The sequence below is a fragment of the Nesterenkonia sp. E16_10 genome (assembly GCF_017347085.1).
GTDB lineage: Bacteria > Actinomycetota > Actinomycetes > Actinomycetales > Micrococcaceae > Nesterenkonia.
Map to the genome: position 1 here is coordinate 456,175 of NZ_JADPSA010000029.1, position 57,671 is coordinate 513,845.

The 57,671-nt window shown below is 66.3% G+C and carries 48 protein-coding genes and 3 tRNA genes (2 of these 51 only partly in view); 17 read left to right on the forward strand and 34 right to left on the reverse strand.

Annotated features, from left to right (window positions below; all coding sequences use genetic code 11):
- The 4 genes from I2487_RS10690 to I2487_RS10705 all read right to left on the reverse strand — a co-directional run.
- On the reverse strand, window positions 1–316 hold the 5' end (the start) of the coding sequence (locus tag I2487_RS10690) for an ATP-grasp fold amidoligase family protein (RefSeq protein WP_207171551.1). It extends 938 nt beyond the left edge of the window; only the first 316 of its 1,254 coding nucleotides appear in the window; it begins with the start codon at window positions 314–316; the stop codon falls past the left edge of the window.
- 7 nt (window positions 317–323) lie between these two features.
- Window positions 324–1,469 carry a hypothetical protein gene (locus I2487_RS10695; RefSeq protein ID WP_207171549.1) on the reverse strand — a complete coding sequence of 382 codons (1,146 nt, stop codon included), beginning with the start codon at window positions 1,467–1,469 and terminating at the stop codon, window positions 324–326.
- Between the two features lie 44 nt (window positions 1,470–1,513).
- Window positions 1,514–2,629, reverse strand: a complete 1,116-nt coding sequence (locus I2487_RS10700; RefSeq protein ID WP_207171547.1) for a hypothetical protein — start codon at window positions 2,627–2,629, stop codon at window positions 1,514–1,516.
- 144 nt (window positions 2,630–2,773) lie between these two features.
- Window positions 2,774–4,900, reverse strand: a complete 2,127-nt coding sequence (locus tag I2487_RS10705) for an acyltransferase family protein (RefSeq protein WP_207171545.1) — start codon at window positions 4,898–4,900, stop codon at window positions 2,774–2,776.
- A gap of 127 nt (window positions 4,901–5,027) precedes the next feature.
- On the opposite strand from I2487_RS10705, the gene I2487_RS10710 reads away from it, so the two are divergent.
- From I2487_RS10710 to I2487_RS10720, 3 genes are all read left to right on the forward strand, one after another.
- Window positions 5,028–7,124 carry an acyltransferase family protein gene (locus I2487_RS10710; RefSeq protein ID WP_207173043.1) on the forward strand — a complete coding sequence of 699 codons (2,097 nt, stop codon included), beginning with the start codon at window positions 5,028–5,030 and terminating at the stop codon, window positions 7,122–7,124.
- A gap of 147 nt (window positions 7,125–7,271) precedes the next feature.
- Window positions 7,272–8,210, forward strand: a complete 939-nt coding sequence (locus tag I2487_RS10715) for an ABC transporter permease (RefSeq protein WP_207171491.1) — start codon at window positions 7,272–7,274, stop codon at window positions 8,208–8,210.
- A complete protein-coding gene (locus I2487_RS10720) occupies window positions 8,207–9,244 on the forward strand; it encodes an ABC transporter ATP-binding protein (protein ID WP_255546195.1) in 1,038 nt (345 codons plus the stop codon). Before I2487_RS10715 ends, I2487_RS10720 begins: the two co-directional genes overlap by 4 nt.
- A gap of 92 nt (window positions 9,245–9,336) precedes the next feature.
- Here I2487_RS10720 and ndk read toward each other — a convergent pair whose 3' ends face one another.
- From ndk to ileS, 4 genes are read right to left on the reverse strand one after another with little or no spacing between them, the layout of a single operon-like run.
- Complete coding sequence (gene ndk, locus I2487_RS10725; RefSeq protein ID WP_036476389.1) at window positions 9,337–9,750, reverse strand: nucleoside-diphosphate kinase; 414 nt, start codon at window positions 9,748–9,750, stop codon at window positions 9,337–9,339.
- Window positions 9,743–10,222, reverse strand: coding sequence for a DUF4233 domain-containing protein (locus I2487_RS10730; protein WP_207171490.1), 480 nt, complete (start codon window positions 10,220–10,222; stop codon window positions 9,743–9,745). Before I2487_RS10730 ends, ndk begins: the two co-directional genes overlap by 8 nt.
- Before the next feature lie 14 nt (window positions 10,223–10,236).
- Complete coding sequence (locus tag I2487_RS10735; RefSeq protein WP_207171488.1) at window positions 10,237–11,613, reverse strand: bifunctional folylpolyglutamate synthase/dihydrofolate synthase; 1,377 nt, start codon at window positions 11,611–11,613, stop codon at window positions 10,237–10,239.
- Window positions 11,610–14,984 (reverse strand): isoleucine--tRNA ligase, encoded by a 3,375-nt coding sequence (gene ileS / locus I2487_RS10740; RefSeq protein WP_207171486.1) that lies wholly within the window; start codon window positions 14,982–14,984, stop codon window positions 11,610–11,612. The genes I2487_RS10735 and ileS overlap by 4 nt, the downstream gene beginning before the upstream one ends.
- Before the next feature lie 634 nt (window positions 14,985–15,618).
- On the opposite strand from ileS, the gene I2487_RS10745 reads away from it, so the two are divergent.
- From I2487_RS10745 to I2487_RS10750, 3 genes are all read left to right on the forward strand, one after another.
- Complete coding sequence (locus I2487_RS10745) at window positions 15,619–17,349, forward strand: sodium:solute symporter family transporter (RefSeq protein WP_207171479.1); 1,731 nt, start codon at window positions 15,619–15,621, stop codon at window positions 17,347–17,349.
- Window positions 17,346–17,477, forward strand: a complete 132-nt coding sequence (locus I2487_RS15325) for a putative transporter small subunit (RefSeq protein WP_218624271.1) — start codon at window positions 17,346–17,348, stop codon at window positions 17,475–17,477. The genes I2487_RS10745 and I2487_RS15325 overlap by 4 nt, the downstream gene beginning before the upstream one ends.
- Before the next feature lie 153 nt (window positions 17,478–17,630).
- On the forward strand, window positions 17,631–18,338 hold the full coding sequence (locus I2487_RS10750; protein ID WP_207171477.1) for an MgtC/SapB family protein: 708 nt from the start codon (window positions 17,631–17,633) through the stop codon (window positions 18,336–18,338).
- 37 nt (window positions 18,339–18,375) lie between these two features.
- Here I2487_RS10750 and I2487_RS10755 read toward each other — a convergent pair whose 3' ends face one another.
- Both I2487_RS10755 and valS read right to left on the reverse strand, forming a co-directional pair.
- Window positions 18,376–19,605 (reverse strand): thermonuclease family protein, encoded by a 1,230-nt coding sequence (locus I2487_RS10755; protein ID WP_207173044.1) that lies wholly within the window; start codon window positions 19,603–19,605, stop codon window positions 18,376–18,378.
- A 160-nt stretch (window positions 19,606–19,765) separates the two neighbouring features.
- A complete protein-coding gene (gene valS / locus I2487_RS10760) occupies window positions 19,766–22,453 on the reverse strand; it encodes a valine--tRNA ligase (RefSeq protein ID WP_207171473.1) in 2,688 nt (895 codons plus the stop codon).
- Between the two features lie 81 nt (window positions 22,454–22,534).
- On the opposite strand from valS, the gene I2487_RS10765 reads away from it, so the two are divergent.
- Window positions 22,535–23,299: an SDR family oxidoreductase gene (locus I2487_RS10765; RefSeq protein WP_207171471.1), complete on the forward strand. Its 765-nt coding sequence runs from the start codon at window positions 22,535–22,537 to the stop codon at window positions 23,297–23,299.
- Window positions 23,300–23,415: 116 nt separating this feature from the next.
- Here the strand turns inward: I2487_RS10765 and I2487_RS10770 are convergent, their stop codons facing one another.
- From I2487_RS10770 to I2487_RS10780, 3 genes are all read right to left on the reverse strand, one after another.
- A complete protein-coding gene (locus tag I2487_RS10770) occupies window positions 23,416–24,018 on the reverse strand; it encodes a mycothiol-dependent nitroreductase Rv2466c family protein (protein WP_207171469.1) in 603 nt (200 codons plus the stop codon).
- Window positions 24,019–24,226: 208 nt separating this feature from the next.
- The gene (locus I2487_RS10775; RefSeq protein ID WP_207171467.1) at window positions 24,227–25,675 is read right to left on the reverse strand and encodes a mycothione reductase; all 1,449 of its coding nucleotides are present in this window, start codon (window positions 25,673–25,675) and stop codon (window positions 24,227–24,229) included.
- Window positions 25,676–25,855: 180 nt separating this feature from the next.
- The gene (locus I2487_RS10780; RefSeq protein ID WP_207171465.1) at window positions 25,856–26,761 is read right to left on the reverse strand and encodes a DUF4190 domain-containing protein; all 906 of its coding nucleotides are present in this window, start codon (window positions 26,759–26,761) and stop codon (window positions 25,856–25,858) included.
- 245 nt (window positions 26,762–27,006) lie between these two features.
- Between I2487_RS10780 and I2487_RS10785 the strand changes: the two genes are divergently transcribed.
- Window positions 27,007–27,336: a putative quinol monooxygenase gene (locus I2487_RS10785; RefSeq protein WP_207171463.1), complete on the forward strand. Its 330-nt coding sequence runs from the start codon at window positions 27,007–27,009 to the stop codon at window positions 27,334–27,336.
- Window positions 27,337–27,401: 65 nt separating this feature from the next.
- Complete coding sequence (locus I2487_RS10790; protein WP_207171461.1) at window positions 27,402–28,187, forward strand: AAA family ATPase; 786 nt, start codon at window positions 27,402–27,404, stop codon at window positions 28,185–28,187.
- A gap of 109 nt (window positions 28,188–28,296) precedes the next feature.
- On the opposite strand, the gene I2487_RS10795 is transcribed toward I2487_RS10790, so the two are convergent.
- The 14 genes from I2487_RS10795 to I2487_RS10860 all read right to left on the reverse strand — a co-directional run bounded on the left by I2487_RS10795 (window position 28,297) and on the right by I2487_RS10860 (window position 40,577).
- The gene (locus I2487_RS10795; protein WP_051501304.1) at window positions 28,297–28,902 is read right to left on the reverse strand and encodes a MerR family transcriptional regulator; all 606 of its coding nucleotides are present in this window, start codon (window positions 28,900–28,902) and stop codon (window positions 28,297–28,299) included.
- Between the two features lie 194 nt (window positions 28,903–29,096).
- Window positions 29,097–29,600: a bifunctional nuclease family protein gene (locus tag I2487_RS10800; protein ID WP_207171459.1), complete on the reverse strand. Its 504-nt coding sequence runs from the start codon at window positions 29,598–29,600 to the stop codon at window positions 29,097–29,099.
- A gap of 14 nt (window positions 29,601–29,614) precedes the next feature.
- Complete coding sequence (ftsR, locus tag I2487_RS10805; protein ID WP_345941404.1) at window positions 29,615–30,373, reverse strand: transcriptional regulator FtsR; 759 nt, start codon at window positions 30,371–30,373, stop codon at window positions 29,615–29,617.
- 91 nt (window positions 30,374–30,464) lie between these two features.
- A complete protein-coding gene (locus I2487_RS10810) occupies window positions 30,465–30,908 on the reverse strand; it encodes an FHA domain-containing protein (RefSeq protein WP_207171455.1) in 444 nt (147 codons plus the stop codon).
- A 36-nt stretch (window positions 30,909–30,944) separates the two neighbouring features.
- Window positions 30,945–31,331, reverse strand: coding sequence for a glycine cleavage system protein GcvH (gene gcvH / locus I2487_RS10815; protein WP_207171453.1), 387 nt, complete (start codon window positions 31,329–31,331; stop codon window positions 30,945–30,947).
- Window positions 31,332–31,494: 163 nt separating this feature from the next.
- Window positions 31,495–32,742, reverse strand: coding sequence for an ABC transporter ATP-binding protein (locus I2487_RS10820; RefSeq protein ID WP_207171451.1), 1,248 nt, complete (start codon window positions 32,740–32,742; stop codon window positions 31,495–31,497).
- Window positions 32,743–32,763: 21 nt separating this feature from the next.
- On the reverse strand, window positions 32,764–33,615 hold the full coding sequence (locus I2487_RS10825) for a carbohydrate ABC transporter permease (RefSeq protein ID WP_207171449.1): 852 nt from the start codon (window positions 33,613–33,615) through the stop codon (window positions 32,764–32,766).
- A gap of 2 nt (window positions 33,616–33,617) precedes the next feature.
- Window positions 33,618–34,628: an ABC transporter permease subunit gene (locus I2487_RS10830; RefSeq protein ID WP_207171447.1), complete on the reverse strand. Its 1,011-nt coding sequence runs from the start codon at window positions 34,626–34,628 to the stop codon at window positions 33,618–33,620.
- Window positions 34,625–35,935 (reverse strand): extracellular solute-binding protein, encoded by a 1,311-nt coding sequence (locus I2487_RS10835; protein WP_207171445.1) that lies wholly within the window; start codon window positions 35,933–35,935, stop codon window positions 34,625–34,627. The genes I2487_RS10830 and I2487_RS10835 overlap by 4 nt, the downstream gene beginning before the upstream one ends.
- Window positions 35,936–36,070: 135 nt before the next feature.
- The gene (gene clpX / locus I2487_RS10840) at window positions 36,071–37,363 is read right to left on the reverse strand and encodes an ATP-dependent Clp protease ATP-binding subunit ClpX (protein WP_207171443.1); all 1,293 of its coding nucleotides are present in this window, start codon (window positions 37,361–37,363) and stop codon (window positions 36,071–36,073) included.
- Between the two features lie 124 nt (window positions 37,364–37,487).
- Window positions 37,488–38,156 carry an ATP-dependent Clp protease proteolytic subunit gene (locus I2487_RS10845; RefSeq protein ID WP_207171442.1) on the reverse strand — a complete coding sequence of 223 codons (669 nt, stop codon included), beginning with the start codon at window positions 38,154–38,156 and terminating at the stop codon, window positions 37,488–37,490.
- Between the two features lie 65 nt (window positions 38,157–38,221).
- Window positions 38,222–38,830 (reverse strand): ATP-dependent Clp protease proteolytic subunit, encoded by a 609-nt coding sequence (locus I2487_RS10850; protein ID WP_058889456.1) that lies wholly within the window; start codon window positions 38,828–38,830, stop codon window positions 38,222–38,224.
- Window positions 38,831–39,038: 208 nt separating this feature from the next.
- Window positions 39,039–40,463: a trigger factor gene (gene tig, locus I2487_RS10855; protein WP_207171440.1), complete on the reverse strand. Its 1,425-nt coding sequence runs from the start codon at window positions 40,461–40,463 to the stop codon at window positions 39,039–39,041.
- Between the two features lie 40 nt (window positions 40,464–40,503).
- A tRNA-Pro gene (locus tag I2487_RS10860) sits at window positions 40,504–40,577 on the reverse strand.
- A gap of 294 nt (window positions 40,578–40,871) precedes the next feature.
- Here I2487_RS10860 and I2487_RS10865 point away from each other — a divergent pair.
- A tRNA-Lys gene (locus I2487_RS10865) sits at window positions 40,872–40,944 on the forward strand.
- Window positions 40,945–41,097: 153 nt separating this feature from the next.
- On the opposite strand, the gene I2487_RS10870 is transcribed toward I2487_RS10865, so the two are convergent.
- The gene (locus tag I2487_RS10870; RefSeq protein ID WP_207171438.1) at window positions 41,098–41,616 is read right to left on the reverse strand and encodes a hypothetical protein; all 519 of its coding nucleotides are present in this window, start codon (window positions 41,614–41,616) and stop codon (window positions 41,098–41,100) included.
- A 90-nt stretch (window positions 41,617–41,706) separates the two neighbouring features.
- On the opposite strand from I2487_RS10870, the gene bcp reads away from it, so the two are divergent.
- Both bcp and I2487_RS10880 read left to right on the forward strand, forming a co-directional pair.
- Window positions 41,707–42,174: a thioredoxin-dependent thiol peroxidase gene (bcp, locus tag I2487_RS10875; RefSeq protein WP_207171436.1), complete on the forward strand. Its 468-nt coding sequence runs from the start codon at window positions 41,707–41,709 to the stop codon at window positions 42,172–42,174.
- Window positions 42,175–42,332: 158 nt separating this feature from the next.
- A tRNA-Leu gene (locus I2487_RS10880) sits at window positions 42,333–42,416 on the forward strand.
- A gap of 490 nt (window positions 42,417–42,906) precedes the next feature.
- Here I2487_RS10880 and I2487_RS10885 read toward each other — a convergent pair.
- Window positions 42,907–43,089: a helix-turn-helix domain-containing protein gene (locus I2487_RS10885; protein ID WP_207171434.1), complete on the reverse strand. Its 183-nt coding sequence runs from the start codon at window positions 43,087–43,089 to the stop codon at window positions 42,907–42,909.
- Window positions 43,090–44,437: 1,348 nt separating this feature from the next.
- On the opposite strand from I2487_RS10885, the gene I2487_RS10890 reads away from it, so the two are divergent.
- From I2487_RS10890 to I2487_RS10905, 4 genes are all read left to right on the forward strand, one after another.
- Window positions 44,438–44,665, forward strand: a complete 228-nt coding sequence (locus I2487_RS10890) for a hypothetical protein (RefSeq protein ID WP_207171432.1) — start codon at window positions 44,438–44,440, stop codon at window positions 44,663–44,665.
- Window positions 44,666–45,515: 850 nt separating this feature from the next.
- On the forward strand, window positions 45,516–47,153 hold the full coding sequence (locus I2487_RS10895; protein ID WP_207171430.1) for an ABC transporter substrate-binding protein: 1,638 nt from the start codon (window positions 45,516–45,518) through the stop codon (window positions 47,151–47,153).
- 118 nt (window positions 47,154–47,271) lie between these two features.
- Window positions 47,272–48,783: a malate:quinone oxidoreductase gene (locus tag I2487_RS10900; RefSeq protein WP_207171428.1), complete on the forward strand. Its 1,512-nt coding sequence runs from the start codon at window positions 47,272–47,274 to the stop codon at window positions 48,781–48,783.
- Between the two features lie 3 nt (window positions 48,784–48,786).
- The gene (locus I2487_RS10905) at window positions 48,787–49,575 is read left to right on the forward strand and encodes an alpha/beta fold hydrolase (protein ID WP_207171426.1); all 789 of its coding nucleotides are present in this window, start codon (window positions 48,787–48,789) and stop codon (window positions 49,573–49,575) included.
- Window positions 49,576–49,584: 9 nt separating this feature from the next.
- On the opposite strand, the gene I2487_RS10910 is transcribed toward I2487_RS10905, so the two are convergent.
- Genes I2487_RS10910 through I2487_RS10920 form a run of 3 tightly spaced genes read right to left on the reverse strand, consistent with a single transcriptional unit; the run spans window position 49,585 to window position 55,459 of the window.
- Window positions 49,585–50,982, reverse strand: coding sequence for a hypothetical protein (locus I2487_RS10910; protein WP_207171424.1), 1,398 nt, complete (start codon window positions 50,980–50,982; stop codon window positions 49,585–49,587).
- Complete coding sequence (locus I2487_RS10915; protein WP_207171422.1) at window positions 50,979–54,212, reverse strand: AAA family ATPase; 3,234 nt, start codon at window positions 54,210–54,212, stop codon at window positions 50,979–50,981. Before I2487_RS10915 ends, I2487_RS10910 begins: the two co-directional genes overlap by 4 nt.
- Window positions 54,209–55,459, reverse strand: a complete 1,251-nt coding sequence (locus I2487_RS10920; protein ID WP_207171420.1) for an exonuclease SbcCD subunit D — start codon at window positions 55,457–55,459, stop codon at window positions 54,209–54,211. Before I2487_RS10920 ends, I2487_RS10915 begins: the two co-directional genes overlap by 4 nt.
- 67 nt (window positions 55,460–55,526) lie before the next feature.
- Here I2487_RS10920 and I2487_RS15755 point away from each other — a divergent pair, with 67 nt between their 5' ends.
- Window positions 55,527–56,459, forward strand: coding sequence for an ADP-ribosylglycohydrolase family protein (locus I2487_RS15755; protein WP_207173045.1), 933 nt, complete (start codon window positions 55,527–55,529; stop codon window positions 56,457–56,459).
- Here the strand turns inward: I2487_RS15755 and I2487_RS10930 are convergent.
- Window positions 56,443–57,492, reverse strand: coding sequence for an exonuclease domain-containing protein (locus tag I2487_RS10930; protein ID WP_207171175.1), 1,050 nt, complete (start codon window positions 57,490–57,492; stop codon window positions 56,443–56,445). The genes I2487_RS15755 and I2487_RS10930 overlap by 17 nt on opposite strands.
- Window positions 57,489–57,671, reverse strand: partial view of an RdgB/HAM1 family non-canonical purine NTP pyrophosphatase gene (rdgB, locus tag I2487_RS10935; RefSeq protein WP_207171174.1) — the 3' end only. The gene runs 456 nt beyond the window's last position; the window shows 183 of its 639 coding nt (coding positions 457–639); the start codon falls outside the window, past its right edge; it ends in the stop codon at window positions 57,489–57,491. Before rdgB ends, I2487_RS10930 begins: the two co-directional genes overlap by 4 nt.

Genomic DNA, 57,671 nt, shown 5'->3' on the forward strand with positions numbered 1-57,671 from the left:
TGAGCGCCGCGCTGTGCTGGGCGGCATATGCCGAGAGCAGGGCCTCGAATGATGGTGCCCGACGTCGAAGGCGTTCCAACCTCGCCAGCTGTTCGGCCGTCTTGAGCTCCTCGGTCAAGACATGAACCCGGGACCTCATCTCGTCTCTGTCACGTCGGCTGGCGGCGACCTGGTCCCGCGCCGCGCTCAGCTTCTGGGTCAGCTTCTGGCGCTCGGCCTCGTTGGTGGAGAGCCTGCTCTCCAGGAATTCGAGTTTGCGATCTCGCCAGGCGATTCCTGGGACTCGTTGCACCATCCGGCCGCGCAGGTTCTTCATATGCTCCCTAAGCTCTCTGGATGAACAGGTCGACGATCCCCTGGGCGACCTGACGCGAGGCACCGAATGTCGGGTAGAGGTGCAGCTGCTGACTGGCGCGGTCATTGACTCCTATGACGACGCCGCGCGAGGAGGAGATACGGGGTACGGAGATGTCGATGCCGGCTGCCAGCATTCCCGGGATGGCCCACCGGGCCTCGATCGCCAGCTGCTTCAGGGCAGGGTCGAGCCTGTTGGTGACGTCGAGGCTGAGCCCACCCCGTTGCATGCTCGGGCCTTCCTGGAGACGACATACCTCCCCGGAGCCCGGTATGGCCTTCGGGGAGATTCCGAGCCGCTCGAGGCGTCCCTCCAGGACGTTCTCCCGGGGCGTCAGTCGTCTGAGCAGCGCGTGCTGGTCCCGCCATGCATACAGCTCCTCGATGAGTTCCCCCACCGGATGGATCCCGTCTCCTAGAACGAACATGGGCAGCCGGACCACGGCCCCGACGACGTTCTCCCCCGTCACGAAAACCCGAAGGGCGAGTCCGGCGTCGTCAGGTTCCACGAGGAGCTGATCGACTCCCTCCCCCGCCAGTGAAGCAGGGTCCCAGGGACGCGGTGGTTCTGCTTTGGTCGCAGCCGCGGCCGCCGAGCGCCACGCTGCGAGAAACCGCTTGCCATCGCCCACGCCGGTAGACACGCCGGCACCAGAGGTCCGTCCGTTCGGCTTCACCGCGACGAGGCCGTCGAGCGACTTCATATACGCCTCAGCGGCATCCCGATCCCCTGCGCTGAAGACGCGTCCCTCCGGCACCGGGAGTCCGGCACTCTGCAGGTGGGCCTTCACCGAGCTCTTTGTCAGCAGGATGCGCTCAGCCAGGTCACTGGTCAACGAGGTTCCATCCCCGTCCCGGCCGCCGATGACCTTACCCTCCCGGGTATATATCCGGCAGCGGTCATTCACCTTGGTTCCTTTGACACCGCGGCTCTTCAGCGGCGTCCAGAAGATTCCTGAGGTGTCCAAGATCTTGGTCGGTCGATTGACCGCGGAGAGTCTCGGCAGGATCTCTTCTGCGATGACCTTCTCCAATGGACTGTGTCCACCGGTCCCTGACGCAGCCACGGAGGCGGGCCAGGACAGTGCGGGCTCGTCGGTAGGGGTCTCGGGCATAGGCTCCATGCTAATTGCCTGAGAGCCAGAGACCGGGAACCGGATCAGTGTCTCTGGCCAGGGAGTCCGAAGCGGCGCCTCCACGAAGGCCGTTCCACGGCTCCCGCAGCGGCAGGCGCTGACTCAGCGGACCCGGCCTGGTGGGGCTTCGAGGACCCCGGGTCGGCCAATGCCCGGATCAGGAGGTCCGCTGTATGGCGTGGCCTGCCGTAGGCGGGGGCGTCGTGGACCAAGAGATTGGGGCTCGTATTGACCTCGATGACGCTCGCACTGTGCGCGGCCCTCAGATCCGGCATCAGAACGTCGACGCCGGCGAAGTTCAGTCCCGGCACGGCCGCGGCGGCGGCTTCCGCCAGCGCCAGCGCATCTGCAGGGATCGCTTCTGTGAGATCCACTGCCACGCCACCCTGCGACAGGTTGGCGGTCCCATTGAGGAACTGCACGCTTCCAGCGGCCGGCACATCACCGAGGGCGGCATGACAGCGCTGGAGATAATGTTCGTCCACCTTCACCGCTCGGCTTCTGAGGTACACATGACCCTCCCGGGCGAGCCTCAATCGATCGGCCAGTTCCTGAATGGAGCTTTCGCCGTCGCCGATGACGAAGGGTGGGATCCTCGTCGCTGCGGCCACTGCGCGACCAGCAACGATGAGGATACGAACGTCCACCCCGGGCACTTCTTCCTCGATGAGCACGCGCCCGCTCTTGGAGTGTTCCAGCGCGTTGGTCCACGCAGGCGAGAGATCTTCCGGGTCCACAACGCCGGTGGTGATGCCAAGCCCCTGACGCCCGTCCGCAGGCTTGACCACCTGGCGCCTGCGCCCCTGAGCCTCGAGGTAGGTCAGAGCTGGGGTCCACTCCGATGCCCCGAATTGTTTCGCCGGCGGAGTCGGCAGCCCGGCCCGGCGGAGGACAGACTTGGTGAGGTTCTTCGAGGCTGCGACCAGCTGTGCGAAGCTGCTGTTCATCGAAGGAGTTGCGCCCATGAGACCACCGACGCAGCGCCCCTCGTCGAAGAGCAGGACGTTCTTGCCTGAGCGCTGGGAGACGAGACCGTGTTCCGCTGCGGCCGCAAGGATCGCTTCCGTGTGGGCCAGAGGCTGTCCACCTTCACTGAACTGCAGCCATCGATCCCGAAGATGCTCTTCCACGAATGTCACGTTGACCGACTCTGGGGTCGCCCCTTGAACATCAGTTGCGTGATCCATAACTCCCTTTCTGGGGATCATTGCAGGGACAGCCTCGGGGGCTGAGGTGCGGGCCCCTCCATAAGTCTGGGATACAAAGCTGTCCGGACTCAGTCGTCAGTCATTGAGGAACTGGAGTTCGTCTGCCTTCCGGAACTCCTCTTCCATGTGGGAGGCGAGAGAGCGGGCATAGGTCGCCGTGAGGTGATGCGAATCCCTGTAGACCAGGACCGAACCGATGATCGGCGCACATTCCTGCTCCGGACAGATTGCGTCGGTGAGATCCACGGGCGTCGCCCCGCTGGACTCCGCGGCCGCACTCTGTTGGCCGTAGCCGCTCGCCTCGATCGCCTTTTCGCGGTCGGCGGCGCACTCCTGAAGATCTTCAGGGTGCTCTGCCACGCATTCGGGAAGATCGATCTGGATTCGGGGAGTATCCAGCAGCACCGTCACCGGGATTGAATCCTCTTCCAGTTCCCGCCACACCTGCGAGTATCCATCTTCCACGCTCCCCGTAGGCACAGATTCGGGTGCGTCCTCCGCGGGGTTGTAGCGAGAGGCGCTCACGATGACGTGGTCCATGTCGTCCCGGTCACGGAGAGTCTCAGCCATGCGCTGTCCCCATTCGTAGCACTCTTCGTAGAAGCCGTCCTCGCCGGCCAGAGCAACCCCGTTGAGTGAGCAGGCCGACTTCGTGTAGGTCTCCAGCCTCCATCCCTGGGCCTCCGCTATCGGCAGTAGCCCGGGCAGCCAATGCGCGGCGTGGGAATCACCGACCAGCGCGACGACATAGTCGGATTCGGAGTCACCGAAGACACATGGTTCCACGTCGACCTCGCTCTGCTCCTGGTGACACCCGCCCTCGTACAGGGAGGGGACGTCATCGACTGCCTCCTCGACTCGGGGTTCGAAGGAGCCCACCTCATCGACCATCTCCCCCGCTGAACCGTCGCTGTACAACGCTTCCGCGCCGAGCGCGGAAGATGGTCCTTCTGCGCTGTCCCCACTCAGTGAGCTCACGGCAATGAGCATCGCGACACCGAGCAAGGCAGAGGCGAGCATCATCGCCAGTCCCACCTTGATGGCCCGCCAGGGCATGCTCGCCACATAACTCCAGTGCCTGAACGGAGTCTCGACGTAGGTGTAGCTCAACCATGCCGGCAGCAGCGCGAACACGACGATGAGAAGGCCATATCTGAAACGCAGCTCATCGTCCATCAGCTGAGTGCCGAGAACCAGGAGCGGCCAGTGCCACAGGTAGAGCGAGTAGGAAACGTCACCCACCCAGGTCATGGGCTTGAGCGCGAGAAGTCTCGCCGCTCCCGACTCGGCACGTCCTGCCATGCCCCCGACGATGACCGCAGCTGCCCCTAGAGTTGGCAGCAACGCGGCGATGCCCGGAAACGGTGTTGCACTCGAGTACGCCACCGCTGCGATGACGATGCACAACAGACCGCCCACCTGCAGGCTTGACGCCACCCGCGAAGGAAGACGCTCCAGGTAGACGGCGAACACCGCGATCCCCGCCCCGATGCCGAGTTCCCAAAGACGCGTGGTCGTCACGAAGTAGGCGCGTGCCGGCTCAGCGGCGGTCCAGTAGACGGACCAGGCCAGCGAGGGGAGGATCATCAGGGCGACGCCGAGCTCCAGCGATCTGCGGATCCTTCGCCGGTTCCGCTCGGGTGACTGCGGCAGTGCGGTCACATCACGCAGCTTCTTGACGGCGAAGAGCAGGCCCACGATCACCAGCGGCCAGAGGATGTAGAACTGTTCCTCCACCGCCAGGGTCCAGAAGTGCTGGAGCGGACTGGCCACGGTTTCCGCGTTGAGGTAATCGGTATTGGCCGCGAAAACCCAGTTCGCGTAGTAGAGCGCACTGCCGACGAGGTCGTGGCCGATGTCTTCCCAACGAGTCCGGGGAAGGATCAGCACTGTTGCGATCGCTGTGAACCCGAGAACCACGGTCGCCGCTGGCAGGATCCGGCGGATACGCCGCGCGTAGAAGTCCGCCAGATCAACTCTGCCGGTCTCGAGGCTCTGACGCAGCAGCATGCCCGTGATGAGGAACCCGGAGATCACGAAGAAGACATCCACCCCGACGAACCCTCCGCCTAGGAAGGGAGCGCCGGCGTGATAGAGCAGAACGAGGCCGACCGCGATAGCCCGCAGACCCTGGATGTCGGGTCGGTACCTGGACGGGGCGTGCGCAGTAGCTGCGACCGGTGAGATCACCGCTGCGGTCATGGGGTTGCTCCTAGAGTAAAATCCAGCAAGAGAGCTTCCGCTCAGTACGCATTCTTCTTGGTCACTCCGCCACGTCCAGCCTGGCGTCCATCGGATAGCCTAGGCCACAATGCCTCGAACGATCTTCATGACGTCTCCGCGCGCCTCCAGAGCTGACGAGCCTGCGGCAGGCGTGCTCCCTGAACGTCGCCACCGTCCGGAGCTGCACGGTCTGCGTGGACTGGCCATCGCCGGCGTCGTGCTGTTTCACCTCTTCGGTGCGGGCAGGGTCTCCGGGGGCATCGACATCTTCTTGGCCATCTCGGGCTTCCTGTTCACCGGCATGCTGCTGCGGGAGGCGGGGTCGACCGGGAAGATCGACTTCCTGCGCTACTTCGTGCGACTTGCGAAGCGGATCCTAGCCCCGGCCGCGCTGGTCATCGCGGTCACCACGATGGCGGGCCTGATCTTGCTTCCGCTCACCCGACACGCCCAGCTCGTCACCGAGGCGCGCGCCTCGCTGCTCTACTTCGAGAACTTTGAACTGATCCGATCCCAGCTGTCCTACGAGGCGGCTGGCGCAGAGACCAGCCCTTTCCAGCATTTCTGGTCCCTCTCCGTCCAGGGGCAGTTCTATCTGATCTGGCCCTCGGTGGCTCTGCTCGCCGTCTGGCTGGCTCGGCGGTCCCGGTTCTCCCCCACCGCCACGATGGCGACGCTGATCATGCTGCTGATGATCGCCTCCTTCGCGGCCGCGCTGGTCCTCCAGCAGCAGAACCAGGCAGAGGCGTATCTGCTGACCCAGACGCGGATCTGGGAATTGGGCTTCGGCGGGCTGTTGGCCCTGTTCGGGGCCAGGGTCGTGCTTCCACGCGCCGCGCGCACGACGGCGGGCTGGCTGGGCCTGGGACTCGTGGTCAGCTGTGGCTTCGTCCTGGACGGGGCGGCGCTCTTCCCCGGACCCGCGGCGCTGTGGCCCCTTATGGGTATGGCGCTGATCCTGGTCTCGACGGCTCCTCCCAGCTCGGATGAGCCGGATCGGCCGCGCACCGCCGCGGCGCTGCTGTCCACGACTCCGTTCACCCGACTCGGTGACATCGCCTACGGGCTCTTCCTGTGGCATTGGCCGCTGGTCATCTTCACCCTGGAGTTCCACGGGGACTCCGGGCTGAGACTGACCGACGCGGTGATCGTGCTCGCTCTCTCCCTGCTGCTGGGCTGGGCGACTCACCGTTTCCTCGAGCAGCCCCTGGCGCGCAGCTCCAGCATCGGGAACGCACCACGGCCGAGGAGGGCGATGACCCTGGGCCTGGCCGCAAGCACACTGGTGGTAGGTGGCCTCGGAGCTACGGCCTACGTCCAGAAGACCACCGCCCCTCAGGAAGACGGCCTGGCCATGGCCGGGGTGGATCGCATGCTCTATCCCGGCGCAGACATCATCCATACGGAAAACTCCGCCCGTGACGTCGAGTTCTACCCGGAGCTGGGCGGCATCTCCCGACGCGTGCCCGAATACGCGCGCACCGACTGTCACCAGCCCACCGGGGATCAGCCGGGATCCGGAGAGGTGCTGGTCTGCGAGGATCCCGCTGCGCCGGAGAACCCCGCCAAGACCATCATGCTCGCCGGCGGCTCCCACGCCGGGCATTGGCACAACGCGTGGATCATCCTGGCCGAGAAGCACGACTGGGAGGTGCTGGTCGCCACCAAGGGCGGATGCGTGTTTCGCGGTCTCGACACCGAGGATCCCAACACCTGCGACGAATGGCTCGCCGGCTTTCCCGAGGTTCTCGCCGAACACCAGCCCGACCTGGTGGTGACTCCTGGCACCGCAGTCCCCCAGGAGACCGGCACCGAGAGCATCCATGAAGGTGCCGAAGAGCAGTGGCAGGCGATCACAGACGCCGGGTCGGAGCTGCTGCTGCTCCGTGGAACACCTCGGCAGGAGCACAATGTTCCCGACTGCCTGGCCGAGGGCGGAGACGAGCTGGACTGCGCCCCGGACTACGGCAAGTACGCGGAGGTCAACCCGCTGAAAGATCTGGACCTGCCCGAGAACACCTACAGCCTGGATCTCACCGATCACTTCTGCCCTGACCGGGAATGCTCGGCCGTGATCGGCAACGTCCTGGTCTACCGAGACAGCCATCACCTGACCAATGAATACGTCGAGACCATGGTCCCGCATCTGGAGCGCGAGCTTCGGGAATCCATCCCCGATCTGTTCTCCTCGCAGGCGAGCTGACCCGGTGGTGATCGGGGACGCTGATAGACTCGCAGGCGCTCAGCCGGTCCTGCACCTCGAGTCCGCGCGTTTCGCAGAACGAGGCAAGATGACAGCGAGAACGAGACGGTATACCTGCCGGATCGAGGCATCAGGAAGGAAACGACCATGGCCGCACCTGCTCTAGAGCGCGCCGGTGGACCCACGGAGTCGGGCGACGCTCGCAGGGTCGCTCAACTTGATGGCAGCAATCTCATCCGGGTGGGCGCCCGTCCCGGGCTCTTCCGCTACATCCGGGAGATCTGGTCCTTCCGCCACTTCCTGTATTACGACTCGCACTCCCGCGTCTCCTCGGCCAACAGCTATGACTCGCTGGGCCGGATCTGGATGATCCTGAATCCGGTCCTGTTCGGGACGGCCTACTTCTTCGTCTTTGGGCTGCTGTTGAACACCGGCCGCGGGATCGACAACTTCATCGGCTACCTGATCATCGGCGTGTTCACCTTCCGGTTCTTCACCGCGGCGGTCTCAGGCGGCGCCAATGCCATCGCGGGGAACCAGAAGGTCGTCCAGGCGTTCAACTTCCCGCGAGCCTGCCTGGTCATCTCCACCACGGTCCGCGAGCTCTTCTCGAGCATCCCGATGTTCTTCGTGATGGCGCTGCTGGTGCTGAGCATCGGGGACATGCAGCTCGGCGGGGCGGAGTCGATCCCGATCACCCTGACCTGGCACTGGCTGCTCTTCTTCCCCTGCATCGCGCTGGCCCTGATGGTGATGCTCGGCTGGTCGCTGGCACTGGCCCGTGCGGTCAACGCGCACAACGACGTCAAGCACCTGATCAGCTTCAGCACCCGGATCCTGTTCTACACCTCGGCGGTCTTCTTCTCCGCGGATCGCTACGCTGACCTCGGCGTGGAATGGCTGGACACCGTGATGAGCCTGAACCCGCTGTTCTGCGTGCTGGACATCCTCCGCCATGCCTGGCTCTACGACGGCTTCGCCGATCCAGGCCGCTGGATCGTCCTGGGATCCTGGGCCGCGGGCTCCATGGTGATCGGATTCCTGATCTTCTGGCACGGTGAAGAAAGCTACGGGAAGGAACGATGAGCACCTCAACCCGCCCGGCGCGACGTCAGGGAAGAAACACCGAGGCAGACCTGATCGCTGAGGATCTTGCCATCGAATTCGACGACGATTCCTCCGGTCCCCCCGAGGACCGGGACGACCACCCCTTCACCCAGCAGCGCCCGGTGATCCAGGCAGTGGATCCGAAGAACGTGTGCATGGTTGTCGACGATGCCTCCATGACCTACCGGGTGCGCTCCTCCACGGGCAACAACAATTCCGGGGGTCGGATCTCCCGCGGCCTCAAGCGCATCACCGGCGCGGGCTGGGCCGAGGTCCACGCCCTCTCCAACCTGAGCTTCATCGTCAATCGCGGAGAATCCGTCGGAGTGATCGGCACCAACGGGTCCGGCAAGTCCACCCTGATGAAGCTGCTCACCGGCAAGGTCCGCCCCACCAGCGGCGAGGTCTATGCCACCTCGACCCCGGTGATGCTCGGAGTCAACGCCGCCCTGGTCAAGGAGATCTCCGGCCGGGAGAACATCCGGCTCGGCTGCCTGGCCATGGGCCTGACTCCCGAGCAGACCGCGGCGAAATACGATCAGATCGTGGAGATCTCCGGGCTCTCCGATGCCCTGGAGATGCCGCTGAAGACCTACTCCTCGGGCATGTCCTCGCGTCTGCAGTTCGCCATCGCGACCTCGGTGGACCCGGACATCCTCTTGATCGATGAGGCCCTGAACACCGGTGACGCGCAGTTCCGGGCCCGCACCAAGGAACGCCTCGACGAGGTGCGCGCCAACGCCGGCGCGGTCTTCCTGGTCTCGCACTCCCTGGGCACCATCAAGCAGATGTGCACCCGGGTGATCTGGATCGAACAGGGCGAGATGCTCGCCGACGGCGACCCACAGTGGGTCTGCGAGCAGTACGAGGAGTACACCTCACACAAGTCCAACGGACGCACCCGAGCGGCCAAGGTGGTCTACGAGCGCACCCGCCTGCGGCTGGACCCGGTCAAGATCGACTTCACCTCCGGCTCCCGGCCGAAGAAGGCCGGCAGCAGCCGCATTCGCTGAGCAACGAGGCCGGCGGCCCGGGAAACTCGTCCCCGTGGCCGCCGGCCTCCCTCACGCGCTCAGCTCGGCTGAACAGCCCCGAGGATTCAGGTTCAGCTGAACCAGATGCCGATCTCGCGCTCGGCGGACTCCACCGAATCGGAGCCGTGGACCAGGTTCTTCTGCACCTTCTCGCCCCAGTCCCGGCCGAGGTCGCCGCGGATGGTGCCCGGCGCTGCGGTGGTGGGCTCGGTGGTGCCGGCCAGGGAGCGGAAGCCTTCAATGACGCGCTCCCCCTCGACCACGGCGGCGACCACCGGGCCGGAGAGCATGAAGTCCACCAGCGGCTGGTAGAACGGCTTGCCCTCGTGTTCGGCGTAGTGCTGCGCCAGCTGCTCGGTGCTCGCGCTGATCTGCTGCAGCGCGGTGATCCGGTAGCCCTTGGCCTCGACGCGGCGCAGGATCTCGCCGGTCAGGCCTCGTTCAACACCGTCGGGCTTGACCAGGATCAGGGTACGTTCAGTCATTCTTGTGCTCCTCACTTGTCGGGTTCTCTGCCAGGGCCTGTTCGGCCCGGAATCTGTCGAGCTTCTCGTCGTCGAGCTGGTCGCCCTTGTTCAGCGCGTACCACCAGCAGGCCATGAAGGCGACCCCGGGGATCGCGGCCAACGGCACGATCAGGCCTTCGCTGGTCACCAGGGCAACGCCGATGAAGCCGAAGAGCATCACGAACTGCAGGATCCAGCCGACGATGTAGCCGCCGGGTCGCTGCAGGATGGCGCAGGTGAGGACCAGCACGACCGCCAGGGCGATCGAGCCGCCGAACAACCACCAGGCGTAAGACTCGTTCTGGTTCAGCCCCCAGGCCATGAGGCTGAAGAAGAACATCAGCACCGCTTCCAGGCAGAGCACGGTCGAGGCGAACAGCGTCTTCACCGACCGTGGTGCCTTGACCTGTCCGGGGCGCCATTCGCGCTGTGCGCGGGTCTGCTTGGGCATCCTCTGCTCCTGTCTCATGTACCTTCGGGGGCGCCCAGCAGTGTCCGGGCCTCCCCCACCAGGGTGATCGAGCCGGTGATCAGCACCCCGCCGATCAGGCCCGGGTCGGCCTCGTCGGCGCGTCCGACCGCCCAGTCGATCGCATCGTCGAGGCGTTCGGTGACGTAGATGTCCTGTTCGGCGTAGCCGACGTCGAGCGCGAGGCTGCCGAGCTGCCCGGCGGGAATGGCACGCGGCGAGGTGGACTGGGTGAAACAGATGTCCTCGACGAGTCCCTCATACTCCTTGTACAGCGCGGTGAGCATCTCGCGGGCGTCCTTGTCCTGCAGGATCCCGACCACCAGCACCAGTCGGGAGAGTCCGAAGCTCTCCTTCAGCGCCTGGGCGCTGGCGGTGACCCCGGCGGGGTTGTGCGCGGCGTCGACGATGATGCTGGGACCGGTGCGCAGCGTCTCCAACCGGCCCGGGGCGCTGATATGCTCCGCGGCCAGGCGCAGGTTCTCGATGTTGAGCTCCTGGTCTCCCCCGCCGATGAAGGCCTCCAGCGCGGCCACCGCGACAGCGAAGTTCTGCGCCTGATGCGCACCATGCAGGGGCAGCAGGATGTCCGGGTAGCGGCCCGCCAGCCCTGTGACGCTCAGCTGCTGGCCGCCCACGCCGGGGACCCGGGATTCGACGCCGAACTCCACACCCTCGAAGCGGTAGGCCACGTTCTTCTCGCGCGCCTCGGCGAGCAGCACATCGGCGGCGGCCGGCACCTGGGCGGCAGAGATCAGGAACCCGTCGGTCTTGATGATGCCGGCCTTCTCCAGGGCGATGTCGCGCTCATCGTCGCCGAGCAGGTCGGTGTGGTCCAGACTGATCGGGGTGATCACACTGACCGAACCGTCGGCCACGTTCGTGGCGTCGGTGATGCCGCCGAGGCCGACCTCCAGGACCATGACGTCTACCGGGGCGTCGGCGAAGACCGCGAAGGCCAGGATGGTGACGCATTCGAAGTAGGTCAGCGGCACCTCGCCGCGCTCGGCGAGCTTGTCGTCGACCAGGCTGATGAACGGGCGGACCTCGTCCCAGATCCGGACGAAGGTGGCGTCCTCCACCGGCTGCCCGTCGAGGCAGATCCGTTCGGTCACCGAGTTCAGGTGCGGTGAGGTGTAGCGCCCGACCCGCAGATCGTGGGCCAGCAGCCCGGCCTCGATCATCCGTGCCGTGGAGGTCTTGCCGTTGGTGCCGGTGATATGGATCACCGGCGCGGTCTTGTTCGGCTCCCCCAGCAGGTCCATGGCGTCGATCATGGGCTGCATCCGCGGTTCCATCTTGTTCTCCGGGGCGCGCGAGAGCAGCTCCGCGTAGACGCTGGCTACTGAGAACTGGTCCAGTTCCTCGCTCATGCTCGAGCTCCTTCGACGACGGATACATGGATGCTCGGTTCGGATGCAGTCTCGCAGGGAACCGGGTGCAGATCCACCGTGAGAGTCTCCTCACAGACGAGCTGCCGGTGGGCCTGAAGCGCTTCCACGATGGCCGGGGCGGCGGTCACCGTGGTCTCGATCCGGTCCGAGACCTGGAGATCGGCGTCCTTGCGGGCCTGTTGGATGCTGCGGATCAGATCCCGGGCGGTGCCCTCCTTGATCAGCTCCTCGCTGAGCTCGGTGTCGAGCACCAGGAACCCTCCGGTGCCGTCCAGGACCGTGACCGCCTTCTCGCTGAGCTGTTCCGAGACCGTGGTGCTCAGCGTGTACTCGCCCTCGAAGAGCTCGAGGCCTCCGGCGGTGACCACACCCTCGGCCACCGACCAGTCACCGGACTTCGCGCCCTTGATCGCCTGCTGGACCTGCTTGCCCAACCGGGGGCCGACGGCGCGGGCGTTGACCACCAGCTGCTGCCCGATCCCCCAATCCGCGGCGTCGGTCTGCGCGGCGTCGAGCAGCTGGACCTCTTTGAGGTTCAGCTCATCGGCGATGATCTGCTGGTAGGTGCCTTGAAGCGCCGGGGCCTGCGGCACGGCCACGGTGAGCGTGGCCAGCGGCTGGCGCACCCGCAGGTTCGCCTGCTTGCGCAGCGAGGAGCCGGCGGAGCTGACCAGACGGGTGAGCTCCATGAGCTCCACGGCGCGCTCGTCGCTCAGGTAGTCCTCGGGGTCCGGCCAGTCGGCCAGGTGCACCGAGCGGCCCCCGGTCAGCCCGCGCCAGATCTCCTCGCTGATCATGGGCAGCAGCGGAGCCGCCACCCGGGCGAAGGTCTCGAGCACCGTGTAGAGCACGTCGTAGGCGGCGAAGTCCTCGGCGTAGAACCGGGCCCGGGAACGTCGGATGTACCAGTTGGTGAGCGTGTCGGAGAACCGGCGCAGCGATTCGCAGGCGTCGGAGACGTCATAGGCGTCCAGCGAGGCGGTGACCTCACGGACCAGATCGCCGGTGGCGGCGAGGATGTAGCGGTCCAGCGGGCTGGCCACGTCCTCGGCTCCCACGGACTTCGCCTGGTAGCCGGCGCCCTGGTTGGCGGTGTTGGCGTAGAGCCCGAAGAAGTGCCACGCGTTCCACATCGGCAGCAGCACCTGGCGGACGCTCTCGCGGATCCCCTCCTCGGTGACCACCAGGTTGCCGCCGCGCAGGATCGGCGAGGACATCAGGAACCAGCGCATCGCGTCGGAGCCGTCACGGTCCAGGACCTCGGAGACATCGGGGTAGTTCTGCAGCGACTTGGACATCTTCGCCCCGTCCGAGCCGAGCACGATCCCGTGGCTGATCACGTTGGTGAAGGCCGGGCGGTCGAAGAGCGCGGTGGCCAGCACGTGCATCGTGTAGAACCAGCCGCGGGTCTGCCCGATGTACTCCACGATGAAGTCGGCCGGATGGTGATCGGCGAACCACTGCGCGTTCTCGAAGGGGTAATGGACCTGGGCGAACTGCATCGACCCGGAGTCGAACCAGACGTCCAGGACGTCCTCGACCCGGCGCATGGTGGACTTCCCGGTGGGATCATCGGGGTTCGGCCGGGTCAGCGCGTCGATCCAGGGCCGGTGCAGGTCCGGCTCACCCTCGGCGTTGCGCGGGTAGTCCCCGAAGGCTTCCTTGAGCTCCTCCAGCGAGCCGTAGACCTCGGTGCGCGGGTGCTCGGGGTCATCGGAGACCCAGACCGGCAGCGGACTGCCCCAGTAGCGGTTGCGCGAGATCGACCAGTCGCGGGCGTTCTCGAGCCATTTCCCGAACTGGCCGTGCTTGACGTTGCCCGGGATCCAGTTGATCTCTTCGTTGAGTTCGAGCATCCGCTCCTTGACCTGGGTGACCGCCACGTACCAGGAGGTCACCGCCTTGTAGATCAGCGGGGTGCGGCAGCGCCAGCAGTGCGGGTAGGAGTGCACATAGGACGCCTCACGGACCAGCCGGCCGGAGGCCTTGAGCTCGTTGATGATGGTGCGGTTGGCCTCGAAGACCTGGACGCCGGCGATCTCGGCCAGCGGGGTCTCACCGGTCGGCGTGGGCTGGGCGAACATCGGCAGGAACCGGGCACCCTCATCCACCGAGAGGATCACCGGGATCCCGGCCTGCTCGGAGGAGCGCTGATCCTCTTCACCGTAGGCCGAGGCCTGGTGGACCAGCCCGGTGCCGTCGGTGGTGGTGACGTAGTCCTCCACCAGCACCCGGAAGGCGTGCTGCGTGCCCCAGGTCTCGGTGTCGGTGTAGTAGTCCCACAGCGGCGCGTACTCGATGCCGGCCAGCTCGGTGCCCTGGTAGCGGGCGACGACGGCGGCGGTTGCGGCCTCTGCGGCGGTGGTCTTCGCGGCGGCGGTGACCTCGGTCTGGGCCACGTCAGTGTCGGTGGTCTCGGCGTCGGTGAAGCCCAGGTCCTTGGCGTAGGCGCCCAGCAGCTCGGCCGCGATCAGGTGCCGGCCAGGCAGCGGCGAATCGGCGGGCGCCTGGACGACCACGTATTCCACCTCGGGCCCGACGGCCACGGAGAAGTTCGTCGGCAGCGTCCAGGGGGTGGTGGTCCAGGCGAGCAGGTTGACCCCGGCCAGGGCGTCACCGTGGGCGCCGCCGCCGGTGATCGGGAAGGCCACGGTGACCGAGGGGTCCTGACGGTCCTTGTAGACGTCATCGTCCATCCGCAGCTCATGGTTGGACAGCGGGGTCTCGTCCTTCCAGCAGTAGGGCAGCACGCGGAAGCCCTGGTAGGTCAGACCCTTCTCATGCAGCTGCTTGAAGGCCCAGATGACCGACTCCATGTAGTCGACGTTGAGCGTCTTGTAGTCGTTCTCGAAGTCCACCCAGCGGGCCTGACGGTGCACATAGGACTGCCATTCGCCGGTGTACTTCAGCACCGAGGCGCGGCAGGCGTCGTTGAACTTGTCCACCCCGAAGGCCTCGATCTCGGCCTTGTCGGTCATGCCGAGTTCCTTCATGGCGGTCAGCTCGGCGGGCAGCCCATGGGTGTCCCAGCCGAAGCGCCGCTCCACCCGGGACCCGCGCTGGGTCTGGTAGCGGGCCACGAGGTCTTTGACGTAGCCCGTGAGCAGGTGGCCGTAGTGCGGCAGACCGTTGGCGAAGGGCGGACCATCGTAGAAGACGAACTCGTTGGCCTCACCCGAGGCGTCCTCGGTGGGCCGGTTGTCGATGGAGGCCTGGAAGGTGCCGTCCTTCTCCCACTGCGCCAGCACACGCTCTTCGATCCTCGGGAAGCGCGGGGAGGCGGGGATCCGGCGCGCACCGGAATCGTCGGCTGATGCGCGGGGATACACGGGAGAGTTGTTCTCGGTCATGGAGGTCCGTCCTGCTGTGGTGCTGAGCGATGGTCTGACGCACTCACAAGGACGCCTGCCGGGCGCGGTACCACCTTGCTTGCCCCACGCCTGACGCCCCTGCTCCCGGGAGGAGCTGGGGCGCGCCGCCGTCGGGCCACTCCATGACTGCTGTGACGGGCTTACCCGTCCGGCTCTACTGCGGCGCTGCGGCGGTGGTGCCGCGGGCCGGTTCTTCCGGAAGCTCACCGGTGATGGCCGGGTCGAAGCTGCTGGGGTTCAGTCTACTGGGTCCATGCGTGCGGGGCCATACGAGGCCCCGGCCGGAAGGGCCGCCCCTGCCGAGGTCGGCGGTCCGGCGAAAAAGGCCATGTGTTACGGTCTACTGCTTGTGGCCTGGTTCACCCCCTGTGATGAGTGAGGGTGGGCTCGGCCCGGCATGAGGGGAATACCGTCGCACGCCGCCTGCCCGAGCTCCGCCGAGGCTGAGAACCAGCCCGCGTCATGAGCCGAGAGCGCGGCCACGGATCCGCAGCAGCGAGAAGCAGCGTCTGACAGACGCCTGTACGACTGAGCCCAAAAGTGCCCTGACACAGCGATGCCGCGGCATCTGAAGATGCGAGACGACTGATACTCAACGAGGGGAACATACAACGTGAACGAATCAAGCGCGGCCCAGTTCGGCGCCATCACGGTGGTGCTGCTGCTGGTGGCCTTCTACGGGGGGACTTACCTGGTCTCACATCGGATCAGGAAGAAGAAGGAGAACGCTGACCAGTACATGACCGCCGGGAACAAGATCGGTTTCGGGATCTCGGCGGCCTCGATGACCGCCACCTGGATCTGGGCATCTTCGATGTATGCCTCCGCGGAGGCCGGATATACCTACGGGATCTCCGGGCCCATCCACTATGGGCTCTGGGGCGCACTGATGATCCTGTTCATCTACCCCTTCGGCAAGCGGATCCGCGCGGTGGCCCCGAAGGCGCACAGCATTGCGGAGGTCATGCATGCTCGGCACGGCCGTTCCAGCCAGCTGATGCTCGCCGGCTCCAACGTGGTGGGCAGCTTGATCTCGCTGATGTCGAACTTCATCGCCGGCGGCGTGCTGATCGCGATGCTCTCGCCGTTCACGTTTATCCAGGGCGTGCTCACCGTGGCCGCCGGGGTGCTGCTCTACACGCTGTGGTCAGGCTTCCGCGCCTCGGTGCTCACCGATTTCATCCAGGTCATGGCGATGTTCGGGGCGGTGGCGGTGATCATCCCGTTCATCTTCTTCGCCGCGGACTTCCCCGCCGCCTTCGAGACCGGCGCGCAGAACCTCACCTCCGAGCAGCAGAGCTTCTTCTCCAGCGAGGCGTTCCTGAATCAGGGGGCTCCCTATATCGCGGCGGTGCTCGCCTACGCGATCGGCAACCAGACCATCGCGCAGCGACTCTTCGCGGTGCGCGAGGATCTGATCAAGCCGACCTTCATCACCGCGACCATCGGCTATGGCGCGATGGTCATCGGGGTGGGCATGTTCGGTGTGCTGGCCCTCTACCTGGGCTTCGAGCCCACCGGCGGGGATGTCAACAACATCATCCCGGAGATGGCCGCGAGCTATCTGCCTGCGGTGCTGCTGGCGGTCTTCTTCGTGATGATCATCGGAGCGCTCTCCTCCACCGCGGATTCCGATCTCTCGGCGATGTCCTCGATCATGATGGCCGACGTCTACGGCCAGAACGTCGCCGGCAAGGCCAAGGCCAACCCGCGGACCATGCTGCTTGTGGGTCGGGTGACCATGCTGCTGGCCACCGCCGCGGCGGTGAGCTTCGCCAGCCTGCAGCTGAGCATCCTGGATCTGCTGGTGTTCGTCGGTGCGCTCTGGGGCGCGCTGGTGTTCCCGGTGCTCGCCAGCTTCTACTGGAAGAAGGTCACGAACAAGGCGTTCACCGTCTCGGTCCTCGCGGCCCTGGCCTGCTTCGTGCCGGTCCGCTTCGAGTGGTTCCCGCTCACCGGCGTGGTCGGAATCATCGTGGACCTGTTCTCGGTGGTCGGCATCGCCGTGATCCTGGGCCTGATGTGCTTCGGCTTCTTCGGGCTCAAGGTGGCCAAGGTGGTGGCGGTGATCGCCGCGATCGTCTCGGCGCCCTTCGTGGTCGGCTTCCTGCACGACTACGCCACGCTCAGCGCCTCGCTTCTCGCCTACGCCGTGAGCACGATCGTCTGCTGGGCGATGTCCGTGCGCGGCAACGCCGAGTTCGACTTCGCGCTGATCGAGCAGCGGACCGGGAACTTCGACGACGACGACGCCGCAGCCAGCCCCGCGGTCGCGGCCAGCTCGGTCGCAGCCGCCCCTGGCTCGACCAGCCATGAATCGACAACAGTGGGAGACCCCCGATGAGCACCCTTGCGATGACCCTCTACACCCTGATGTGGCCCTTGATCGTCCTGACCGTGATGGTCGTGATCGGCTACGCCTTCTTCGCCGATTGGAAGAAGGCCCGCGAGAACGGGCAGGACATCATCTGAGGCCAGGGGGCGGCGCACTCCTCGCCGGGAAGCTGCGATGCGACTGTCCGGCGGGGCTGTCCCGCGGGGAAGGTCCCGCGAGACTGTCCGACGGGGCTGTCCCGCCACAGAACGCGGCTATAGGGTGATGTGGGACCTTGAGAGGAGCAGGTGATGAACATCGACGTCTGGCCGGAATCGGCCCCGACCCAGATTCTGCTTCTGACCCTGGCGTTCCTGATGTCGGCGGCGATCGGGATCGAGCGTGACATCCGGCAGAAGTCCGCCGGGGCGCGCACCCACATCCTGGTCGGCATGGGCTCGGCCCTGTTCACCCTGGTCTCCGCCTACGGCTTCTCGCATCTGATCGGCGGGGACGTGGTCCTGGACCCCTCCAGGATCGCCGCGCAGATCGTGAGCGGGATCGGCTTCATCGGTGCCGGGGTGATCTTCGTCCGGCAGAACGTGGTCTCGGGGCTGACCACCGCGGCGTCGATCTGGGTGACGGCCGCCGTGGGCATGGCCTGCGGCGCCGGAATGCCGGTGATCGCCGGACTCACGGTGGTGTTCTACCTGTTCTCGGTCACCCTGGTGACGAATCTGGTCCGCCGGCTCCCCCGCCACGATCGCTCCGAGCGCTACATCGTGCGCTACACCGACGGGCGTGGGATCCTGCGTGAGATCCTCGGCGCCGCCTCGCAATGGGGCTACGAGACTCGGCTGGTGCGCACCCGCCGACTTGAAGTCTCCGATGGGTTCGCCGTCGACGCCACCATGACCTTCACCCGCACCCAGCGCGTAGGCCGCGAGCAGCTCTTCGAAGCGCTCCAGGAGCTCGAGGGCGTCCTGGAGATCCGCACCGTCACTGAGGAGAACGACTGAGGCGGCAATCCATGCTGAGGGTTGGCCGCGCTGAAGCTCAGCAGGGCTTCCACCAGTTGCCACCGGGGAGGAAGCAGCGCGGTCCCGTGTAATTCGTCGGTTCATTCCGGTGGGTATACCCGGCGGGTCGGTCCGACGGTCCAAGGTTTGGTGTTCCGCCCCCGCCTCCGGAGGATCCATTGTTCGGAGCGGGTGCCGGGGCCGGCTGTTGCGTACGTTGCGGCGCAGGCGCGGGTGCAGGTGCAGGTGCAGGTGCAGGCTGTTGCGTAGGTTGGGGCACCGGCGCAGGTGCAGGCGCAGGTTGTTGTGTGGGCTGCGGAGCCGGGGCCGGCTGAGGCGCGGGAGCCGGGGCCGGCTGAGGCGCGGGCTGTCGGTTGCGTTCACGCTCTTCGGCCGCCTGGTCCGCGGCCTTCTGGCGTTCAACCTCTTCCCGCGCCGACTCCTGACGCTCAGCGGCCTCACGTTCTGCCTCGCGCGCCTCGTCGATCTCCTGGATCTCTCCCTTGGTTTCCGAGACTCGTTCCTCGGCGGTCGTGATCGCCCGGTCCAGCCGCCTCTCGAATGGACCTAGAAGCGGCCCGTAGGCGCGATGGTGGATTCCTGGCTCGTCCGGATCCAGAGAAAGGATGAGATCTCGGGTCTCTTCGGCCAACAGGACGGCAGCAGCGGCGGAGGCAGCGGATTCCTCCAGCGCTTCATATTCCTCGGGCAGCTCGGTGCCTAATTCGTCGACCTCGTCGACGGCCTCCTGCACCTGCGAGGGAACGGTGCATGGCAGCGAATCGTTGAACAGTCCACGACCGGCGGATTCTGCTTCCGCCTGCGCCTCTTGGACCGGCGGGAGGAACCTGTCATTGGGTTCGAAATAGGCCGCGATGCCGAAGCCAGCTCTCGCGATGGCGGCGTTGATGAGGTCGTCATCTTTGAAGACACCAGCCAGAATCCGGTCGTACCGATCGGTGCGCTCCTCATCGAATTCAAGACGGACCGAGTCGCCGGGCGCCAACAGTTCGTTGAGATAGTCCGAGGCCTCGGGCCCCAAGCACTCCACGTCGCGATCAGGGTGTTTCGTCTCCGGGGTGTCGATGTTGAGCAGACGAACACTCTGGCGTTCACCCGCGTATTCGACACGGATGGTGTCACCGTCGATCACCTCGACCACCTGGGCGTCGACCGAGCTGTCGTTGGGCGCGGATGACCCTGCCGCACATCCGCTGCCTGCGAGCAGTCCGATCAGAGACACCGACGCTAGAACGAAAGTCTTCAAACTGGATGCTCCCCCCATGTAATCTTGACGCCACCTGTGCAGAGATTACACGTCCTGCGGCGGAAGACCTGCGGAGCAAGTCCTCGAGCAACCAAAAAATCGTAGAGCTGCAGCCCGACGATCGGCTGCAGCTCTACGATTTTTTGACGCGACGGGGAGGTCAGACCTGGGCGGGCTGCTCCTCTTCGGCGAGCTCGACCTCGGTGACGACCACGGACTGGGTCCCGTCGGTCTGTGGGCTCAGCGCCAGGGAGCGGGATCGGGTGGCCGCCTGGACGTCGGCGATGGCGGCGTCGATGTGGGCCAGCGTCCGCTCGGGTGCGGAGACCGTCGCGGTGATCACCTCGGTGCGCTGCTTCACCTTGGCCTCAGACTTGACCTTGCGCAGACCGGAGAGCACCTGCGCCACGGAGTCCAGCATCCCGGTCGAGCCCTGCACGGACTCCAACCCGGAGGTGGTCGGCCACTGGGTGGAGTGCACCGAGCCGTGGCGCCACCAGCGCCAGACCTCGTCGGTGACGAAGGGCAGCACCGGGGCGAAGAGCCGCAGCAGCGAGTCGAGCGTGGTCGCCAAGGCCGCCAGCACCGAATCCTGGGCCGACTCACCGCGTGAGCCGTAGGCGCGGTCCTTGACCAGCTCCACATAGTCGTCGGTGAAGGACCAGAAGAAGGACTCCACCAGCTGCAGCGCCCGGGCGTAGTCGTAGTCGGCGAAGTGCTTGGTCGCCTGGTCCACCACGGTGCGCAGCTCGGCGATCAGGGCGCGGTCCAGGGCCTCGGTGAGGACCTGAGCTCCGGCGTCGTCGCCGATGATGTGGGCTTCGGTGACACCGAGGTTCAGCGCGAACTTCGAGGCGTTGAGCAGCTTGATCGCGAGGCGGCGCCCGATCTTCATCTGCGCCACCTCGTAGGCGGTGTCTGCGCCGAGCTTCGCCGAGGCGGCCCAGTAGCGCACCGCGTCGGAGCCGAACTGCTCCAGCGGCTCGGTGGGCACGACGACATTGCCCTTGGACTTGGACATCTTCTTGCGATCCGGGTCCAGGATCCAGCCGGAGATCGCGGTGTTGGTCCACGGCACGGAGTCATTCAGCGAGTTCGCGCGGACCGCGGAGGCGAAGAGCCAGGTGCGGATGATGTCGTGACCCTGGGGGCGCAGATCGAAGGGGAACACCTTGTTGAAGAAGTCGTTGTCCTTCTCCCAGCGGCCTGCGATGTGCGGAGTGATCGCCGAGGTGGCCCAGGTGTCCAGGACGTCGGCCTCACCGATGAAGCCACCGGCGACGCCGCGCTGGGACTCCTGGTATCCGGCGGGGACCTGCGAGGCCGGGTCCACCGGCAGCAGGGCCTCCTCGGGCAGCAGCGGGTGGTCGTAGTCGGGCTCGGCGTCGGCGTTCAGCGGGTACCAGACCGGGATCGGCACGCCGAAGAAGCGCTGCCGCGAGACCAGCCAGTCGCCGTTGAGCCCCTCCACCCAGTTCTCGTAGCGAGAGCGCATGAAGGTCGGGTGCCAGGAGATCTCCCTGCCGCGGGCGACCATCTTCTCGCGCCGGGCGGCGTCGCGACCGCCGTTGCGGATGTACCACTGCCGGGAGGTGACGACCTCCAGCGGCTTGTCGCCCTTCTCGTAGAAGTGCACCGCGTGGGTGATCTTCTTGGGCTCCCCCTCGAGCAGCTCGGCGGCCTTGAGCAGCTCCACCACGGCCTCCTTGGCCGAATGCACGGTCTTGCCGGCGAGCTGTTCGTAGTTCGCCTGACCCTCCGTGGAGCTGATCCACTCCGGGGCCTCCCGTGAGAAGCGGCCGTCGCGGCCGATCAGCGCCCGGGTGGGCAGCTGCAGCTCGCGCCACCAGGTCACGTCGGTCATATCGCCGAAGGTGCAGATCATGGCGGCGCCGGAGCCCTTGTCCGGCTGCGCGAGTCCGTGCGCCTTGACCTCGACCTCCACGCCGAAGAGCGGGGAGATCGCGGTCTTGCCGAAGAGGTGCTGGTAGCGCTCATCATCGGGGTGCGCGACCAGGGCCACGCAGGAGGGCAGCAGCTCGGGGCGTGTGGTCTCGATGAAGACCTGTTCGCCGGTGTCCTTCACGGTGAAGGGGTAGCGATGATACGCGCCGGGGTGGTCCTTGAACTCGAGCTCGGCCTGGGCCACGGCCGTGCGGAAGGTGATGTCCCACAGCGTCGGCGCTTGGGCTGTGTAGGCGTTGCCGGCGTGGATGTCGCGCAGGAAGGCCCGCTGAGAGGCGGCGCGGGAGTCATCGTCGATGGTGCGGTAGGTCTGGCGCCAGTCCACCGAGAGGCCCAGCCGGGAGAAGAGATCCTCGAAGACCTTCTCGTCTTCCACGGTGAGGGTCTCGCAGAGCTCGATGAAGTTCGCGCGGCTGATCGCGTCCCAGTCGCGCTGGTTCTTGGCCGGCTTCTCCGGCGGGGTGTAGTCCGGGTCGTAGGGCTGCGCGGGATCGCAGCGCACCCCGTAGTAGTTCTGGACCCGACGCTCGGTGGGCAGTCCGTTGTCGTCCCAGCCCAGCGGGTAGAAGACGTTCTTCCCGGACATCCGCATGAAGCGGGCCATCACGTCGGTCTGCGTGTAGGAGAACATATGCCCCACGTGCAGCGAGCCGGAGGCGGTGGGCGGCGGAGTGTCGATGGAGTAGACCTCGGCGCGCTCGGTGTCCTCGTTGAAGTGGTAGATCTCCTCGTCCTGCCAGGCGGCATGGAGCTTCTCCTCGAGGCCCTCCAGCGCCGGGCGGTCCGGGACCACGGGGCTCTTGTGCGCGGCGGTGGCCTGGGAGGGGTCTGCGGAATGGGTCGCGGTGGCGGGCGCGTCTGTGCCCGGAGTCTGATCAGCCATGCTGGCCATTCTCTCACGACGGAAGTGTCACATACTGAACCACCGGTTCTCTCAGCGCACCCTGCTCACTAGGCTGTCTCCATGATCGACACCGATACCTCCACCCGCAGCGCCATGGTCACCGGCGCCTCCTCCGGGATCGGCGCCGCCACTGCGCACCGACTCACCACCGAGGGCTGGCGGGTCTTCGCGGTCGCGAGGCGCGCCGAGAAGCTCGAGAGCCTCGCCGAGCAGGAGGGGATCATCCCGATCATCTGCGACGTCACCGATCCGGAGCAGGTGGCTGTGGCTCTTGCGGAGGTCACCGCCGCCGGAGGGATCGACACCCTGATCAACAACGCCGGCGGGGCGCTGGGCATGGACCCGGTGGCCGAGGGCAGGCCCGAGGACTGGCGCTGGATGTACGAGGTCAACGTGCTCGGCGCGCTGAACGTGATCCAGGCCTTCATCCCGATGCTGCGCGCCCACGGTGAAGGCACGATCCTCACCGTCACCTCCACCGCTGGGATCACGGCCTACGAGGGCGGAGCCGGCTATAACGCGGCAAAGTTCGGCGAGCACGCACTCACCGGGGCGCTGCGATTGGAAGAGGCCGAGCACAATATCCGGGTCATCGAGGTGCTGCCGGGCATGGTCGCCACCGAGGAGTTCACCGCGAAGCGGCTCCGCGGAGACGTGGCCGCCGCCGAGGCGGTCTATCGCGGGGTCAAGCGTCCCCTGGTCGCTGAGGACATCGCCGAGGTGATCGCGGGCGCCGTCACGCTCCCCCACCATGTGAACCTGGATCAGGTCGTGGTCCGCCCGGTCGCCCAGGCGGCCCAGCACAAGGTGATCCGCGAGGAGTGAGCACTCCCCCGACCTGAGCACACCGGAACCGACGACGACGCCGGCGCGGGCTTCAAGCCCGCGCCGGCGTCGTCGTGTGGTGCCCTCTGCTGAGGGCCCTGTGGTGGGAGCCTCGATCAGTCGAAGGCTGGGGACTCCGTGCGGGAGCGCTTGAGCTCGAAGAAGTACGGGAACTGGGCCAGTGCCACGGCACCGTCGAAGACCTTGCCGGCGTCCTCGCCGCGCGGGATGCGGGTCAGCACGGGGCCGAAGAACGCGGTGCCCTGGAATGCGACGACCGGGGTGCCGACGTCCTGACCGACCAGGGAGATGCCCTTGTCGTGGGAGGCGCGCATCTCGGCGTCGTTCTTCTCCGTCTTGGCCTCGGCGAGCAGGTCCTCCTCCAGGCCGACGGCGCGCAGTGCGTTGCGCGTGGCCGCCTCGAAATCCTTGTTGCCGTTGTTGTGGATCTCGGTGCCGGCGGCGGTGTAGAACTCTCCGACCTTGTCCTCGCCATGCTTCAGAGCCACAGCGGTGGCGGTGCGGGCCGGGATCCAGCGGGCGAGCTGCTCGGGGTCCTCGGACGGCGCGGGGTTCTTGGCCTCGTTGAGCACACCGAGGCTCATCACGTTCCAGTGCACCTCGATGTCACGGACCTTCTCGGCCTCCAGGATCCAGCGTGAGGTCACCCAGGCGAAGGGGCACAGCGGGTCGAACCAGAAATCAACGCGTTCTGCCATGGAAAGCTCCTCTCGGCGCGGGACGATCGGTCGCCGCGCACGGATCAGTGGTGTTCGGGCCAGCCGCAGCGCTGCCCAGTTCAGGGGGCTGCTGCTGGTGCTTCTTCTCCTGACAACCGGGGTGCCGCGGAATCCATTCCTGGCGCCGCTGCTCCGGTAGGGCAGCCACGGTGAGGCATCTGCGGTGCGCGCGGCAGCCCCGGCAGACTCAGAGCGGGGCGTCCTGCGGGATCGGGACCTCGAGTCCCAGCAGCGCATTCTCGGTGACCTCCATCAGGGCGGGATGGATCCAGTACTGTCCCCGGGCGGCCGTGTAGGCGTCCTGGCCGAAGCTCATCGCCTGGATGACCGGCTGGATCAGGTTCGAGGCCTGGTAGCCCATGACATGCGCGCCGAGGATCTGCCCGCTGCGGCGGTCCGCGATCACCTTGAAGATCCCCTCGCCGTCTTCCATCGCCCAGCCATAGGCGGTGTCGCCGTAGCGCTGGATCTTGGTGGTGAGGTTCTCCGGCCCGATGGTCTCTGCGGCCTGGGCCTCGGTGATTCCGACCTGAGCCATCTCGGGGAAGGAGAAGATCGCCGAGGGGATCGCCTCGTGCCGCGATGCGCGGATCCGGTCCGGGTGCTCCAGGTTGTGGGCGACCACCCGGGCCTCCTGGTTCGCCACATGCTTGAGCATCGCCTCGGAGCTGACATCGCCCAGCGCGTAGAGACCCGCAACCGGCTCGCCCTGGCTGAGCACTCGCTGGTATTCATCCACCGCGAGGCGCCCGTCGGAGTGCACGTCGAGACCGACCTCTTGAGCTCCGATCAGGTCGGTGTTCGGGGTGCGGCCGATGGCCACCAGGACCGCGTCCACGTCCTGGTGCTCGACCCGGCCGTCGGAGGTGACCAGCTCGACGCGCAGCCCCGCACCGTGCTCGACGATCCGGGTCGCGGTGCGCTGGTAGTGCACCGTCCAGTTCTTCTCGGCCTCGGCAGAGAAGGCGGCGGAGATGTCGGCGTCCATGGCGGTCATCAGCCCCTGGCTGCGATTGATCTGAATGACCTCGGTGCCGAAGGCGGAGAACACCCCGGCGAACTCGCAGGCGATGTAGCCGCCGCCGATGATCAGCAGCTTTTCGGGCCGCTGCTCGATGCGCATGATGCTGTCAGAGGTGTGCACTCCAGGCAGGTCGATTCCTGGGACCTGGGGAAGCGAGGGTCGTGATCCGGCGGCGATGACCAGCTGGTCGGCCTCGGCGCGGACACCGGAGTCAGAGACGAACGCGAAGGGCGGCTGGCTGAAGTCCCCGGTGAGCGTGACGTGCTCCGTCACGAGGTCCACATGGTCCAGCTCGACCTCGCGGTACTGCCGGCCGCCGGCCGAGATGGCGTCGATCCGGGAGAAGATCCGGTCGCGCATCGCGGGCCAGTCCACCTCGGTGGTCTCCTGGGTGACGTTGAGCCGGGCCGCTTCCACCGGCCCCCGGGCCAGCGCCGCCGGGCGGACGAACATCTTGGTCGGGATGCACCCCACGTTGAGACAGGTGCCGCCGAAGGCCGCCGTGCTGCCAGATCCCTTGTCCGCGAGGACCACGCGCTTGTTTTCCCAGAAGGGTGTGATCAGGGAGTTCCCTGAGCCGGAACCGATGATGGAGAGGTCGTAGTGGGCCATGTGGCAATCCTAGACGCGACCGTCGACGTCGTTTCACATCAGCTGTATGAGTAGCACCTTGACGGTCGGGGCGGTCCTCCCGGAGGACCGGCCTGGCTGCACGGACCGCTCGCGGAGGTGCGGCGCCGACCGAATGCAGTCTCTGTCCGGCCGCGGCCGGACAGAGACTGCATTCCGGTGTCAGGAAGCTTCGAAGAAGAAGTCCTGGGTGTCGAAGAAGCCGATTCGCACCCGGAGGGTGCCGTCGTCGTCGTTTGGAACGGCCAAGGAGATGTTCCCTGTCTCTGAGCCGCCGTTGTAGAGCTCGGCGATCGAATCGAAGGAATCCGGTGCTACGGCGGAGAGTTCGTAGTCTGAGCTGGTCTCTCCAGTACTGCTGACGTAGGCGACCTCTGTAGCCATCATCGGCGAGTCCGATTCGTCCCCGAGGTAGGTCGCGGTCATGTTCACGAGCATGTAGCTCTGCCCCTCGGGTGCGGGGTCGTTGAACTGGTTCTCTGCGGCGATCGCGTCATCGGCGTTAGGGGTCACGCTGTTGATAGTGACCTCCCAATCGTCGTGGGAGACGGGTTCACCGATCGGCAATGGGTTCTCGCGGCTACCCTCGTCCCCTCCCGTACCGGCTGCTTCTGGTTCTTCGCGGTCTTCGGCGATGTCTTCCTGCTCGTCCTGAATGTCCTCTTCGAGCTCGGCGACCTCCTCGTCATCCGCCGGGTCGACACTCTGAGCCTCTTCCTCAAGCTCTCGCATGTCGTCATCGACGCTGGAGAAGATCGCACCGGCAATCGCAACTCCGATGATGGTGATCAGCAGAGCGATCGCGCCGGTGATCACACCCGTGATGCCCTGGCCGCGGCCCCGGCGCTTCACGAAGGCGACGATGCCCAAGATCACGGCCAGAGGAGCAAGAATGAAGTTGGCTAGACCGATAACGGGTATAAACGCAAAGACAATCGCGACGATACCAAGCACCATGGCAGCGATTCCGATGCCCTTCCGTGGAGGTGCTGCAGTCATCATTGGATGATGCTGTTGTTGGTCGTATTGTTGTGGTTGCTGGGGGTTCTGGGCGTAATGGTCAGACATGGGTGCCTCATTAAGGTTGGGAAAATCATGTGCGCGAGTGATAGCGCCGCGGTCGATCTGCGAAGTATCAGGAAAAGACTACGTGAGTAAATTCATCTTCTAAATGCATACACACTCCTGACCTTCACAGCATCAACGGTCGTCGTGGCACGAGCGCGCCGAAAGAGAGAGACTGAAGGGTGCCGGTAGACAGCCGCTACAGGGCCAACACCGGCCTCCCACACAGTCTCAAGAGAGTAGGACCCATGATCTTCATCGTCGTGAAATTCCAGGTCAAGCCCGAGCTGGCAGACCAGTGGCCCGCCATCACCGCTGAGTTCACCGAAGCCACCCGGGCCGAGCCCGGCAATAAGTGGTTCGACTGGTCCCGCAGCCTCGAGGACCCCAACGAGTACGTGCTCATCGAAGCCTTCGACGACGACGCCGCTGGCCCGCACGTGGAATCCGCGCACTTCCAGCAGGCGGTCAGCTCAGACGGGGCCATGGCGCAGGCGCTGGTCTCCACCCCGAAAATCATCTCGCGCCAGGTCGAAGGTGAGGGCTGGGAAGAGATGGGTGAGATGAAGATCAACTGATCCGTCCCTTCCTGCGCGGAGCGCCGGGGCAAGGATCACCGCAGATCATCCCTATGATGGGGAGCGTGCAGATCTTGAGCGTTTCCAGCCTGAAAGGCGGGGTCGGTAAGACCTCGGTCACCATGGGCCTTGCCTCGGCCGCCCTCCACCAGGGGGTGCGGACCCTCGTCGTCGACCTAGACCCCCACGCGGATTCCACCACCGGGCTGGGCGTCACCCGCGGCGCCGGCACCGAGGCCGGGCAGCTGCTGCGCGACGCCAAGCGCACCACCTTGGGTGACCATGTGGTCCGTTCCGGCTGGCTGGATCTGCTCCCCGCAGAGCAGCGCTCCGAAGCGACGCTGGACGTCGTCGTCGGCTCCGCGCTCTCGGCGGCCTTCGATCGCCCCGATATCCGGCCTCGCGATATGCGTCGACTCCGGATGATCCTCGATCGGGTCACCGGCTATGACCTGGTGCTCATCGATTGCCCGCCCTCCTTGTCTGGTCTGACCCGGATCGGGTGGTCGGCCTCGGATGGCGTGCTCCTGGTGGCGGAGCCGAGTCTGTTCTCCGTGGCCGGCACCGAGCGGACGATGCGTGCGATCCGGATGTTCTCCAGCGAATACGCACCGCAGCTGAAGTCCGCCGGCGTGGTGGTCAACCGTGCCCGCGCCGATTCCACCGAGCACGAGTACCGCCTGCTGGAGATGGAGCGGCTCTATAAGGACAAGCTGATGCTCCCGGTGCTGGAGGAGAACCCGTTCTGGCAGCAGATCCAGGGCGCGGCGTACCCGGTGCACCAGTGGCCCGGCGAACAGGTCAAGGACCTGGCGAAATCCTTCGACCAGCTGCTCAAGCAGCTGGTCTGACACAGCAGCTGATCTGACCCAGCAGCTGGTCTGACCCAGTAGAAAAGGACCGCTCCTCATCGAGGGGCGGTCCTTTTGCGTATGGCCCCGAGGGGGCGAAGTCTGAGGGTCAGGAGGCTTGGGAACGACGCGCCCTGAGCTGGGCGAGTTCGTCTCCGGCCGAGCCGAAGGCCTCAAGCTCGGGAATGGCCTCGGGCTCGGTGCGCTCCCGGGGAAGCTCCACCAGGCTGGCTTCGACCTCGCGCCACACCCGACCCACGGCGATGCCGAAGACTCCCTGTCCGCCCTGCACAAGGTCGATGACCTCGTCTGCGGAGGTGCATTCATAGACCGAGGCGCCGTCCGACATCAGGGTGATCTGGGCGAGGTCATCGACGCCGCGTTCGCGCAGATGCTCGATGGCGCTTCGGATCTGCTGCAGCGAGACACCGGTGTCCAGCAGACGCTTGACCACCTTGAGCACCAGCACGTCTCGGAAGGAATACAGTCGGGCCGAACCCGAGCCGGCGGCATTGCGCATGGAGGGCTGCACCAGCTTCGTGCGCGCCCAGTAGTCCAGCTGACGATAGGTGATCCCTGCGGCGGCGCAGGCCACGGGACCGCGGTAGCCGAGCTCCTCGTCCAGCTCAGGCCGGCCGTCGCTGAACAGGGGCTGCTGGGCAGCTGCCTGCCCTGGCCGTACACGCTCGGTGCCCGCGTGCGATTCTGGACCCACCTGGTAGCCTCCTGAAGTGCCGGACTCCGCTGGGAAAGCCCCTGCCCGGCGCCGCGGAAGCGGCGAGGAAGGTGCCTGCGAAGGCCTTGTCCCTAGACGGTATTGCCGCAGCCGCGCAGGGTCAAAGACATTTGAGTTTTACTCTACGGCGTGTCGCGAAGTTCCACCAGTGACAGGCTCGCCTCGGCCCTGGTTCAGGCGAAGTCGCCCGGCTCGGCATCGTCGAGGAACCGACGGAATTCCTTGATCTCCTCCTCGGAGATCGGACGCTGTCCCGTGGCTGCGGTGCGCGGTGTGATGCCCACCCGAGTGAGCATCTCACGCTCCATGGTGACCAGGCACTGCACCCGCACCGCCACGGCGATCGCATCCGAGGCCCGGGCATCGAAGCTGCGCCCGCTGCCCAGGGTGATGGTCCCCCGGTAGGTCGATGAGTCCAGCATGCCGATCTCCACCGAGCGCACTCCTGAGCCGAGCCGGGTCATGACCTCGGCGAGCAGATCGTGGGTCATCGGCCGGGGTGGGACCTTCTTCTCCATGGCCATGGCGATGGCATTGGCCTCAGCGGGTCCCACCAAGACGGCCACATGAAGAGTGTCCAGCCCGGGTTCCGCGCCGCGGAGCACCACCACAGGCTGTTTCGATGGGAGCTCGATCCGAACTCCCACGACATCCAGCGGTACAAGCTGGCTCTCCATGGTTCAAGTCTAGGTCAGTTCTTGTCCAACTGCTCCACTGAGGTGTCCATGATTGAGCCGCGCAGATCCTTGAGGCACTGGAGCATCTCCTTGGAGGACTCCGCGACCCGCGCCCGGGCGGCAGTGTCCTTGCGGGCCGCGTGCGGGGCCATGGCGCGTGAGATCAGATCCAGCTCGTTGTCCGCCGAACGGCGGATGTTGACCAGGTGCTTTGGTTCCAGCCCATAGCGCGCGAGGATCCGGACCGCTTTGACGGCCTTGAGATCGTGGTGGCTGTAGTTGCCCTCCGCGTCGGCCGCGATGATCCGGAACTTCTCCAGCGTGTCGAGCATCCCGCGGGTGGCGCCGGAGTGGGCGCGCAGCTCCTTGCGAGACATCGGCCGGATCCGTCCGGTGATCTGGGCGGCCATCTCATCGGTGACCTCACGGGGACCCACCGGGGCCGCCTGCGGCAGAGCCTCCGGGGTCTCCCCGGAGTCGATGGCGTCCATGGTCTGTTTGATGACGTCGAGTGGCATGTACCGGTCACGCTGCAGCGCCAGGATGAAGCGGAGTCGCTCGACGTCGGCCGCGCAGTACTTGCGGTAGCCCGATGCGGTGCGGGCGGGTTCCACCAGATCGCGCTCTTCGAGAAAGCGTAGCTTCGACGCGGTCAGATCGGGGAACTCGTTCTGCAGCTCGCGCAGAACCTCGGAGATGGTGAACACATGCGTGGCGGCGCGCTCGGTGGGGGTCGCGGCCGGTTTCGGCTTCGACGCTGCTGAAGCACTCACTGCATGTCCTCTTTCGAGCTGTGGGGAAGAGACGAAATCACCCTTAGGATAACGTTTCCCTCCGGTCCGCCCTGGCATTGTGGATCACCGGTCAGTCGGATTCCTTGGATCCGGCGTAGAAGGTCAGCCGGAACTTGCCGATCTGCACCTCATCGCCGGGCTTCAAGGCGTACTCATCCACGCGGTCGTGGTTCACATACGTGCCGTTGAGGCTGCCGAGATCCCGAATCTTGAAGCCCAGACCCTGCCGGGTCAGTTCGACGTGACGCCGGGACACGGTGACGTCGTCGAGGAAGATCCCTGCCTCTGGGTGCCTGCCGACGGTGGTCAGATCTTGGTCCAGCAGGAAGCGGGCGCCCTGGTTCGCGCCGCTGTGGGCGATCAACAGCGCCGAGTTCCGCGGCAGCGCCGCGATGGCCTGCCTGTCATCGTCCGAGAGATGAGGCTCCCCTGCGTGCGCCTCCGCCGGCGGCAACGAGATGCTCGTGGTCTCCGCCGCACTTTGGCCATTGTCGCGATTTTGCGTGCTCTCCACGTCGCCTCCTCTCGCCGGGCCGCCTTTTGGTGGCCTTCAGCCTACTTGGTTTTTGTAATCTGCTGCACTGAGCAGGGTGTCTGCCGCTGAGGATTCTGCAAGCTTGATCTCAAACAGCCAGCCCGCCGCATAGGGGGCGGAGTTCACGGCACCGGGATTCTCGTCGAGGTCGGTGTTGACGGACACGATCTCTCCGGCGACCGGGGCGAAGATGTCGGAGACCGACTTGGTGGATTCCACCTCGCCCACCACGTCACCCGCGGCCACCGTCGCACCGACCTCAGGATGCTCCACATAGACGACCTCACCGAGGGCGTCCTGGGCGAAGTCGGTGATGCCCACGCGCACCACGAGTGAATCCTCGGTGGTGCCGACCCACTCGTGCTCGGCACTGTACTTGAACTCTTCGGGGACGGTGCTCATGGTAGCGCTCCAACTCTTCGGCCTGGTGTTGACTGCTCAGCCAGACGAGTGCCCCTCGGGGGCCCGTCTGGCTGAGCGTCAGGTCTGTCTGGCAATAACTTAGCACCCCGGGCTCGCCTGTGGGGGTGACCGTGCAGGTCAGCGGGGCAGGAAACGGCCCCGGTCAGGATTGCTTGGAGACGAACCGCTCGGCATCGCGCTTGCGGTCCTCGCGCGCCTCCCGGGTCAGCTCGGCGCCTGCTTCCGCGTCGCGGGTCAGGTTCTCCCCGGTGGCCGGGTCGAAGAGGTGCATTCGGCGGGTGTCGAGCCAGAGCTCGGCGCTGTCCCCGCTGCGGAAGCGCGAGGTGGCGTCGACCTCGACCACGAGCTGGGTGCGCAGCTCATCGGCGTCCATCTCCTCGGCGAGGTTCCGCAGCGTCTCCTGGACCCGCTCGTCGGTCTCATAGGAGACATAGGCGTACTGCTCGTTGCCCATCCACTCGCTGTGGCTGATCTCCGCCGCGAAGGTCGTGCCCTTGGAGAGCTGAACCTCGCTGAGCTGGGACGCATCCTCAAAGAACTCCGGACGAATGCCCGCCAGCACGATCTCCCGGCCCGCGCCGGCCTTGGCCGCGCGATCCGGGATCTCGATCTTGCCCAGTGGGGTGGAGAAGATGTTGCCCTCCACGGTGCCGGGCAGGAAGTTCATCGAGGGTGAGCCGATGAATCCGGCGACGAAGAGGTTCGCCGGCTGCTCATAGAGCTCACGCGGAGAGGCGATCTGCTGGAGCAGGCCCTTCTTCAGCACTGCCACCCGGTCTCCCAGGGTCATCGCCTCGGTCTGATCGTGGGTGACGTAGACGCTGGTGGTGTTGAGCTCACGCTGGAGCCTGGCGATCTCGGCACGCATCTGACCGCGCAGCTTGGCATCGAGGTTCGAGAGCGGCTCATCGAAGAGGAAGGCATCCGCCTCGCGCACGATGGCCCGGCCCATGGCCACACGCTGCCGCTGACCGCCGGAGAGGTTCGCCGGCTTGCGGTCCAGGTGTTCGGTGAGCTCAAGCATGGCCGCTGCATGCTGGACCTTCTCATCGATCTCTTCCTTGGTGAACTTCCCCTTGGTCAGCCGCATCGGGAACGCGATGTTCTCGTAGACGGTCAGGTGCGGGTAGAGCGCGTAGCTCTGGAACACCATGGCGAGGTTGCGTTCGCGCGGCGCCTTCTCGTTCACGCGCTCCCCGCCGATGAGCAGGTCACCTTCGGTGATGTCTTCCAGGCCCACGATCATGCGCAGCAGCGTGGACTTTCCGCAGCCGGAGGGGCCCACCAGGATGATGAACTCGCCGTCTTCGATGTCGATGGAGATGTCATTGACGGCGGGAAAGCCGTCGTCGTATTTCTTGACGAGATTCTGAAGCGTGATGGATGACATTTCGGTGGAGTCCTTATCTACTCAGCCCTTGACGGCGCCCTGGGTCAGGCCGGAGACGATCTGGCGCTGGAACAGCAGCACCAGAACGACGACGGGGATGGTCACGATGATGGCGGCCGCGGAGATCGCGCCGGTGGGTTCCTCGAACTGCGAGGCGCCGTTGAAGAAGGCCAGTGCGGCCGGAACCGGTCTGGCGGCTTCGGTGGAGGTCAGGGATATCCCGTAGACGAAGTCGTTCCAGGCGATGAAGAAGGCGATGATGGCCGTGGTGAACACGCCCGGCATGGCCAGCGGCACGATGGCCCGGCGGAAGGCCTGCCACTGGGTGGCGCCGTCCACCTGCGCGGCCTGTTCCAGGTCCCAGGGGATCTGCCGGAAGAACGCCGCGAGGGTCCAGATCGAAATCGGCAGGGTCAGAGACAGATACGGGATGATCAGGCCGAGCCAGGTGTCGTAGAGCCCGATGTTGCGCCACAGGTTGAACAGCGGGGTGACCACGGAGATCACCGGGAAGATCGACACCGCCAGCGCGGTGCCCAGGATGATCTTCTTGCCCGGGAAGTTCAGCCTCGCGATGGCGTAGGCGCACAGCGTGGCCAGCACCACGGCAATGAACGTGGCGATCAGCGTGATGCCGATCGAGTTGCGGAATGCGGTGAGGAACAGGCCCTGAGCATCCCCGAAGAGGATCATCTCGTAGTTCTCCCAGGTCGGATTGCCGGGCAGGAACGTGGCACTGCCGAGGTCGGCCTGGGTCTTGAAGCTGGTGGCGAGGATCGCGGCCACCGGGAACAGGGCGTAGATCAGGACGACGACGGTGAGCACCGTCCATCCGAGGCGCTGCTTGCCGGTGAGCTTGCCGGTGGAGGCCATCTCTACTTACCTCCCTTTGCATCGGTCCCGCTGGCGAGATCAACCTTGAAGAACTTGATCGCGATGACGCAGATCAGCAGGACGCAGGCGAAGAGGATGACCGAGACCGCGGAGCCCAGCCCGATCTCCAGACGCCCGATGGAGGTCCGATAGGCCAGCAGCGAGAGCACCTCGGTGTTGGCTGCACCATTGGTCATGATGAAGACGTTGTCGAATATTCGGAAGGCGTCCAGTGCTCGGAAGAGCACCGCGACCATGATGGCGGCCTTCATATTCGGCAGGATCACCCGGGTCATCTGCTGCCGCCAGCTGGCGCCGTCGACCTTTGAGGCCTCGACCAGTTCGTCGGGGACCTGCGCGAGTCCGGCCAGCAGCAGCAGGGCGATGAATGGGGTGGTCTTCCAGATCTCCGAGGCCATGATCACCGTGATCGCGGTCGGGAAGTTGGCGAACCAGTCGAGGTCGCTGTCGATCCCCGGCACCCAGCCGAACCAGCTGTTCACGAAGCCCGAGTTGATGTCGAACATGTAGTACCAGGCGAAGGCCGAGACCACGGTGATGATCCCGTAGGGCACCAGAATCGCGGTGCGCAGCGCGCCACGGATCCGCAACAGCGCCTTGTGCATCACCAAGGCCAGCCCGAAGCCGAGGACCAGCTCCACGGCCACGGTGACCACCGTGACCAACACCGTGACACCTAGTGCAGACCAGAAGACGTCCCAGTCAGAGAGGATCGTCTGATAGTTCTGCAGGAATACGAAGGACCGTTCATCCGGGGCCGTCAGCCGAAAGGAGAACAGCGAGTCGTAGACCGCCTGGGCGATCGGATACGCGGTGACCGCGAGCATGATGAAGAAGGCCGGCCCGGCGATGAGCCAGCCCAATCGCGCCTCAGACTTAGCCCGGTTCGTGCGTTTCTTGCCGTTGCCGTTCCTGCGATCGGCGTTCTTGGCGTTCGCCGACGCGGCGGCTTCGCGCTTCTGCCGCCGCGAGGTTTCAGGTGCGGTTGTCACAGGAGACGCTCCCCTCTGAGCACTTCGACGATGAAGGCATCGGTCTGTGTAGGAGTCTGTTCTGCGTCGACCCCGGCAATGGGTGTGAACTGCTGCTGGATCGCGGTGGAGATCTCGTTGTAGAAGGGGGTCTGTGGTCGCGGCGCAGCATTCTCGAGCGCCTCCCGGATGGCATCGGCCATCGGGAAGTCGTCCTCGAGCGCCGGATCGTCGTAGGCGGCCTCTGATGAGGGCGGGTTGCCGTTGGTGATGAAGTACTCGGTCTGGTTCTCCGGGGTCACGATGCACTCGATGGCCTCGAAGGCGAGCTCCTGGTTCTCGGAGTCCGCGCCCACGGCGAGGTTGATGCCGCCCAGCGGAGGCGCCGAGGCGGTGTCCTCGTCGACCCGGGGGTACTGCGCCCATCCGATGTCCTCGACAAGCTCGGACTCGACTGCGCCCTCCTCGGCGGCGGCGTTGGTGGCTGCCCAGACGAAGGGCCAGTTGACCATGAAGGATCCCTGATCCCGCTGGAACAGCAGCATCGACTGGTTCTCATCCATGGAGGCGACACCGGGACCTGCCAGGCCTTCCGAGCCGATCGTCCCGATGATCTCGGCGGCCCGGGACCCGGGCTCGGTATCCAGGTTGGTCTGCAGATCGGCCGCCGGCGCCTCGGGGTTGGCCAGGATCGACTCGTCCTGGGACTCGACGAGCGCGTTGAGCCAGACGGTCATGGATTCTGCGCGGATGCCCTGGACCCCGAGGAGCTTGTCCTGCTCGAGCGCGGTCTCGATGACCTGGTCCCAGGTGACGGGCTCCTCCATGTCGAGGCCGGCCTCCTCGACCACGGACTCGCGGTACCAGAGCAGCTGGGTGTTGGCCCAGAACGGGACGGTGACCAGTTCGTCGTCCCACATCGCCCCGGCGAGGGCACCCTCGAGGGTGTCTTCGGTGGTGCGTTCTGCGACATCCTCCGGGACCGGGGCCAGGAATCCGGGTTCGGCGAGCTCAGGGATGAACGGCGGGTCCAGCGACATGATGTCCAAGGATGAGTCGTTGGCCGCGAGACGCCGGGCCAGCTGCTCGCGCTGGGAGGGTGCGTCGGCCGGCAGCAGCGACGTCTGAATCGTGTAGGCACCCTCAGCCTCCTCGGTGCACAGCTGCGCGAGGGTGGCCTGTCCGCCGTCATCGGGATTGATATACCAGGTGAGGACGGGAACGTCCTCGGTGTCCGAGCAGCCGCTCAGCAGGATGGCCGCCGCGAGTGCGGTGCCGGCTGCCCGAACCGTCCGTCCCCTGCGCGGGGAGCCTTGGGATTGACCCATGAATCTTCCACCTCTCGTCACCCGGCGCAGTGGCCCGATCACTTGATGTGACCTAGGCCACGACGTGTGATCGAGCCTACACCTCAGCTCCTGTACAGCAAATAGACAGGCTCTGAAAAGGGTGAAAAAGGCAGGTCAGGCGGACTTCTTGCGGAACTTCTTGGCTTCGGACAGGGTGACCAGCTCGGCCTCCGCGCCCTCGCGGACCACCGCCGCGGTGATGGTCACCGAGGCGATGTCATCGCGGGAGGGCAGCTCGAACATCACCGGACCCAGCACGTTCTCCAGGATCGAGCGCAGACCGCGGGCACCGGTGCCACGCAGCTCCGCCTGCTCCACCACCGCGCCGAGTGCCTCGGGGGTGAACTCAAGCTCGATCCCATCGATGGAGAAGATCTTCTGGTACTGCTTCACGAGGGCATTGCGGGGCTTGGTGAGGATGTCGGTCAGCGCCGCGGCGTCGAGCTGTTCCACGGTGGCGATCACCGGGAGCCGGCCGATGAGCTCGGGGATCAGACCGAACTTGTGCAGGTCCTCGGGTTCGACGTCGGCATAGCTGGCCTCGGTCTTGGTGATCGTGGACAGCGGGGCGCCGAAGCCGATGCCCTTGCGGCCCGCCCGGGACTCGATGAGCTCCTCGAGCCCGGCGAAGGCCCCGGCGACGATGAACAAGATGTTGGAGGTGTCGATCTGGATGAACTCCTGCTGGGGGTGCTTGCGCCCGCCCTGCGGAGCCACCGAGGCCACGGTCCCTTCGAGGATCTTCAGCAGAGCCTGCTGAACCCCCTCGCCGGAGACGTCGCGGGTGATCGAGGGGTTCTCCGACTTGCGCGAGATCTTATCGATCTCGTCGATGTAGATGATGCCCTGCTCGGCCTTCTTGACGTCTCCGTCGGCGGCCTGGATCAGCTTCAGCAGAATGTTCTCCACGTCTTCACCGACGTAGCCGGCCTCGGTGAGGCTGGTCGCATCGGCCACGATGAAGGGAACCTGGAGCTTCCGGGCCAGGGACTGCGCAAGGTAGGTCTTGCCGGAGCCGGTCGGTCCCACCATCATGATGTTGGACTTGCCGATCTCGACGTCGTCCAGCGGGCCCTTCTCCAGCGAGGTGGTCTTCTTCGCCGAACCGGTCGCCTGGATGCGCTTGTAGTGGTTGTGCACTGCCACTGAGAGGGTGCGCTTTGCTTTGTCCTGCCCGATCACGTACTCGTCGAGGAAATCGTAGATCTCGCGGGGTTTGGGCAGCTCGAAGTCGTCGGGCTCCTGCACCTCATTGAGGTATTCCTCGATGATCTCGTTGCAGAGTTCGATGCACTCGTCGCAGATGTAGACGCCGGGGCCGGCGATCAGCTTATAGCGGACCTGCTTCTGGCTCTTGCCGCAGAACGAGCACTTGAGCAGATCTGCACTTTCACCGATGCGTGCCATGGACGTTGGATCCCCTTAAGAACTGTGGTGCTTTTCGGGTCTAGCGTACTCCAGGGCCCTGACACGTTCGGGGACGTTCCAAAGGAACGTCCCCGAACGGGTCGAGATCTTCAGCTCAAAGGCCTCAGAGCGGAAGCTTGCGTGAGGCCAGCACCTCGTCCACCAGGCCATAATCCTTGGCTCCGGCGGCGGAGAGGAACTTGTCACGGTCGATGTCCTCAGCGATCTCGTCCGGGGACTTCTTGGTGAGATCTCCCAGCACGTCCTCCATCCAGGTGCGGATGCGGCGCACCTCATCGGCCTGGATCTGCAGGTCCGTTGCGGTGCCGCGGGTGCCGCCGACGGCGGGCTGGTGGATCAGCACGCGTGCATTGGGCAGCGCCAGGCGCTTGCCGGGGGTGCCTGCGGCCAGAAGCACCGCTGCTGCGGAGGCTGCCTGCCCCAGGCAGACGGTCTGGATATGCGGCCGGACGAACTGCATCGTGTCGTAGATGGCGGTCATCGCGGTGAACGAGCCACCCGGGGAGTTGATGTAGAGCGTGATGTCGCGCTCGGAGTCCATCGACTCGAGCACGAGCAGCTGCGCCATGATGTCATCGGCCGAGGCGTCATCGACCTGGCTGCCCAGGAAGACGATGCGATCCTCGAAGAGCTTCGCATACGGGTCCTGGCGCTTGAAGCCATAGGGTGTCCGCTCCTCGAAGGAGGGGAGGATGTAGCGCGAGTCCGGCATGCCGGGGCCGCTGGGCTGGGCCGAGGGGAGGCCGTGTGCCGAAGGATCAAGTGGGTTCATGTCAGATGTGCTCCTGTGGTCCTGGTGCGAATCGTGGGCTGAAGGTGATCTGGTCCCGTCAGGGATCAGACTCCCCCGCCTCCGGAGACGGTGGAAGACCGCTGGGCGATCTTGTCGAAGAAGCCATACTCGAGGCCGTCCTCAGCGGTGAACCACTTGTCACGGGCGTTGTCCCGCAGGATCGTCTCGAGGCTCTGGCCGGTCTGCTCGGCGGTGAGCTCCGCCATGACCTGCTTCATGTGCTGGATCAGCTGTGCCTGGATCCGGACGTCAGACTCGGTGCCTCCGATGCCGCCGGAGGGCTGGTGCATCAGGATGCGCGCATGCGGGGTGGCGAAACGCTTGCCCGGAGTGCCCGAGGAGAGCAGGAACTGTCCCATCGAGGCGGCGAGGCCGGTGGCGACGGTGACGATGTCGTTCGGGATGAACTCCATCGTGTCGTAGATCGCCATGCCCGCGGTGACGGATCCGCCCGGGGAGTTGATGTAGAGGTAGATGTCCTTCTCGGTGTCTTCGGCCGAGAGCAGGAGCAGCTGTGAGCAGATGGCGTTGGCGTTGTCGTCGCGGACCTCTGAACCGAGCCAGATGATCCGTTCTTTGAGCAGACGGTTGTAGATGTAGTCGTCGCGGGACGCGGGATCCACGCTGGACATGCTCGGCAGGCTCTGGGTCATGGACTCATCCTCCACTGGTGGGTAAATCTGGGGTCGGCACTTGCAGTGCCCTCGGCAAGAACATTACTGGTTCCTCTGCTCCAGGTGAGCCCCTGACCCGGGACTGTTCGCTGTTGGCACATGGTTTCTACCGGCAGTGAACGCCTGGACGCACAGAAGGGCCCCACTTCTGGTGTGAAGTGGGGCCCTTCCGATGCTGCAGGCTGGATCAGCCCTGCTTGGTCTCCTCGGAAGCCTCAGACTCGGTGGTCTCAGCTTCGGCGGTCTCAGTGGTCTCAGCTTCAGCAGACTCAGTGGTCTCAGACTCGACGCCCTCAGGCTCAGCCTCGTCCTCGTCGCCGGCGGGGGTGACGAAGTCGGTCAGGTCCACGAGGTTGCCCTCGGTGTCCTTGACGACGGCGAGCTCGAGCACCTTGGCCAGGGCCTTGCGGCGGCGGACCTCGCCCATGATCATGGGGACCTGTCCGGCCTGGTCGAGCATCTGCGCGAACTGGTTCGGCTCCATGCCGTACTGCGAGGCGGTGGAGACGATGTATTCGATGACTTCGCTCTGCTCGACGCCGATCTCTTCCTTCTGCGCGATCTCGTCGAGGACGAGCTCGTTGCGGAAGGCTTCTGCGGTCTGCTTGGAGAGCTCCTCGCGGTGCTCCTCGGTGTCGTGATCGTCGCCGACCTCGTGGCCCTGCGATGAGAAGTGCTGCTCGACCTGCTCGGCGACCACGGACTCGGGCACGGGGACCTCGATGAGCTCCATGAGCTTCTCGAGCACCTTGTCGCGTGCTTCCACGCCCTGTTCCACGACGAGGTTCTCCTCGGCCTTGGACGTCAGGTCGGCGCGAAGCTCCTCGATGGTGTCGAACTCCGAGGCGAGCTGAGCGAACTCGTCGTCGGCCTCGGGCAGCTCGCGCTCCTTGACAGCCTGCAGGGTGACCTTGACCGAGGCGGTCTCACCGGAGTGATCGCCGCCGGCCAGGGTGGTCTCGAAGGTGGCGTCCTCGCCGGCGGAAAGGCCTTCGAGGGCCTCGTCGATGCCCTCGAGCATGGTGCCTGCGCCGACCTGGTAGGAGAGGCCCGACGCGGTGTCGACCTCTTCCTCCCCGACGGTGGCGATCAGGTCGATGGTCACGAAGTCGTCGTTGGCGGCGGGGCGCTCGACGTCCTTGAGCGTGCCGAAGCGGGCGCGGAGCTCATCCAGCTGCTCCTGGACCGCTGCTTCGTCTGCCGAGCGGGACTCGACCTCGATCTCGAGGCCGGAGTACTCCGGCAGCTCGATGACGGGCTTGATGTCCAGCTCGCCGGTGAACTTGAGCACGCCTTCGTTGGTCTTGACGTCGGGGATCTCTTCGATCTCCACCTCGGGACGGGACAGCGGGGCGAGCTCGGCCTCGGCCAGGCCCTGCTGGTAGAAGTCGTTGAGACCATCGTTGATGGCCTGCTGCATCACGTACTCGCGTCCGACGCGCTGATCGATGATCGGAGCCGGCACCTTGCCCTTGCGGAAGCCGGGGACCTGGACCTGCTCGGCGATGCTCTTGTATGCCGCCTTGATCTTTGGCGCCAGCTCCTCGGAAGTCACCTCAACGGTGAGCTTGACGCGGGTCGGGTTCAGATTCTCTACGGTGCTCTTGACCACGTGTGGGGCTCCTGATCGATGACTGGTGAATCGTCTGCTGTCGGGGTGACAGGATTTGAACCTGCGGCCTCACGCTCCCAAAGCGCGCGCTCTACCAAGCTGAGCTACACCCCGATTGACTGTCCGCCCTGCCGTGCGGCCGCGCCGTGATGGATCGGCGGGCCTCCGTGAGGACTTCAGGCGGACCGGTCCACAGTACCGTGTCCTCCCCCAAGGCGACGAATCCTGCGCCATGCGCCCAGGTGAGCCCTCAGATCAGGCAGTCCGGCGTGACACCGGCGATCTGGCCCGGTGAGAGCACGGTCACCCATTCTCAATTGGCGCACCCGCAGACCTGGTGCTAGAGTTTTATGTCGTTGCCCTGCTGAGATGCAGAGCAGCAACAGGCAGTACGGCGCTTGTCACTAAGGGCCTCTAGCTCAATTGGTAGAGCATCAGACTCTTAATCTGCAGGTTTCGGGTTCAAGTCCCGAGGGGCCCACTTTTGAAGGGCAGGCGCTGTGGCCAGAATCAGGCCGCCGGATCACGAGTTCATCGTGAACCGGCGGCCTTTTTCGTCCCTTCGCCCGGTCTCACCTGGGCCCACCGCCGCGGGCTCATGCGGTGACAGGCTTGTGGCGTGGCCAAACGCCGCTCAGGCGGCGTTCATCCGCTCGACCACGTCCATGAAGTAGTCGATGAATTCATAGAAGTCCGCCACATCCCGGCCCTGGTGCAGCACGGTCTCGGGGAACTGGTCGAAGCGCACCTGCGCATGGAGATCCAGCTTCATCCGTCGCCCGGTCGAGAGGGTCACCTCGACCACGTTGTCCTGTGACGCCATCCCGGCGAGGTTCGTGAGGTTGACCAGGGTGGGAATCGCTGCCGCGGCAGGGCCTGGTTCTTCCCCTCTCCGCAGGGTCTCGACCCGGCTCAGCGCGTCATCGAGATCCACCGGGCAGAGCACGATCTCGACGGGTTCTCGGCGGTATCCCACCAGCAGCAACGACCCGCCCCAGGCGCGGGCAGCGCCGGTGTTGGCCGGGGCCCCCAGCCGGTCCACCGTGCAGAGGATGTTGTAGGACCCGAAGTTCATCACCGAGGCGTCGAAGCTTGCACGCAGGGCATCGACCAGGAGCTGCTCCGGCTGGCTGCGCTCGGTGTGGATGACCATGGGTGCCTCGACTCTCTCGGGGGCTGGGTCGATCTATTCTACGGATAGGCTGGTTCAGGCGCATCAGCCATACCGTTGAAAGGATCTTCGATGAGCATTCGACTTGAGACCGGCGACGACGCTCCTGACTTCAACCTGCCGAGCGCCGGCGGGGATTCGGTGAGTCTGGACCAGCTGCGCGGGCAGCGGGTCATCCTCTACTTCTACCCCAAGGCCTCCACGCCAGGGTGCACCACTCAGGCCTGCGATTTCCGCGATTCGCTGGACTCTCTTGCCGCCTCGGGTTACACGGTCCTGGGCATCTCACCGGATCCGGTGTCTGCTCTGCAGAAGTTCACGCAGGAACAGTCCCTGAGCTTCCCGCTGCTCTCGGATGAGGATCATTCGGTGGCAGAGTCCTACGGCGCCTGGGGCGAGAAGAAGAACTATGGCCGCGTCGTCGAGGGACTGATCCGTTCCACCATCGTGCTCGACGAGGACGGCAAGGTTGCGCTGGCCCAGTACAACGTGAAGGCCACCGGCCATGTCGCGCGTCTGCGCGAGAAGCTCGCCGCCTGAATCAGGCCGTGAGTCCTCGGTCCGGAATCTGAGCCGAGTCCTCGTCGGTGCCGAGCACCGCCCCCCCCCCGTGGCCTGGCCGGCCCGGGCTCCGGACTGAGGCTCCTGTAGACTGAGGCGTCGCTGTGAGGAGCCCAGGTGCTTCGCCAGCGGCAGCTGCGGGCGTGGCGGAATTGGTAGACGCGCTGGATTTAGGTTCCAGTGTCTTAGACGTGGGGGTTCAAGTCCCCCCGCCCGCACCATCGGATCGCTGATACGACCGGGATTCGGCAGGCCGGACCCCCAAAACCTCATAAAATTACCGATCAATGGTCCGAGGTTGACTTGGCGGCCCACGCAAGACCCAGATGGCGCAGAGCACCGTCGGATCTCGCCGCGATGTTGCCGTGACGCTCCGGCCGATGATCGAGTCCACGCCGCACGGATAGGCCGTCTTCCAGATGCAGCGCAGCGGCACCGCCACTGCGGATGGCGTGGGAAAAGCCTCGTGCCGCCCGGCCGTTCGTGCCGCACTTGCGGAGGACTCCAAGAAGTCCTGCGGCAGATACTCAGTCCTCCACACCCACGACTCGCTCATGACCTAGAACTGCGTGGCCACCTTCACGCTCTCCCGTGACCTCGGCCACGAGTCCATCAAGATGTCCGGCCACGTCTCCTCGCCCCAGCTCCTCAGCCGGCCCCTGCGCAGCGAGGAAGTTCTGAACGCGAGCGCTCGCAGGACATCGCGGGGCGCTATCCGCCCACTCCCCGATCCGCGGTCGGGCTGTCACGTGGCCGAGAGGACCGGTTGATCAGACCAGCAAAGCCCTCCTCACGGCAGCGACACAGCCACCAGCTGGCCGCGGCGCGCGAGATGCCGAATTCTTTCGTGACATGGGCCGCTGGTTTGCCGGCGATCACGCTTTTGACCGGCATGAGTCAACTATGGGGACGGCCGGGAGTTCTCCTCCAGGGCGGGAATCCGGGCAACACGGCGAGACACGGAGACCCCTCAGATCAGTGGGCTACGTGTGGCAACCACCAACCTAAGGGGCCTCTGCTCCGTTCTCACATATCAACAAGGTCTTGGCTGAGCACCTCGAGTGAGACACTCCTAGCTATTGGACCGGGATCAGGGGGCCATGGTTATCGAGCATGCATAGCCGACTCCCGCACCGAAAAAGGGGTTCGCGAACCCTCCAGCGAGCCCGAGGGTGGAACACATCCCCGCCTGTGACGCTGTGCTCATTTCGTAGCTGCGGTCGGGGGTGCCGGCATAGCTGCGGTCGGGGGTGCTGCTGCTACAGCCCTGCAGGGTGGGGTTCTCCATGCAGCTCGCGCTAGCTGATGTCGCAGTAACCCCCATCAGGACGGGAGCCGCAAGGAGCGCTGCAGCAGAGATACCCGCAAACTTCTTGATTCCACGTGCCATATCTATCAACCCTTAGTTGTGTATATCGATAATGACCTACACCAGAATTATCTTCACACTATTGGTCGAATGACAACACTCGCTTGGAAATAATTCGCAATTTGAGGTTTCTTTTACGTTAAACACAGCTAGTGTTCAGCTAAAATATCTCAACTGTGCACTTTCGTGCCTACTGGTCCTTATGTAGTTTAACGTGGACACTCGATGATCCTTGACACGCCACCCGAAATGCCAAAGTGGATCCGCGATGGAAAACCGTCAGCGCACGACGCGCTGCAGGGCTATGCAATGCGCGGCGGGGATTAGACCTGCGCTGGAGGTGATGGGGGTCAAATCCCGCCGTTAGCTTCTACGCACACCATTTCTGCGGCAGGATAAGCGGGGGGCCGATCTGGTCTTTGGGCGTGCTCGTTGACCCCATTCCCCTCATGATCCGGGGGGTGTGTCACCCAGAGGCTACTTGCGGCGGAGCATGGTTCGTCAACAGACATGCGACTCCCCAGGACTCAAGGTTGTTCTCAGAGGTGGATGCCGAGCATGCCCCGCCCACTGACTCTTCGGACTGGATGACTGTCCGCCGCAGGTGTCATGCCAGCAGCGGTGACCCGCTTCTGGGTAACGGCGGCAGAAGCTCGCAGCCTGGGAGCATCAGGATCTCGCGCTATTCATGGGACTCGATGTGGGCAAGTCAGAACCTCGATGCCAGCGCTCTCACCCCAGCAGGTGAAAAGGTCTACGACAAACCCCGGCTCAACGACAAGACCACCGCAACGGGCTCTTCAAAGACCTGGCCGGTGACCAGGGCGCCGCGATGGTCGTGTGGATCAGCCAGCCACCACGGTGGCCCCACCCTTGGCCGTCGCGCGAGTCATCGACGCGATCGAGAACGCCTACCTGCCGGGGCTCACGATGCCCAGGATGGCGGACCTGCACGCGGGATCAGCCAAGACAGATGACTGGGGCGCGTTCATCATCGGTACGACCGCCCGCACCATGCCCCCGCGCTGCGCGCGATCGCCGTCTCTGATGGCCAAGTGGCTGAGTTCGCCATGCTGGCCGGTTTCGATGATGACCTGCTGACGCGAATGACCTCGGTCAGGAACAGACTGCGCGGGCTGCTCACTCAGATCCACCAGCCCCGTATCGGCTTGTAGGCCCGTACCGGCAAGAGATCTGCGTCCTCGAGCAGCGCCGTGCCCCCATAGCCACTGAAGGCCTGTATCCCTGCGCTCCGGGTCACTGGTTTCCAGCCGCGCCGTCCCCTGGCCTCCACGGTGAGCCAGATCGTCTTCGGGACGGAGGGATCATGCCGCGGCCGGATTCTCGCCCCGCTCCTCATGATCGGCCGCAACAGGCCCGACCTGCGCAGCCCGGCGAGCAATGAGGTGAACCTGCGGTCCGACCACCCTGTGTAGTGGCGAACCTCGCCAAGCCGGAGTCGCTGCAGGACCTCCCGCTCAGCGCAGCGCATCAGCCGCACCGGGACCGGCCGATCACCGAAGCTCATCCTGCGGCGTAGCCTGAGCCCGGGGTCGGGCCCTTCCTGGTGGGACCGGCTGTGCGATCTTGCCGAGCATGTCGCGCACCCCTAAGGGCCCGACCATCACATTGTTGCTCTGGAGCAGTCCCATATGGATCTCAGAGCCCCCTCGAAGGTTGAAACAAGGTCGGCCGCCAGCATGCCGCTGAGCCCGGGATAGAGCCCGCACATCATGACCAGCAGCGCCGAGGATCCACGAAGCTCCCGCTGGACGGCGCGCAGCCGCGCGCCTCGTGGGAGACGTCGATGCAGTGGATCCCCAGGTTGGCCCAGACCCGCTGAACGCGAGGCCGATCCTGCGGCAGACGGGCCACACGGAGGGGGCTCGGGTAGTCTGAACGGCGACCAGGGAGCAGCCCACAGGTCCTGCACCGATCGAAAGGACGCGAGATGCCTTCACCCATGCAGCGCCGTCGCTTTCTCGGTGCGCTGGGACTGGCAGGCTCCGCCGGCGCGCTGCAATGGCCCGCTTCCGGGTTCACCCCCGTGCCCGTCCGGGCCGCCGAGGGCCCCGATCGGGCAGGGCCGGGCAGCGTCGTGCTCTCCGCAGTCTCTTCCGTGATGTCGATGGACCCGGCGCTGTCGGTGGACACCGAGACCGAGCGGGTCTGTCGGCAGGTCTTCGAGACCCTGGTCGGCATCGACGGCGAGACCGGTGCCACCGCGCCGCTGCTGGCCACAGACTGGGAGGTCAGCCGTGACGGGCTGACCTATACCTTCACGCTGCGCGAGGACGTGGTCTTCCATGACGGCAGCGACTTGACCGCAGAGGTGGTGGTCGCGAACTTTCAGCGCTGGGGCCGGATGAACGAGCTGCTGGGCTCCGGCGCCCCGGCTCGGACCACACTGGCCTTCGAATCGGTCTTCGGCGGATTCTTCGACGACGACGAGTGCCTCCTGGAATCGGTGGAGGCCGCCGCTGAGTTCACCGTGGAGCTCGTCCTCTCCGAGCCGCTGGTCTTTCTGCCGCAGGCGCTGGCGATGCCCGCCTTCGGCATCGCCTCCGCCGAGGTGCTCTCCGCAGACGACCCCGAGCTGCTCTCCCGGCGACCCCGAGGCACCGGCGCCTACCGGATGCTCAGCCTGAGCGCGGACGAGGCGGTGCTCGTGGCGTTCCAGGACTATTGGGATGGGAAACCCCCGGCAGAGCGCGTGGCTGTGCGCACGCTGCCCCGTTCCTTCGATCGGCTGCGGGAGCTGCAGCGCGGCGAGATCGATGTCTATGACTACATCACCGCGGACAATCTGCGTTCGCTGGTGCAGTCGGGCCGGCTGATCCTGCAGCGTGATCCGTTCTCGGTCCTCTATCTCGGCTTCAACCTGGACCACCCCGTGATGGGGGATCTGGACGTGCGTGAGGCCGCGGCGCGCGCCATCAGCCTCACCTCCCTGGTCGAGTCGTACTTCCTGGAGGGCAGTCGGCCGGCCTACCAGTTCACCCCCGCGGCGCTGGGCGTGGACTCGGAACAGGCCACCAGGTACAGCTACAACGTCGAGGAGGCGCGCGAGCTGCTGGCCGAGACCGGCTACGACGGTGAACCGCTGCGCTTCTACTATCCGATGAACGCCACCCGCAGCTACTTCCCGCGCCCGGAGGCGGTGTTCGCCTCGATCGCGCGAGATCTCACAGCGGTCGGGTTCAACATCACCCCCCGACCGGTGTCCTGGGACGACGGATACGTGGATGCGCTGCTCGACGACGAGGATCGAGCCATGCACCTGTTGGGCCGCAACGGCGGGTATCGGTCGCCGCACTCGTTCTTCGGGCCGCTGTTCTCGCACCGCACGCCCGAGTTCAACTACGACTCCGCACAGGTCCGTGGCCTGATCCGGGACGCGCGCAGCGAGGAGGAAGAGCAGTCACGCAATGACATATACCGCGAGATCGCAGACCTCGTCGCCGAGGACCTTCCCGCGCTCCCGCTGGTCCATCCGATCTCCGGAGTGGCGCTGGGCCGGGGCGTGGCTGACTATCCGATCTCCCCGGTGCTGCACGAGCTCTTCAAGGACATCACGCCGACCGACTAGCTGCTTTCCCCGGGCCGTGCTGGATTTCCCGGGCTCCCGCGCGCGCGGGTAGAGTCGAATCAAGGACAACGCGTACCACCCCCGGGTCTCATCAGGGGGAACACTCAAGGAGAATTCTGTGGCCAAGTCATCGTCGACCAGCGCTCAGCAGTCCAGCGAAGGGCAGAAGTTCGACGTCGTGCTCATCGGCGCCGGAATCATGTCCACCACTCTCGGTGCCATGCTCAAGGAGCTGGAGCCGAACTGGTCCATCGGACTGTTCGAAGCCCTGGACCAGGCGGGCCAGGAGTCCTCCGATCCCTGGAACAACGCCGGCACCGGCCACGCGGCGCTGTGCGAGCTCAACTACACCCCCCGCGGAGCCGACGGCAAGGTCTCCACCGCGAAGGCCCAAGGCATCAACGAGCAGTTCACCGTCTCCAAGCAGCTGTACTCGCACTGGGTCAAAGAGGGAACGATCGGCTCGCCGCGCACCTTCATCAACGGCCTGCCGCACATCAGCTTCGTCTGGGGCGATAAGAACGCTGATTACCTCAAGGACCGCTATGAGGCGATGAAGGCCCAGCCGCTCTTCTCCGACATCGTGCACACCGAGGACCATGCGGAGATCGCCGAATGGGCCCCGCTGCTGATCGAGGGACGCGATCCTGCCCAGCGGATCGCCGCGTCGAAGTTCGACACCGGCACCGATGTGGACTTCGGTTCGCTCACCCGCCAGCTGGCGACCCACCTGGACAGCAGCGGCGCGGATCTGCGCTACGGCCACGAGGTCCAGTCGGTCAAGCGCGGAGTGGACGGCCGGTGGGACATCAAGGTCAAGGACAAGGCCACCGGAGATCGCAGCGTGGCCAGCGCCCGCTTCGTCTTCGTCGGCGCCGGCGGCGGCGCGCTGGGACTGCTCCAGGGTGCCGGCATCGACGAGATCAAGGGCTTCGGAGGCTTCCCGGTCTCGGGCAAGTTCCTACGCAGCACCGACCCCGCCGTCGCCGCACAGCACCACGCCAAGGTCTACGGCCTGGCCTCGGTGGGTGCGCCGCCGATGTCGGTGCCGCACCTGGACACCCGCTTCGTGGAAGGCCGACGCACGCTGATGTTCGGGCCCTACGCCGGGTTCTCCACCAACTTCCTCAAGAGCGGCTCCTTCATGGATCTGCCGCTCTCGGTCCGCCCGCACAACCTGCTGCCGATGCTGCAGGTGGGCAAGGACAACACCGATCTGGTGACCTACCTGGTCAAGGAGGTCACCAAGTCCTCGAGCTCGAAGTTCGAAGAGCTGCATGCCTTCTTCCCCAGCGCGGGCTCGGAGGCCTGGGAGATGATCACCGCCGGTCAGCGGGTGCAGGTGATGAAGAAGAACGAGAAGGGCAAGGGCGTGCTGCAGTTCGGCACCGAGCTGATCTCCGCCCGGGACGGCTCCATCGCCGGTCTGCTCGGAGCCTCCCCCGGTGCCTCCACGGCGCCGTCGATCATGTTCTCCCTGCTCGAGCGGTGCTTCGGTGCGCAGATGGACCGGTGGCGGCCCAAGCTGGAGCAGATGGTCCCCTCCTTCGGGCAGGCGCTCAACGACAACCCGGGACTGCTCTCCGAGATCACTGCCGAGACCGTCGAGACCCTGCAGCTGCAGCCCTGATCCATGGCGCGTCTTGAATTTCCGGCACCGGAGTCTGTGCGGACCCCCGCAGGACTGACACTGCACACCTGGACCCACCAGGACCCCACCGGGCCACCGGTGCTGCTGATCCACGGCTTTGCCAGCAGCACGCTGTACAACTGGGTGAAGACCGGCTGGCTCGACCCGCTGGCGAGGACCGGGCGCAGCATCATCGCCGTGGACCTGCCCGGACACGGTGCTTCCCAGGACCTCAACCCGGTGGAGGTCCGAGTCCGGGACATCCTCGCGGATCTCAGCTCACACCTCCTGGCGCAGGGGCACGAGACGGTCGCCGTGCATGGTTACTCGCTGGGGTCCCGTCTGGCCTGGGAGTTCAGCGCGGCCCACCCCGAGATGGTCACGCACCTGGTCATGGGCGGCTCCCCCACCGATGACCGCCTCGGCGCGCTGAAGGCCAAACAGGCCCGACTCTGGGTGCAGGAGGGCGTGCGACCGGTCGATGACCTGACGCGCAACCTGGTCACCCTGGCCGGAGCCCTGCCCGGTGCCAACGTGCCGCACACCGTGGAGCTGCTGCTCAGCCTCTCGGCGGATCCCTACGATCCCGCCTCCGCGGTACCCCCGGTTCCGACTCTGGTGGTGGCCGGCTCGCAGGACGAGATCGCCGCCGAAGCCGCCTCCCTGGTCCCGCTGGTGACCGCACAGGGAGCTGTCGCGGCGTTCGTGCAGATCCCCGAGCGTGACCACATCAATGCGGTGACCTCGCGCGACTACAAGGCGGCCGTGGTCAGCTTCCTGCAGACCGACTGAGCCCCGAATTCATTCCGCCGGACCCTGCGTGTTGGGCTGATCCATCGGGGCGCCGGGTTCGATCTCGGCATCGGGCCTCGGCATTGGACTGGGTCCCGTGCGCAGCCCTGGAGTGGAAGGGGATCCGGCGCTGGAACTGGGGCTGCCCCAGAGCCGGTCGGAGAACACCACGCCGACGGCCAGTGCGCTTCCCGCCACCGTGACCGCGGCCGCAGCGCCTGCGCCGATCTCATCGGCGGCGATCCCTGCCAGGGTCAGGCCCAGCGCGGCCCCCAGCAGCACTCCCCCGGCGACGGCGGTGAGCGCGGTGGGCACCCGCGCCGCTGGCACCCCGACGGCCAGACCGGCATAGAGTCCCAGCACCAGCCGCCCCAGCACGGCCGACTGAAGCACGACGATCACGCTGAGCACCAGCAGCGCGGCCAGGCCCTGAGGAAGCCCCACCGCCAGCAGCAGCAGGATCAGGCTGGAGGCGAGCAGCAGGACGACATTCAGCCGCCGTCTGCGCAGGGTCAGCGGCGCGGTGAAGCTCGAGGGGTTCCAGCGGGCGCAGAGAACACCGGCGGCCGCCATGAGCCCGAGCGTCACCGCGAACCAGCTGGATCGCTGGAGGCTCTGCGCGGCATCCAACGCCGTGATCCACAGCCCGCCCAGGACAAGGCCCACCGCCGCCGCGAGGAGGATCGCGGCGCTGATCCCTCTGGCCCAAGAAATGACCTTCTCGGGCTGCTCGGCGGGGAGTCCGTGGTGTTCCAGCAGCTGCTGCTGCGCGTGTTCCGCTCCTCCCAGGGGCAGCCGTGCGGAGTCGCTGGGTGCCTCGAGCCGATGCGCCCGGTCCACGGCATAGATCGGCACCGCGATCGCGGTGAACACCGCTGAGCTGAGCAGGCCCACCGTGGGCCCGAAGCTGAAGCTGAACAGGACCAGCAGCAAGGGCCCGAGGATCAGGGCCGCGTCGTCCAGCCTGGCCTCTCTGCGCAGCAAGGCGCCCGCCAGGGGTCCCGCGGGCGGTGCCGAGCCGTCGATGCGGCTGAAGCTGGCCACCGCTGGAGTGCTCAGACCGGCCAGGAGCGTGCAGACCAGAAGCACCGTGTAGATGGTCGCATCGGAGGTGAGCGTGTCTGCCTGGGTGAGTCGTGCCACGCTGCTGATCATGAGCACCAGCATCAGCACATGGGCGATGGCGCTGCTCAGCAAGACGTTGCGCACACCGAATCGCTCGGCGCTCGCCACAGCGGCGGGCGCGGAGATCGAGAGACCGACCAGGGCTGCGGCGGTGAGCGTAGCAGTGGTGAACATCGACCCGGTGCTGGCGGCGGCGGCGACCATGACGCCCACCGGCAGCAGCGGCCCGGGCATCCGGGCGGCCAGGGAGACCGTCGTGGTCAGCGCGGACCGGCCGCTCACGGGATGACCATCTCGGTGGTGGATCCGGCGCGGTGGCGGTGGATGCGCAGCTGGGTCGGGATGGCGCGGTGCATCTCGGTGACGTGGCTGACCAGCCCCACCCTGCGGCCCTCACCCTGAAGCCGGTGCAGCGCGGCCATCACATGTTCCAGCGTGTCCTCATCCAGCGAGCCGAATCCCTCGTCGATGAACAGGGATTCCATACCGATTCCGCCGGACTCGGCCTGGACCACCTCGGCGAGGCCCAGCGCCATCGAGAGCGAGGCCATGAAGGTCTCGCCGCCCGAGAGCGAGGAGGTGGGCCGTTCGACGTCGCTGTGGTCGTCGTGGACCTTCAGCTCCAGTCCGCGCAGCCCGCGTCCACCCGCCTCATCGCTGTGCTGCAGCTGGTAGCGGTCTTCAGACATCGTGGCCAGGTGTCGGGTGGCGGCCTCGGCGACGCGTTCGAGGCGCGCTGCCAGGACGTAGGTGGTCAGCGTCATCTTCAGGGAGTTCTCGGGACCGGCACCATTGATGGTTGCGGCCAGTTCGCTTCTCATGCGCTGTTCTCCCAGTGCGGCGTCACGATGCCGCAGCGCGTCCAGAAGCTTGGCGCTCATGTCCTCCACGGCTTCACGCTGTGTGTCATAGCGCAGCACCGCCGCCGCCGCGTCCGCTGCGGCCTGCGCTGCGGCGCGGCTGTTCTCGGCTGCGGTGTCGATCTCCTCAGCCTCTGGCCTGGTCTGACCCTCGTCATGCCGACGCCTGCCGGCCCGGATGACCTCCTGCTCGGACTCGTAGTCGAGCTGCCGCTGCAGCTCGTCCCAGCGCTGGACGCTCTGGTGCTGACTGTCCCGGAGGTCCTGGCCCAGCTGGGCGTCCCGCAGCTGGGCCCGGTCCGCGAACACCGAGGCCTCCAGCTCGGCGGCGGCGCTGCGCTGGGCACGGTCCCGGTGGGACCGCAGAACATCGGCCGCTTCGATCTGCCGCTGCGCGGTGCGCAGCTCCTGCAACACCTGCTCAAGCGCCTCGCGGCGCAGGCGCAGGGAGTCGTAACGTCCGCGGAGTCCGGCCAGCGCCGCCTCGAGTTCCGCGATCTGGGTCCGCTGGTGCTTCAGCGTCTCCTGGGCCTGCTGCGCCTGGTGCTGCGCCTCGGTGTGCCGTGCGTCCACGCGCTGCTGTTCGGCGACGCTGTCGTCCAGGCGTTCGCGCAGCCTGCGCTGCTCCGATCTCCGCTGCTCCGCGAGGGTGAGCGCTTCGCGGGCCTGAGCCAGCTCCTCCTCGGTGCGCTCGATCGGGATTTCGGCGGAGTCCCCAAGCTCCACAAGGATCGCGTCGCGCTGTGCATTGAGGCTGCGGAGCTCGACCTGGGCTTCGCGGAGCTGATCCCGGGCGTTCTGCAGCTGAAGCTGGGTGTGTTCCACCTGTTCCCGGGTGATGGACGGGTCCTGGTCTCCGGCGGGGTCGGGATGTTCGGTGGAGCCGCAGACCATGCAGGGCGCCCCGTCCTCGAGCTCACCGGCAAGCTGCAGGGCGATGCTGCGCAGGTAGGACTGCAGCCGCGCCCGATGCTGGTCCTGCGCCTGGTCATGAGCGCGTTCGCGCTCGGACTGGCGTTCCCGCCAGGTCGCGCAGCGGTCTTGAAGCGCATCCCGGGTGCGCTGGGTCTGCACCCGGGTCGCAAGCAGGTCGGCGTGTGTCCGGGCCGCATCCCTGGCGGCCTCCAGCTCCTGGGGATCCTCGAGTGCACTCTGCAGAGCCTGGTGCGCGGCGCGGAGGCGCTCCCGCTCCCCGGAGAGGGTCTCAGCCTCGGCCTCGGCCTGCCCCTGCTGCTGCTGGGTCTGTGTCTGCGCCTCACGCAGTTCGGTGAGCCGGGTCTCGAGCTGCTCGGCGTCGGCCCCGGAGAGTCGGGCGCGCAGCGCGATCAGCTCCTCGATGGCAGCAAGGACCACCGCAGCCGCTGGTTCCTGGTCTTCGGCGAACAGGTCGCGGGGTGTGACCTCCTCGGGCTGCAGGGCTGCGAACCCTTCCAGGCTCGATGCGGCCCCGCGGGTCGTCGCCGAGGCGGTCGCGAGCGCGGTCCGGTGCTCCTCTGCGGCCTCCTCGGCGGCACTGAACCAGGTCTGGATCTGCGCAGCCGACTCGTGCCGATCCAGCTGTGCGCGCAGCGTCGAGACGTGCTCGCGCTGCGCCTGGTGGGCCGCACGCCGTTCGGCATGGTCGATGAACCAGCTCAGGGTCTCATCGCGGGCTCGCAGCTCCTCCAGCGCGGCGGAAGCCTGCTGAGCGGCGGTGTCGGCCGCCGCTGCGCTGCGCTGCAGCTGGGCGTGCCGGGCCTCAATGGCTTCAGCCACGCGGGGGCCCAGCTCCGCCGGGCTGAGCTCTGCGAGCTCTGCCTCCCGGAGCCCGGTCCGTTCCAGGACGGCCTCGGCCGCTTCGGAAGACGAGGGCGCAGTGGCTCCCTCCCCAGTGACCTCCGGCGCAGCAGCATCCGGCCCAGTGGCTCCCTGCCCAGTGACCTCCGGCCCAGCAGAATCCTGCCCTGCACCTCCGGTTTCGGCGTCCGCGGGAGCCGGGAGCATCGCCACCGCGGCCTGGGTCAGGTGCTCCCGGTGCATCGCGATCCTGGTGTCGCTGGCCTGGAGCTGCTGCTCAGCCTCCCGGGCCAGTTCACGCAGGTGCTTCTCCACCAGGGTGAACCGATCCGTGTCGAAGAGGCGCTCGAGGAGGTCCTGCTTGTCCTTGCTGCTGGCGTGCAGAAAGTGTGCAAAGGCTCCCTGGGGCAGCAGGATCACCTTGGTGAACTGGTGCAGGTCCAGTCCGAGCATGCGCTGCATCTCATCATTGGCCGCCTGGATGCCGGAGGTATAGGGCTGCCAGGCTCCGTCCTGAAGAAATTCGACGACGACGCGCTGCCCGACCTCGCGCTGGCGGCTGGGGTCGCGCTTCTGGGGGCGGCCGTGGTGCGGTGATCGCCAGACCCGGCAGCGCCGCCCGCCCTGGGTGAATTCCAGCTGCACATAGGGCTCGCTCACGGCGGGCGCGTGGGTGCTCTTGAGCTGGGTCTTGTCTCGCTGGCCCGGGACGTCTCCGTAGAGCGCGAAGGTGACCGCGTCCAGGATCGAGGTCTTGCCGGCGCCGGTGCGTCCGCGCAGCAGGAACAGCCCGTCGGCGCCGAGCCGATCGAAGTCGATCAGCTCGGTGCCGGGAAAGGGGCCGAAGGCATGCAGGGTGAGCCGGTGCAGCTTCATGGCCGCACCGCCTGCAGCGTCCCTGCGATCAGGTGAGCCTCCTCGAGGCTGGGTCCGCGTCCGCCGCGCACGTGTTCCAGGAATCCGTCGATGACCTCGGTGTCGGTGCGCGCCTGCTCCACCTTCGCCGAGTAGGTCCGGTGGGGAGCGTCCTGGCGTCCGGTGTGCGAGAACGAGGACATGTACGGGTAGACCTCCTGGAGGCGTTGGAAGGCGCGGGCCGGGCGGACCGGATCGGTGAGCCTGACCTGCACGTAGGACTCCTCGTGCGCCGCCACCGTGTCCGGGCTCAGCAGCTCCTCGAGCGTCGCCTCCAGCTGTGCCAGGGGCCGCCCGATGTTCCAGTCCAGCGGCTGGGCCGGTTCTCCCGAACGCGAGTCCCAGAGCCAGGCACCCTTGGCCTGCCGGGTTTCGGAGAAGGAGAGCCGCAGCGGGGATCCGCTGTAGCGCACGGTCTCGGAGAGCCGCTGACGCCCGTGCAGGTGGCCCAGCGCGACATAGTCGAAGCCGTCGAAGAGCTCAAGGGGCACCACGGCCAGCCCGCCGATGCTGTCCTGGTGGTGCGTGGGCTGATCTCCGGCGGCGGCGTCCACGCCGATATTGCGCTCGGAGTCCGAGGCGGCCCCGGCGGCGGCGAAGAGGTGCGCCATGAGCACCACCTTCAGCTCGGGGCCGGGACCCACCCCGGGCTGCTCCGTGGTGTGCTCCGAGGCCGCAGCGGCTGCCGGCGCGGCGGCGGCCTGCCGACGTCGAGCCACGTCCGCCCAGATGCGCTCGATCACCTCTGCGGTGACCCCGGTATGGTGTCCGCGGTCCAGCCCCAGGCTGGGCGCGAAGAGCTGCGGCTCCAGGTAGGGGATGCCATAGACCAGCGTCCTGCCGCCGTCGGGCTCGGTGACCTCCACCGGGGTCCATGAGTCGCTCAGGGAGCTGCGGATGTGCACGCCTGAACCGCGCATCAGCACACGTCCGAATCCGAGCCGCTGGGCGGAATCGTGGTTTCCCGGGGTGATGATCACCTGGGCCCCGCTCTCGGTCAGCCGCTGCAGCGTCTCCTCCAGGGCGGCGACGGCCCATTCGGGGGGCAACGCGCGGTCATAGACGTCTCCGGCGATCAGGACCACGTCCACCTGGTGCTCGGTCACCGCGGCGCAGACCGTCTCGAGCATCTGCTCCTGCTCGGTGCGCAGGGAATGACCATGGAAGCCTCGACCGAGGTGGAAGTCCGATGTGTGGAGCCAGCGCATGCCCCCACGGTATCGGCTGGCACGGACATGGCCCCTGCACCACCCCGCAGGCGACTATTCTGAACGGGTGGAGACTGCCGAGAGACTGATCAGCCGCTTGCGCCCGGTGCTGGCCGCCGCCGTGGATCCACAGGATCCGCAGCCACCGGGTGAGCCGATCCTGCTGCATGCCGAGGTGCTGCACCAGATGTGCACCGCAGATGGCCTGATGGAGCTGCTGGACTGGTCTCGCCAGGGACTCGGCGCGGATCCGCTGGCCTGCATGTGGCTCGGCTCGCTGCGCTGGTACCGGCTCATCACCGGGTCCTACCCGGAGCATGCGCCGCAGCCACCGGCGCGCCCGTTGGATCAGGCGCTGACGCAGCTGAGCCGGCAGGGCGGGTTCACGGCGCGGACCGGCTCCGGCATGACCAGCCTGCGCGGACTCAGCCAGGGGCAGATGGCCTATCCGAGCGCACCGGCACAACCGGAGTCCACCGATTCCGCCGTGCTGCTGCGCGCGGTGCCGATCGGCCTGGTGCCCTATATCGATGCGCCGATGCGACGGAGCTGGGTGCGCCAGGCCGTCGCGCTCACGCACGGGCATCCGGAGCTGACGCAGAGGGCCGAGGAGCTCGCGGATCTCGTGCACCGTCTGGCCGGCGGTCCCCCCGCGGAGGCGCTCCCCGAGTCCGCGGCGCAGCAGCAGGCGGTGCTCAGCGCAGGCCTGGACGACGACGTCGCCGCCATCCTGGACCGCCAGCTCCGCGCCGCGGCCGGAGCGGCACCCGCGGCAGCCTCCGCCCACACAGAAGCCTCAGCCCCGGCCCCCGACTCCCCCCGCGCAGAAGCCCCCGCCTCAGCCTCAGCCTCAGCCCAGTTCAGCGCGTCATCCTCCGAGGACACCCCGATATCCGGCGCCCCGCTCGGCGGCTCGGAGTCCACCGGGGAGCTGCGCACGATCTATGACGTGATCGAGGAGCTGGCCCAGGACTGGGAAGAGGTCACCCGGGCGCGCTGAGCGGCCAGTGCGACCCGAGCATCGCGCGGAACTCCTCCTCGGCGATCAGCCGCAGCCGCTGGCCGTCTCGCTGCCGACGCAGCGCCTCGCGGGCCTTGCTGCTGCGCAGCGGGAAGGACTGCTCCGGCTCGCGCAGCTCCCAGGGTTCGAAGCCGTCCCCGACGACCAGCATCGTGGTGCCGGCGGTGACCCGGGAGGCCGTGGCCGCGCCCAGCGCGGCCACCAGCTGCTTGGCCTCGGCACGCGGGATCGCCAGGTTGCCGGTGAAGGTCAGCTGCTGGGCGAACAGCGGGTGAGCCGGGTCTGCCACCGAGGACGGCGGCAGGTTCTTGCCCTCGTCCTGCCAGCGCATCAGGTCCGGCATGTGCCGTGGCTGCGGGGCGGGGAATCGGGCGTCGAAGAGGTGTGCCATGCCGCGCACCTGTCGGGTCGCCCGAGACTCCCGCGTCCGGGGGCCCTGCCAGGACTCCATGGTGCGCGCCGCGATCCCGCTCTCCTGGAAGAGCCGATGGGTGGTCCCGACGTTGCGACGGGCCGCGATGTCGCAGACCACCGCCGCCGAGGCCCGTGCGTCGTCGAGGGCGTAGTGGTGCTGGGTGAGCTGGTAGCCGGCCTCGGCGGCCGCCTTGGGCAGCGCATGGGAGGCCAGCTGGTAGTTCGCCCGGGAGAGCCGCACCGAGCACAGGCAGCTCAGGCCCGGGGAGTCGAGCCCGCTGACCTCCAGCGCGGCCTCGAAGACCTCGATGTCGAATCCGGCGTTGTGCGCGACGAGCACGTCCTCGCCGATGAAGTCCTGGATCTCACCGAAGAGTTCTCCGAAGCGCGGCGCCTGGGCCACCGCGTCTGCAGTGATCCCGTGGATCGCGACATTATGCGGGTCGAATCGGTCGAAGCCCTCCGGGGGACGCATCGCGGAGTAGTAGCTCTCGACCTCCGCTCCGTCGCGGATCCGCACCAGTCCGATGGCGCAGGGCGACCCGCGGAACCCGTTGGCGGTCTCGAAGTCCACGGCGGTGAAGTTCAGGCCCTTCACCGGATCAGCGCCTCCACGATGTGACCTCGCAGCGCGGCGAAGGCCTTGCCCCGGTGGGAGATCGCATTCTTCTCCTCCATGGAGAGCTCGGCGGTGCTGCGGGTCTCCCCCACGGGCTGCAGGATCGGATCGTAGCCGAAGCCGGCCTGGCCCTGGGGTTCGCGCAGCAGCCTGCCCTG

Excerpts from the sequence above, each read along its gene's own strand:
- I2487_RS10765 (WP_207171471.1), top strand. The coding sequence starts at position 22,535 with ATGATCGACACCGATACCTCCACCCGCAGCGCCATGGTCACCGGCGCC.
- I2487_RS15325 (WP_218624271.1), top strand. The coding sequence starts at position 17,346 with ATGAGCACCCTTGCGATGACCCTCTACACCCTGATGTGGCCCTTGATC.
- I2487_RS10780 (WP_207171465.1), bottom strand. The coding sequence starts at position 26,761 with ATGTCTGACCATTACGCCCAGAACCCCCAGCAACCACAACAATACGAC.
- valS (WP_207171473.1), bottom strand. The coding sequence starts at position 22,453 with ATGGCTGATCAGACTCCGGGCACAGACGCGCCCGCCACCGCGACCCAT.
- bcp (WP_207171436.1), top strand. The coding sequence starts at position 41,707 with ATGAGCATTCGACTTGAGACCGGCGACGACGCTCCTGACTTCAACCTG.
- I2487_RS10885 (WP_207171434.1), bottom strand. The coding sequence starts at position 43,089 with ATGCCGGTCAAAAGCGTGATCGCCGGCAAACCAGCGGCCCATGTCACG.
- I2487_RS10825 (WP_207171449.1), bottom strand. The coding sequence starts at position 33,615 with ATGGCCTCCACCGGCAAGCTCACCGGCAAGCAGCGCCTCGGATGGACG.
- I2487_RS10785 (WP_207171463.1), top strand. The coding sequence starts at position 27,007 with ATGATCTTCATCGTCGTGAAATTCCAGGTCAAGCCCGAGCTGGCAGAC.
- I2487_RS10695 (WP_207171549.1), bottom strand. The coding sequence starts at position 1,469 with ATGCCCGAGACCCCTACCGACGAGCCCGCACTGTCCTGGCCCGCCTCC.
- I2487_RS10750 (WP_207171477.1), top strand. The coding sequence starts at position 17,631 with ATGAACATCGACGTCTGGCCGGAATCGGCCCCGACCCAGATTCTGCTT.
- gcvH (WP_207171453.1), bottom strand. The coding sequence starts at position 31,331 with ATGAGCACCGTCCCCGAAGAGTTCAAGTACAGTGCCGAGCACGAGTGG.
- I2487_RS10845 (WP_207171442.1), bottom strand. The coding sequence starts at position 38,156 with ATGAACCCACTTGATCCTTCGGCACACGGCCTCCCCTCGGCCCAGCCC.
- ndk (WP_036476389.1), bottom strand. The coding sequence starts at position 9,750 with ATGACTGAACGTACCCTGATCCTGGTCAAGCCCGACGGTGTTGAACGA.
- I2487_RS10915 (WP_207171422.1), bottom strand. The coding sequence starts at position 54,212 with ATGAAGCTGCACCGGCTCACCCTGCATGCCTTCGGCCCCTTTCCCGGC.
- I2487_RS10870 (WP_207171438.1), bottom strand. The coding sequence starts at position 41,616 with ATGGTCATCCACACCGAGCGCAGCCAGCCGGAGCAGCTCCTGGTCGAT.
- I2487_RS10715 (WP_207171491.1), top strand. The coding sequence starts at position 7,272 with ATGGCCGCACCTGCTCTAGAGCGCGCCGGTGGACCCACGGAGTCGGGC.
- I2487_RS10720 (WP_255546195.1), top strand. The coding sequence starts at position 8,207 with ATGAGCACCTCAACCCGCCCGGCGCGACGTCAGGGAAGAAACACCGAG.
- I2487_RS10770 (WP_207171469.1), bottom strand. The coding sequence starts at position 24,018 with ATGGCAGAACGCGTTGATTTCTGGTTCGACCCGCTGTGCCCCTTCGCC.
- I2487_RS10850 (WP_058889456.1), bottom strand. The coding sequence starts at position 38,830 with ATGACCCAGAGCCTGCCGAGCATGTCCAGCGTGGATCCCGCGTCCCGC.
- I2487_RS10895 (WP_207171430.1), top strand. The coding sequence starts at position 45,516 with ATGCCTTCACCCATGCAGCGCCGTCGCTTTCTCGGTGCGCTGGGACTG.
- I2487_RS10705 (WP_207171545.1), bottom strand. The coding sequence starts at position 4,900 with ATGACCGCAGCGGTGATCTCACCGGTCGCAGCTACTGCGCACGCCCCG.
- I2487_RS10835 (WP_207171445.1), bottom strand. The coding sequence starts at position 35,935 with ATGGGTCAATCCCAAGGCTCCCCGCGCAGGGGACGGACGGTTCGGGCA.
- I2487_RS10735 (WP_207171488.1), bottom strand. The coding sequence starts at position 11,613 with ATGAGCGAGGAACTGGACCAGTTCTCAGTAGCCAGCGTCTACGCGGAG.
- I2487_RS10820 (WP_207171451.1), bottom strand. The coding sequence starts at position 32,742 with ATGTCATCCATCACGCTTCAGAATCTCGTCAAGAAATACGACGACGGC.
- I2487_RS10905 (WP_207171426.1), top strand. The coding sequence starts at position 48,787 with ATGGCGCGTCTTGAATTTCCGGCACCGGAGTCTGTGCGGACCCCCGCA.
- I2487_RS10920 (WP_207171420.1), bottom strand. The coding sequence starts at position 55,459 with ATGCGCTGGCTCCACACATCGGACTTCCACCTCGGTCGAGGCTTCCAT.
- I2487_RS10800 (WP_207171459.1), bottom strand. The coding sequence starts at position 29,600 with ATGGAGAGCCAGCTTGTACCGCTGGATGTCGTGGGAGTTCGGATCGAG.
- I2487_RS10775 (WP_207171467.1), bottom strand. The coding sequence starts at position 25,675 with ATGGCCCACTACGACCTCTCCATCATCGGTTCCGGCTCAGGGAACTCC.
- ileS (WP_207171486.1), bottom strand. The coding sequence starts at position 14,984 with ATGACCGAGAACAACTCTCCCGTGTATCCCCGCGCATCAGCCGACGAT.
- I2487_RS10710 (WP_207173043.1), top strand. The coding sequence starts at position 5,028 with ATGACGTCTCCGCGCGCCTCCAGAGCTGACGAGCCTGCGGCAGGCGTG.
- I2487_RS10730 (WP_207171490.1), bottom strand. The coding sequence starts at position 10,222 with ATGCCCAAGCAGACCCGCGCACAGCGCGAATGGCGCCCCGGACAGGTC.
- clpX (WP_207171443.1), bottom strand. The coding sequence starts at position 37,363 with ATGGCACGCATCGGTGAAAGTGCAGATCTGCTCAAGTGCTCGTTCTGC.